Raw genomic sequence first — 57671 nt, forward strand, 5'->3', positions numbered from 1 at the left:
GCCCCTCCTGCGGTACGGGCCTGAAGCTGGACCGCGCCATCGAGATCGGCCACATCTTCCAGCTGGGCCGCAAGTACGCCGACGCCTTCCAGCTCGACGTCCTCGGCCAGAACGGCAAGCCGGTCCGCGTCACCATGGGCTCCTACGGCATCGGCGTCTCGCGCGCCGTGGCCGCCCTCGCCGAGCAGCACGCCGACGACAAGGGTCTGGTCTGGCCCGCGGAGATCGCCCCCGCCGACGTCCACGTGGTGGCCGCGGGCAAGGCCCTCCAGACCGAGCTGGCCCTGGAGGTCTCGGACCTGCTCGCCGAGGCCGGCGTCCGCGTCCTGGTCGACGACCGCCCCGGCATCTCGCCCGGCGTGAAGTTCACCGACTCCGAGCTCATCGGCGTCCCGAAGATCCTGGTCGCGGGGCGCCGCAGCGGCGACCGTGTCCTGGAGCTGAAGGACCGTCGCACGGGCGAGCGCGAGGAGCTCACGGTCGAGGAGGCCGTGGCCCGCCTCACCGCCTGACCCACCGGGAGGGGAGCCGGGGCCGCGGCCCCGGCTCCGCCCGATAACCCCGGGCCCAGGCGCCCGGTCGCCTTCTAAGGTGACGTCATGCCCGAACTGCAGCTTCTGAGCCCCGAGCACGCCCCGGCGGTCCTTGCCTTCGAGCGGGAGAACCGGGAGTTCTTCGCCAAGACCGTGCCGGACCGCGGCGACGCGTACTTCGACCACTTCGCCGAACGCCACGCGGCCCTGCTCGCCGAACAGGTCGCGGGTACCGCCCTGTTCCACGTCCTGGTCGGTGAGGACGGCGAGGTCCTCGGCCGCTTCAACCTCTACGATCCGGCCGACGGCAGTGCCGAACTCGGCTTCCGCGTCGCGCAGCAGGCCACCGGGCGCGGCCTCGCCACGGCCACCGTCCGCCGCCTGTTCACGCTGGCCGCCGACGCGTACGGCCTGAAGCGGCTCACCGCGGCGGCCGCCCGCACCAACCACGCCTCGCGCACCGTCCTGACCCGCACCGGGTTCCGCGAGACCGGTGAACGCCTTCTGAAGAAGGGCGGCCCGGGCATCACGTACGTACGCGAGCTGACGGGCCCCTGAGGGCCCGAACGCTCAGAGCCAGCCCGCGAATTCGAGCAGGTTCTCGCCGTCGCGCTCGCGCCCCACGCGCAGCGCCCGCACCCCGGACTCCACCGCCCGGAACAGCGTCCAGCCGCGCAGCCGCTCCTGGTCCACGTCGAGCGACTCGGCGAGCTTCTTCACCCGGCGCCGGGTGATCGCGGGCCCGGACGGCGAGCCGATCAGGTCCTCCACCCGGTCGCGCACCAGCCGCGCCAGGTCGAAGGCGCACTCGCCCACCACCGGGTCGGGGCCGACGACCAGCCACGGCATCCGCTCGCCCGACAGCACCTTCGACTGCCGGAACGTGCCGTGCAGCAAACGGAGTTCGGGCGGCGCGGCCACCAGCGACTCACGTGCCTCAAGCGCCGCGTCGACCAGCGGGGCCACCTCGGGGAAGGCGTCCACCGTCGCGCGCATCGCCGTCGCCTGACGGCCCGTCCGCTCGGGGACCGTCTCGCAGTTGCGGCCCTCCGGCGGGCCCACCCACAGTCGGCGCAGCGTGCCCGCCGCCTCCAGGAGAGCCTTCGCCTCCGGCAGCGTACGGACGGAGATCTCGGGGTGCAGGCGCTCCAGGAGCAGGGCGCCGTCGTTGATCCCCTCGTCGAGCAGGCGCACCGCGCCGAAGCCGTCCCAGTGGGTCAGCGCCGCCCGCTCCGCCTCGGGGCGGAACCGCTCCGGCGCCAGCTTCAGGATCGCGGGCGAACCGTCGGCCCTGCGTACGTGCGCGACGAGACTGCTGCGCCCGCCGGGCACGTGCACCCGCTCGACCGACACCTCGCGCCGGGCCGCGGCCTCGTCGAGCAGCGTGCCCACCCCGGCGAGCCACTCGGACGCCCCGTCGTCGCGCACCTCGCCGAGCGCGTTCACCAGGCGCGAAGGCGGTTCGAAAGCCATGCGCGAGTAATTCCCTTCCAAAGATTGCTATGTGCGGGGCGTCACCGTGGAACCGGAGGCGGACGCCGAGGGCGCCGCGGCCCGTTCGGTGAGCCCAGGGAAGGCTACGCTGCTGCCGCGCCAGCGCACCGCACGGACCGCCGCCTCCCGCAGCGCGTCCGCCGCTTCCCGGCGCCGCGCACCCTCCGACGCCCGGACGAGATCCGAGTAGACCCCGGCGACCTTGTCCTCGATGTCGGCCGCGAGCCGCGCCGCTGCCGCCGAGTCCGGCACCGGGAAGGGGAGCGCGTACGCACCCGCCGACTCCTCCGGGTCGCCGCCCAGGTCGCGCACCGTGCGGCGCAGCGCGTCACGGCGGGCGCGGTGCGCGTCGTACGCCGCCTTCGCCTCGTCGCGGCGCCCTTCACGGATGCGGCCGCCGACCACCCCGTACCCGTACACGGCCGCGTGCTCGGCGCGCAGCGCCGCCTGCACGGCGGCCAGCAGGCTCTGATCCGTCGTCGTGGTCACGGAGACCCTCACCCCTCACTCAGCAAAAACGCGTGCCCGGCCCCGGCCGCCGCCACCGACGCGAGCAGCCGCGCCAGTTCCGCGGGAGCGTCGGGGGCGGCCAGTGCCGTCATCCGGCGGTCCGACAGCTCCCGCTCGGCCGCCGCCAGCGCCTTCAGCACGTCCTTCTCGGCCACCGGCGGGGTCGAGGGAGCGGTCGAGGCGGAGGGGCGCGGGGCGCCGCCGAACGCCTTCACGTGCCGCTCCACCTCGTCGCGCAGCGGCGTGAGCCGGGCGGCCAGCGACGGCAGCGCGCCGAGCGCCTGGTCGTACTGGCCGAGCAGGTCCGCGCTCTCCCGCGCCGCCTTCGCCTTCAGCCGCTTCTCCCGCGAGACGGCGGGCGCGCCCTCGGCACCCCCGCCGTCGTCGCCACCGTTCGAACAGCCCGTCAACAGCGCGGCGCCGGCCAGCGAGACGAGCAGACTCCTACGAGTGGTGAGCGGCACGGCGGACGTCCTAGGGCAGAGGTTCGGCGGGGAACGGCGGGTGACCGAAGATCACCGTACAGTCGCCCCCTTTCCGGTGGACGGCAACACCCCCCTGGACCGGATACCCTTTGACCTGACGCGCAAGGAATGTCAGTAACCACAACAGCACACGCGGCCGAGGAGTCACCCGGATGAGCACCACCCAGAACGAGAGGCTGCGGGAACTACTGGAACCGCTCGTGAGCTCACAGGGGCTCGACCTCGAGGAGATCGAGGTGGCCTCGGTAGGACGCAAGCGTGTGCTGCGTGTCGTCGTCGACTCGGACGAGGGCGCTGACCTTGACGCGATCGCCGATGTGAGCCGCGCGCTCTCGGCGAAGCTCGACGAGACGGACGCCATGGGCGACGGGGAGTACGAGCTCGAAGTCGGTACGCCGGGAGCCGAGCGTCCGCTCACCGAGCACCGCCACTACGTCCGCGCGACGGACCGCCTGGTCAAGTTCCAGCTGAACGACGACACGGAGCTGGTCGCGCGCATTCTCAAGGTCGACGACGAGGGTCTCGACCTGGAGGTTCCGGGAGTGAAGGGCCGCAAGGCCACCTCCCGCAGGCTGGACTTCACGGACATCGCCAAGGCGCGTGTCCAGGTCGAGTTCAACCGCAAGAACAAGAACGACAGCAACGACAGCGACAACAACGACAACGAAGAGGAGGCGTAGCCGTGGACATCGACATGAGTGCCCTGCGGGGTCTGGTCCGGGAGAAGGAGATCTCCTTCGATCTGCTGGTCGAGGCGATCGAGTCGGCCCTCCTCATCGCCTACCACCGCACCGAGGGGAGCTTCCGCCAGGCGCGCGTGAAGCTGGACCGCGAGAGCGGCCATGTGACGGTGTGGGCGACGGAGGACCCGCGGGACCTCGAAGAGGGCCAGGAGCCCAAGGAGTTCGACGACACCCCCTCCGACTTCGGCCGTATCGCCGCGACCACCGCGAAGCAGGTCATCCTGCAGCGGCTGCGCGACGCCGAGGACGACGCGACGCTCGGCGAGTACGCGGGCCGCGAGGGCGACATCGTCATGGGCCAGGTCCAGCAGGGCCGCGACCCGAAGAACGTGCTGGTGGACATCGGCAAGCTGGAGGCCATCCTGCCGGTGCAGGAGCAGGTCCCGGGCGAGGAGTACCCGCACGGTCTGCGCCTTCGCTCGTACGTGGTCCGGGTGGCCAAGGGCGTGCGCGGCCCGTCCGTGACGCTCTCGCGCACCCACCCCAACCTCGTGAAGAAGCTCTTCGCGCTGGAGGTCCCGGAGATCGCCGACGGCTCGGTCGAGATCGCGGCCATCGCGCGTGAGGCCGGTCACCGTACGAAGATCGCCGTCCGGTCCACCCGCAGCGGGCTCAACGCCAAGGGCGCGTGCATCGGCCCCATGGGCGGGCGCGTGCGCAATGTGATGAGCGAGCTCAACGGCGAGAAGATCGACATCGTCGACTGGTCCGACGACCCGGCGGAGATGGTGGCCAACGCGCTGTCCCCGGCCCGTGTCTCGAAGGTCGAGATCGTCGACATGGGGGCCCGGTCCGCCCGGGTCACCGTGCCCGACTACCAGCTCTCGCTGGCCATCGGCAAGGAGGGGCAGAACGCCCGCCTCGCCGCGCGGCTGACCGGCTGGCGGATCGACATCCGTCCGGACACCGAGCAGGCGGCTTCCGACGCCGGGTCGGGTTCCGGGGAATAATTCCGGGCGCTGAGCGCTTGGATCACGACAGTATGTGACGTAGACGGCCGTTCGATTTTTGCCCCAAAGGGGTGAGGTCGGTACGGGGAGGTAGACTTAAGCGTGTCTGGCCGGACGCAAGCCCGCGCCTGCCCTGAGCGAACCTGCGTGGGTTGCCGGGAGCGAGCGGCCAAGAGCGATCTGCTGCGGATCGTGGTGATCGAGGGCGCCTGCGCCCCCGATGATCGCGGTACGCTGCCGGGCCGGGGTGCCTACGTGCACCCCGCCGTGGTCTGTCTCGACCTGGCGGTCCGCCGCCGGGCGTTCCAGCGGGCGTTCAAAGCCCCTGGACCGTTCGACACGGAGGCGCTTCGCCACCGAGTCGAGCAGGCAACACCGTAAGAAGCGCCGCGCGGAACCCCCGTGCGGCCCTGGTACCCCGCGAGTTGGAAGTAGGTCGAGATTGCGATGAGCACTCGATGAGCACGCGATGAGTACGCCCATGAAGTAGCGACGGTCCGGCGTAACCCGGACCTAAAAGGAGCGAAGTGGCTAAGGTCCGGGTATACGAACTCGCCAAGGAGTTCGGTGTGGAGAGCAAGGTCGTCATGGCCAAGCTCCAAGAACTCGGTGAATTCGTACGTTCGGCGTCCTCGACGATCGAGGCGCCGGTTGTACGCAAGTTGACTGATGCCCTGAATCAGGGCAACGGCGGCGGCAAGCCCGCCGCCAAGAAGGCCGCGCCCGCCAAGCCGGCGGCGCCGCGTCCCACCCCTTCCCCCGCGCAGGCCGCTCGGCCTGCCGCCCCGCGTCCGGGCCCGGCTGCGCCGAAGCCCGCCGCCGCGGAGAAGCCCGCCGCCCCGGCCGCCCCCGTGGCGCCCGGCTCGCGGCCGACCCCTGGTCCGAAGCCGGCGCCCAAGCCCGCGTCCCCGGCTCCGACCACGCCCGAGTTCACGGCTCCCGCCGCTTCGCAGGCCCCCGCGGCCCCGAAGCCGGCCGGTGCGCGTCCGGGTGCCCCGAAGCCCGGTGGCCGTCCGGCCCCCGGTCAGGACCGTGGCGACCGCGGCCAGGGCCAGCGCGGCGACCGTCAGGGCGCGCCCCGACCGGCCGGCGGCCAGGGTGCTCCCCGTCCCGGTGGCGCGCGTCCCGCGGGTCCGCGTCCGGGCAACAACCCCTTCACCTCTGGTGGCTCCACCGGCATGGCGCGCCCGCAGGCGCCCCGTCCGGGCGGCGCCCCGCGTCCCGGCGGCCAGGGTGCCCCGGGCGGCCCGCGCCCGCAGGGTGCAGGCCAGGGTGGTCCCCGTCCCCAGGGCCAGGGCGGTCAGCCCGGGCGGCCCACTCCGGGTGGCATGCCTCGTCCGCAGGGCGGCGCCGGCGCGGCCGGTCCGCGTCCCGGCGGCGGTAACCGTCCGAACCCGGGCATGATGCCGCAGCGTCCCGCTGCGGGCCCGCGTCCCGGCGGCGGCCCCGGTGGCCGTGGTCCGGGTGGCGGCGGTCGTCCCGGCGGTGGCGGCGGCGGTCGTCCCGGCTTCGCGGGTCGTCCCGGTGGTCCGGGTGGCGGCGGCGGCTTCGCCGGTCGTCCCGGTGGTCCGGGTGGCGGCGGCGGTGCCGGTGCCGGTCGTCCCGGTGGTGGCGGCGGCTTCGGCGGTCGTCCCGGTTTCGGTGGCCGTCCCGGTGGTCCGGGTGGTCGCGGTGGCACGCAGGGCGCCTTCGGCCGTCCCGGCGGTCCGGCGCGTCGCGGTCGCAAGTCGAAGCGGCAGAGGCGCCAGGAGTACGAGGCCATGCAGGCCCCGTCCGTGGGCGGCGTGATGCTGCCTCGCGGCGGCGGCGAGACCGTTCGCCTGTCGCGCGGTGCGTCCCTCACCGACTTCGCGGAGAAGATCAACGCCAACCCGGCGTCGCTCGTCGCGGTCATGATGAACCTCGGCGAGATGGTCACGGCCACGCAGTCCGTCTCCGACGACATCCTCACGATGCTCGGCACGGAGATGAACTACGAGGTCCAGATCGTCTCCCCCGAGGAGGAGGACCGCGAGCTGCTCGAGTCCTTCGACCTCGAGTGGGGCGAGGACGAGGGCGACGAGGAGATGCTCGTCTCCCGTCCGCCGGTCGTCACCGTCATGGGTCACGTCGACCACGGTAAGACCCGACTCCTCGACGCCATTCGCAAGACGAACGTCGTCGCGGGCGAGGCCGGTGGCATCACCCAGCACATCGGTGCCTACCAGGTCTCGACCGAGGTCAACGGCGAGAACCGCGCCATCACCTTCATCGACACCCCGGGTCACGAGGCGTTCACCGCCATGCGTGCCCGTGGTGCGAAGTCGACCGACATCGCGATCCTCGTGGTCGCGGCCAACGACGGCGTCATGCCGCAGACGGTCGAGGCGCTCAACCACGCCAAGGCGGCCGAGGTCCCGATCGTCGTCGCGGTCAACAAGATCGACGTCGAGGGTGCCGACCCGGTCAAGGTGCGCGGTCAGCTGACCGAGTACGGCCTGGTGGCCGAGGAGTACGGCGGCGACACGATGTTCGTCGACATCTCCGCCAAGCAGGGTCTGCACATCGACTCGCTGCTCGAGGCCGTGGTCCTGACCGCGGACGCCTCGCTCGACCTGCGCGCCAACCCGGAGCAGGACGCTCAGGGTGTCGCCATCGAGTCGCACCTCGACAAGGGCCGCGGTGCCGTCGCGACCGTCCTCGTCCAGCGCGGTACCCTCCGCGTCGGCGACACGATGGTCGCGGGCGACGCCTACGGTCGCGTCCGTGCCCTCCTCGACGACAAGGGCGAGAATGTGCAGGAGGCGGGTCCCTCGACCCCGGTCCTCGTGCTCGGTCTCACCAACGTCCCGGGCGCCGGCGACAACTTCCTGGTGGTCGACGAGGACCGTACGGCCCGTCAGATCGCCGAGAAGCGCGCCGCTCGTGAGCGCAACGCCGCGTTCGCCAAGCGAACGCGCCGCGTCTCGCTCGAGGACCTGGACAAGGTGCTCAAGGCCGGCGAGGTCCAGCAGCTCAACCTCATCATCAAGGGTGACGCTTCTGGTTCCGTCGAGGCTCTCGAGTCCTCCCTGCTCCAGCTGGACGTCGGCGAAGAGGTCGACATCCGCGTCCTGCACCGCGGCGTCGGTGCGGTCACGGAGTCGGACATCGACCTGGCCATGGGCTCGGACGCCATCGTCATCGGCTTCAACGTCCGTGCGGCCGGCCGTGCCGCACAGGCCGCGGAGCGCGAGGGCGTCGACGTCCGGTACTACTCGGTGATCTACCAGGCCATCGAGGAGATCGAGGCGGCCCTCAAGGGCATGCTCAAGCCGGAGTACGAAGAGGTCGAGCTCGGTACGGCGGAGATCCGCGAGGTCTTCAAGTCGTCCAAGCTGGGCAACATCGCGGGTGTTCTCATCCGCTCCGGCGAGGTCAAGCGCAACACGAAGGCGCGCCTCGTCCGCGACGGCAAGGTCATCGCGGAGGACCTCAACATCCAGGGGCTGCGTCGCTTCAAGGACGACGTCACCGAGATCCGCGAAGGGTTCGAGGGCGGTATCAACCTCGGCAACTTCAACGACATCAAGGTCGACGACGTCATCGCGACGTACGAGATGCGCGAGAAGCCGCGCGTCTGACCGACACAGCACGCGACTGGGGCCGGTTGACGGGCGTATTTCCCTCCGGGGGAAATTCCCGTCGATCGGCCCCGGCCGTTGCGTGTACGGTTCCCGTATTGGCGTACAAGAGTTGCGCCGTTATACGAACCCGGACCGGCGGGACATCCGGAACACATATGTATGTGGGGACTCTGTCCTTCGATCTGCTCCTCGGCGATGTGCATTCGCTGAAGGAAAAACGCTCCGTCGTCCGCCCCATCGTGGCCGAGCTCCAGCGCAAGTACGCGGTGAGTGCGGCGGAGACGGGCAACCAGGACCTCCACCGCAGGGCCGAGATCGGTCTCGCGGTGGTCTCCGGGGACACGGAACACCTCACCGACGTACTGGACCGCTGCGAACGGCTCGTCGCCGGGCGGCCAGAGGTGGAACTGCTCTCGGTTCGACGCAGGCTCCACAGCGACGAAGACTGAAGCCTGAAGCAACAAGAAGTAAGCACTTAAGGAGACGGACCAGTGGCCGACAACGCGCGCGCCAAGAGGCTGGCGGACCTCATCCGAGAGGTGGTGGCCCAGAAGCTGCAGCGCGGGATCAAGGACCCGCGGCTCGGCACCCACGTCACCATCACGGACACCCGCGTCACGGGTGACCTGCGGGAGGCCACCGTCTTCTACACGGTGTACGGGGACGACGAGGAGCGGGCCGAGGTGGCCGCGGGCCTGGAGAGCGCCAAGGGCATTCTGCGCTCCGCGGTCGGCGCCGCGGCCGGCGTGAAGTTCACGCCGACCCTGACCTTCGTCGCGGACGCCCTGCCGGACAACGCCAAGACGATCGAGGACCTCCTCGACAAGGCGCGGTCCTCCGACGCGCAGGTGCGCGAGGCGTCCGCGGGCGCCGCGTTCGCCGGTGACGCCGACCCGTACAAGAAGCCGGAGACGGACGACGCCGACGAGACGGACGGCGACGCCTGAGCATGTCCGACCGCACCCCACCGCCCGACGGCCTGGTCATCGTCGACAAGCCGTCGGGCTTCACCTCGCACGACGTCGTGGCCAAGATGCGCGGGATCGCCAAGACCCGCCGCGTCGGCCACGCGGGCACCCTCGACCCGATGGCGACGGGCGTCCTCGTGCTCGGCGTCGAGCGCGCCACCAAGCTCCTCGGTCACCTCGCGCTGACCGAGAAGGAGTACCTGGGCACCATCAGGCTCGGGCAGAACACCCTCACCGACGACGCCGAGGGCGAGATCACCTCGTCCGCCGACGCCTCCGGTGTCAAGCGCGACGCCGTCGACGCGGGCATCGCCAAGCTGACCGGCGACATCATGCAGGTGCCGTCCAAGGTCAGCGCCATCAAGATCAACGGCGTGCGCTCGTACAAGCGGGCCCGGGACGGCGAGGAATTCGACATCCCGGCGCGGCCGGTGAAGATCTCCTCGTTCACCGTGTACGACATCCGCGACGCGGTCGCCGAGGACGGCACGCCCGTGCTCGACCTGGTCGTGTCCGTGGTCTGCTCGTCCGGTACGTACATCAGGGCCCTCGCCCGTGACCTGGGCGCCGACCTCGGGGTCGGCGGGCATCTGACCGCGCTGCGCCGCACGCGCGTGGGCCCGTACAAGCTGGACTCGGCCAGGACGCTCGACCAGCTGCAGGAGACGCTCACCGTGATGCCGGTGGCCGAGGCCGCCGCTGCGGCGTTCCCGCGCTGGGACGTCGACGTGCGCCGCGGGAAGCTGCTCCTGAACGGCGTACGGATCGAGATGCCCGACGCGTACGCGGGCAAGGGCTCCGTCGCCGTGTTCGGCCCCGACGGGCAGTTCCTCGCGCTCGTCGAGGAGTCGAAGGGGAAGGCGAAGTCGCTCGCGGTCTTCGCCTGAGCCGAGCCGACGGTCCTGAACGGGCCGGGCGGGCCGAGCGGCCCGAGTGATGCGGTGGAGCGGCGGTCGCCAGGTGGTCCTGGTGGCCGCCGCTCCACGTTCCCCCTCTCCAAGGTGTATCCGCCTCGCCCGTTCACTTCACCCCATCGAGCAGGCGCTCGGAGTGAACCGGGGGAGCGGAAGGGGGCGCGTTCGGGCCGTGTCCTGGTCGGCTGATCACCGCCCGCCTACCGTCGAAGGCACCGGTGTGTGGCGGGAGGTTGCGGGACATGGTGGATCCGCCGCTGGTACGGATCTGTGATCTGGCCGGGCGGCCGCGCGGCGCGGGGTTCGCCGCGGACGACCGGGGCACCGTCGTCACCAGCCATGAGGCGGTGGACGGGCTCGGGCGGGTGGTGCTGCACGCCCCCGACGGCGCGACGACGTGCGTGGTGGGGCCCGAGTCGGTGGTGCCGCTGCCGGAGGTGGATCTCGCGCTCGTCCGGGCCGAGGGGCTCGGGGCGGCGCCGCTCGCGGTGGCGGCCGGCGGGGCGCTGGAGGTCGGGGCCTATGTACGGATCCCGGCGGGCGGCTGGCGCGAGGCGCGGGTTCTCGGTCACTGCGACGTGACGTACACCGCGACCGACCGCTTCCATCTGGTGGGCGGCGTCATGGAGTTGGCCGTGGGGACCGCAGGCGCCGACGCCCTGCGGCTCGGCGGCGGGGCGGCCGGCGGGCCGGTGCTCGACGCGCGTACGGGGGCGGTGGTCGCGGTGCTCGGCACGGCGCTGGAGGCCGGGCGCCGAGCCGCCGGGTTCGCGGTGCCGCTGCGGGCGGCGGCCGCCGGGGATCCGCGGGGGCCGCTCGCCGAACTGCTCGCCCGGAACGCGGCGACGGTGCCGGCGTACGGGTCCGATCTGAACCTGGCCGCGGTGCTTCAGGTCGCCGCCGTGTCCGTGGGCAGCGACGGGCCGGGGGCGGGGAACGGGGTACGGGCCGTCGAACGGCCGGATGTGGTAAGGGAGTTGGCGCAGTTCGCGGCCGGGGACGCCGGGGTGCTCGCGCTGGTCGGGGATCCGGGGTGCGGGCGTACGACGGAGCTGGCGGCGTTCGCGGCGCGGCGCCCCGAACCCTGTCTGTGGCTGCGCGGGGCCGATCTGCGCGGGCCCGACGCGTCGGTCGCCGACGCGGTGGGGCGGGCCGTCGAGCGGGCCGGGCGGATCGTCGCGGCGTCCAGGGAGGGCGCCCACGGGGGTCTGGGGGACCTGTCGCCGGAGCGGGTGGCCAAGGTGGCCTGCGACGCCGGGCAGCCGCTCGTGCTGCTGCTCGACGGGCCCGAGGAGATGCCGCCGGTCCTGGCCCATCGGCTGGCCGCGTGGTCGCGGGGGACCGAGCGGTGGCTCGCGGAGTGCGGGGTGCGGCTCGTCGTGGCCTGCCGCGGGGAGTACTGGGAGCAGGCGGGGCTGCTGTTCGGCCCGGACGTGCTGCACGGGGCCGCGGCCGGGCGGTTGCCCGCGTGCGTGCGGGTCGGCGATCTGGCGGGGGAACCGGCGCGGGTGGCGCGCGAGCGGTTCGGGGTGCCCGAGGGGGCCCTCGCCGAGCGGGACGCCGGGCATCCGCTGGCCCTGCGGCTGCTCGCCGAGGTGCGGGCGGCGGTACCGGGGGGCGGGCTCGACGGGTGCCCCGACCGGGACGAGATCTTCTCCGCGTATCTGGATCTGATGTGCCTGCGGGTCGCGGTGCGGCTCGCCGCGCCGGCCGGGGTGCGGGGGAGCGGGGTGCGGCGGCTCGCGGCGCGGGTGTCGGGACGGGTGCACGAGGCGGCGCGGCGGTGCTTGGGGCCCGGACAGGGGGAGTTGGACCGGGAGACGTTCGAGGAGCTGTTTCCGTGGGGGGTGCTGGGCGGGGTCGCCGGGTGGGCCTCCGCGGTGCTGGCGGAGGGGGTGCTGGTGCCGGCGGGGAGCGGGTACCGGTTCGCGCACGAGGAGGTGGCCGACTGGATCCAGGGGATGCATCTGGATCTGGAGGGGGCGTTGGAGGCGCTGGTGTTCCGGCGGCGGAGTGGGGGCGGTGCGGCGTCCGTCCCGGTGCCTCGGCATCGGGCGGGGCCCGTGGTGCGGGCCTTGTTGTTGGTGGGGCGGGAGCGGGGGCTGGGCGAACTCGTCTCGAAGGTAGGGGAGTTGGCGCAGTGGGTGCCGGGGCCGCGGTCGGCGCGCGGCGAGCGCCTGCCCGGCGTCGAGGTGCCGCCTCGCCCGCCCGGCGGCCCCGGGCGGCAGGCCGCCCAAGGCTCTGCCGGCGTCGAAGCTTCCTGGTGGGCCGCGCATCTCGTCAGTGAGGTGCTGGTGCGTGTGGCGGATGCCGAGAGGTTTCTGTCCGTGCTGGAGGAGCTCGCCGACCGGGGGGTGTTCGGGCCCTGGTTCTGGATGGAGCTGCCGGTCTCGGACGATGTGCGGTTCGCGTTGTTGCGGCGGCTCGTCGTGCACGATCCCGAGCCGGGGGAGGGGGAGCGGCACCTGGACGTCGTCGCGGAGCTGCTCGACCGGGAACCGGCGCGGGTGCAGCGGCAGTTGACGCGGTGGTTCGACGACGAGCGGGTGCTGCCCGCGCTGCCCGACGCCACCGTGGCGACGGCCGCGCAGGCCCTGCTGCACACCCACCGGCACCGGGCCGTCGACGACCTCGTGGAGGCGCTGGTGGACTGTGCCCACCCGCGCGCCGACGAACTGCTCGCCGCGCTCGCCGAGGAGGAGCCGTCCGCGGTGTGCCGGGCCGTCGACCGGTGGGCGCACGACGAGCGCCCCGCCCGGCACGTGGCGGCGGTCGCCTACGGGCTGCGGGCCGCGCCACGGGTCACGAGCGAGGCCGACCGGGAACTGCTGCGGTACGCCGCGCTCGCCCTGCTGGCCCGCCCCGCCGACTGCAGCCTGCACGGCGCCGCGCTCGCCCTCCTCGTACGGGATCCGTGCTCGCGGGCCGCGTATCTGGAGCGGGCCCTCGCCCGGTTCGCGGCGGGGGACGGGCAGCTGCCCGCCGCCGCGCTCGCGACCGCGCTCGCCACCCACCCCGAGTCCGTCCTGGAGGCCTTCCAGGGGCGGTTGCGCGCGCCCGGGCCCGGCCTCGCCGACGTGCTGCGGACGCTCGCCGACGTGACGGAGCCCGCGCTCGCCCGGCGCGCCGCCACGCTCGTACAGGAGGTGGCGGACGAGCGGCCCGAGGCGGCGGCCGCGCAGGTCGCGGCCTTCGTCGAGCGGCGTCTCGAACACGGGCCGGTGGCCAGGTCGGTGCTCTTCCCGCTGGTGGTGACGTTGCTGCTGCCCTCGAAACCCGTCGTCGTGCGGGCCGCCGTCGCGCCCGTGCTCGCCGCCCCCGGCACCGCCGTATCGCGGGCGCTGCGGACCAAGCTGCTCGACATACTGCTGGCGCAGGAGCGCGACCCCGAGGTGCTCGACGCCGTGCTCGGCGCCGCGGCCCGGGGCGCCGCGCGGCAGGGGCAGTCGCGGTCGCGGGCGCTGGTGCACCGGACGGGCACGCTGCTCGTGCGGACACCGGAGGGCGCGGCCCGCTTCGACCGGCGGCTCGTGGAGCTGGCGCGGGAGGTCCCCGGGTTCGCGGGGCTGCTCGCCCGGTGGCTGGGGGCCGCGCCGCAGGAGTGGGCGGCGCTGGTCGGGCCCAGCGCGCGCCGGATGATCGAGAACCTGGCGGGGGTGCGGGTCCCGGCCTAGGGCCTGTGGCGAACGTCCCGTCGTCCGCCCGGAGGGCGGGCCCCGCGGCGTCCGGGGCGTGCTCTCCGGGGGGTCCCCCGGCCGGAGGCTCTCGGCGTGCAGGGCGCAAGGCCTCGTACGGGGTGTACTCGGCCTTACGCCCGGCGCGGCGAAAGGGGAGCGAGCATGCCGGGCGTTGCGGGGCCGGGGGCACCTACCCGCGGTAGCCGGGGGAGGGGCTTTCGACGCACGCCCCAGGGCCTGTGCCGCCCCGGGGCCTGTCCCGTGGGTCGGTTCGCAGCCGGGTGGCCCGCGACGAGATCCTCCCCCGGTTTCCGGCCGGGGGACCCCTGGGCAGGCCCTAGAGGATCCGCAGGTCCCTGGCGCGGCCCACCGGGGTCGCGAGCAGGTAGAGCCCGGGGAGCAGAGCCGCCGCGCACACCGTCCACAGGGCCGCGTGCGTCCCCGCGTACGTGGCGAGCAGACCGGCGGTCAGCGCCCCGAGCGGCAGGGCGCCCCAGGAGACGAAGCGGACCGTCGCCATCACGCGCGAGAGCAGCTCCGGCGGCGACTGGGTCTGGCGGTAGGTGCGGGTGGTGATGGAGCCGATGACGCTGCCGAACGCGAAGCCGGCGTTGCCGAGGGCGAACCAGAACGCGTCGCCCGCCGACGTGGTCAGCGGCGCGAGCAGCAGCAGCGCGCCGCCCGCGAGATCGGCCACGATGATGCCGCGCGCGGTGCCCAGGCGCCGGGTCACCCGGACCGCGACGAACGACCCGGCCAGCGCTCCGACGCCGTCCATGGCGAGGACGAGACCGAGCTGTACGGAGTTCAGACCGGCCTCGCGGACCAGGTAGAGCGGGGTGAGGGCGACCAGGGCCGCGTTCAGGAAGTTGGCGGCGGTCGCCCAGATCATGCAGGGGCCGATGACCGGGTGCCGGGTCACGTACCGCCAGCCCTCGCGGATCAGCCGCAGCGCGCTCTCACCGGTGCGCGGCGCCGGACGGCTCTCGGGCAGGGTGCGCAGCAGCACGGCGGAGACGAGGTAGCTCGCGGTGTCCACGACGAGCGCGCCGACCGGGCCGGTCGCGCCGATCAGGACACCGCCGAGCGACGGGCCGCCGGTGTCGGTGACGGCGTGCGTGCCGGACATCACGCTGTTGCGGGCGGCGAGCTGCCGGGCCGGGACGACGGCGGGCAGGAACGTCGAGTTGCCGATGTCGAACAGCACCGTCGCCGCGCCCGTGACCAGCGCCGCGAACAGCAGATGCCCGTAGGTCAGCGCGTCGAACCACCAGGCCACCGGCAGCGAGCCGAGCGCGAGAAACCGTACGAGGTCGAGCACGACCTGGAGCCTGCGCAGCGGGACGCGTTGCGCGACGACACCCGCCGGCAGGCTCAGCAGCAGCCAGCAGAGCTGGCCCGCGGCGGCGAGCAGGGCGGTCTGGAAGGCCGTGGCGTCCAGGACGGTCAGCGCGACCAGCGGCAGCGCGAGCGCGGTGACGGCGGTGCCCGCGTTGCTGACCGTGGCGGCGGTCCAGTACCGCCAGAAGACGCCCGGCGGCGACGGGTCCTCGTCCTGGCGTCGTTCTTCGAGGCCGGAGGCTGCTTGCTGGACGGTCACCGATGATCTCCCCCACTGGGTCTCTTTTGGGAACTCACTCGTTCCAGGTAAGTTCCTATCGGGAACTGACCTGATGGCGCAAGATGGACGACGACAACGCACACCGCGGCGAGAGGGCGGGGAGTCATGGTCAGGTCCGTGCCGGAGCGCGACGCGGCCTGTGCGATCGCGCAGGCCGCCGCCGTGGTCGGTGACTGGTGGAGCCTGCTCCTGGTCCGGGAGACCGCGCGCGGCCACCACCGCTTCGACGAGCTCCAGGAGGAGCTGGGCATCTCCCGCAAGGTGCTCACCGAGCGCCTCGCCCACCTCGTGGCCGCCGAGGTCCTGGAGAAGGTGCCCTACCAGAGCGCCCCGGTCCGCCACGAGTACCGGCTCACGCCGAGCGGCCGCGGACTGCTGCCCGTCCTGCTGTCGATGCAGGACTGGGCCGACCGCTGGGTCTTCGGCGACGGCTCGCTCAGCGGCACCGCCGACGAGGAGAGCGAGCAGGCGCGGCGCGCGGCGGCCCTGCTGGGGGAGCGGCTGCCGGCTCTGGAGCTGCCCGGGCACGTGGACGGCGCCCCCGTGGACCCGGTCGCACCCGCCGCGCAGGCCGCCGCCACCGTCCTGTTCTGCTACCCGGCGACGGGCCGCCCGAGCCCGTTGCCCGAAGGGTGGGGCGACATCCCCGGCACCGTCGGCTGCACCCTGGAGAACCGGCTGTTCCGGGACGCCTACGAGGACTTCCGCGCGGCCGGCGCCGAGGTGCGCGGCGTCAGCACCCAACGCCCGGACGAGCAAAGGGTGTTCGCCGTCGAGGAGGGCATCCCCTTCACCCTGCTCTCGGACGTCGACCTGCGCCTGGCCGCCGCCCTGCGACTGCCCGTGTTCCGCGCCGGGCAGGCACTGCGGCTCAAGCGCGCGGTGCTCGTCGTCGGCCGGGACCGGGTGGTGCGGCACGTGCGGTTCCCCGTGACGGACATTCCGGAAGCGGTGCGGGAGGCGCTGGCCGTGGCGCGCGGCCTCGCCGGATGACCTGCGGTGGGTGGGCCGGGGCGAGGCGCCGGGCCCCGGCATGGCACTCTTAGACCTGCGTAATCGGTAAGAGCCTGTCTTTGAACCCCCGTCGTCCGCGCGGAGCGCGGGCGCAGCGACGGTCGGTGCGGCGAGCGTGCGTGCCGGGCGTCGGGGCGCGGACGGAGGTTCAAAGACAGGCTCTGAGTGCCGTAGTAAGAGCAGTAACGGTCGTACACAGGTTTGCGAGGAGCAATCACCGTGCAGCGCTGGCGTGGCTTGGAGGACATCCCCCAGGACTGGGGGCGCAGCGTCGTCACCATCGGCTCCTACGACGGGGTGCACCGCGGGCACCAGCTGATCATCGGCCGCGCCGTGGAGCGCGCCCGCGAGCTGGGCGTCCCCGCGGTCGTGGTCACCTTCGACCCGCACCCGAGCGAGGTCGTGCGGCCCGGTTCGCACCCGCCGCTGCTCGCGCCGCACCACCGGCGCGCCGAGCTGATGGCCGAGCTGGGCGTCGACGCCGTACTGATCCTGCCGTTCACCACCGAGTTCTCGAAGCTGTCGCCGGCCGAGTTCGTGGCCAAGGTGCTCGTCGACAAGCTGCACGCGCGCCTGGTCGTCGAGGGCCCCAACTTCCGCTTCGGGCACAAGGCCGCGGGCGATGTGGAGTTCCTCGCCGAGCAGGGCGCGACCTACGACTTCGAGGTCGAGGTCATCGACCTGAAGGTGAGCGGGAACGCGGGCGGCGGCGCCCCCTTCTCCTCCACCCTCACCCGCAACCTGGTCGCCGAGGGCGACGTCGAGGGCGCCGCCGAGATCCTCGGCCGGCCGCACCGGGTCGAGGGCGTCGTCGTGCGCGGCGCGCAGCGCGGCCGTGAGCTGGGCTTCCCCACCGCCAACGTGGAGACGCTCCCGCACACCGCGATCCCGGCCGACGGCGTCTACGCGGGATGGCTGCACGTGAACGGCGAGGCGATGCCCGCCGCGATCTCGGTCGGCACGAACCCGCAGTTCGACGGCACCGAGCGGACCGTCGAGGCGTACGCGATCGACCGCGTCGGCCTCGATCTGTACGGGCTGCACGTCGCCGTCGACTTCCTGGCCTTCGTGCGCGGGATGTCGAAGTTCGACTCGCTGGAGCAGCTCGTCGAGGCGATCGCCGACGACGTGAAGCGGGCACGCGGCATCGTCGAGGCGTACCGGTCCTGAGCGGGTCGGCACCTGTGACGCAGGTCACGGGTGCGGGTGTCACATACCCGCGGGCCGTCCCGTCGTAGAGGTGTCCTCACTTTTACGGCGCACGAAGGAGCCCGTCATGGAACCCCGTCTGAACCTCTTCACCAACCCGGCCCTCGGCAAGGTCATCAAGCACGTCGTCGCGGCCGGCCGGGCCGCCGAGGACACCGGTGTGCCGGCGGCGACGCTGGAGCTGGTCAAGATCCGCGCCAGCCAGATCAACGGCTGCGCGGGCTGCCTCGACATGCACGTCAAGGACGCCGAGGCCGCCGGGGAGACCTCGGTACGGCTCGCCCTGGTCGCCGCCTGGCGCGAGGCCAAGGTCTTCACCGACGCCGAGAAGGCCGCCCTGGAGCTGGCCGAGGCCGGCACCCGGATCGCCGACAGCGCCGGTGTCTCCGACGAGGTGTGGGCGCGGGCCGCCAAGCACTACGACGAGGAGCAGCTCGGCGCGCTCGTCGCGTGCATCGCCATGATCAACACCTTCAACCGGTTCAACGTGATGACCCAGCAGCCCGCGGGTGACTACGTCCCCGGTATGTACAGCTGAAGCAGGGGGACGGGCTCGGCTCCGCGGAGCCGAGCCCCCCGGTCACTGCCCGGCCGCGACCTTCGCCGCCGCCCAGTGGCACGCCACCTGCGCCGCGTCGCCGCCCGTGAGAACCGGCAGGTCCTCGGTGCGGCACTTGCCGGCGACTCCGGCCCGCTCCGCCTCGCCGCTCGCCAGGACCTGGCAGCGCGCGTGGAAGCGGCAGCCGCCCGGGATCCGCGACGGGTCGGGCGCCTCGCCCTTCAGCACCACCGGATCGCCGGGAGCCTCCGGAAGGACCGACAACAGGGCCTGCGTGTACGGGTGCTGAGGTGCCGTCAGGACGTCCTCCACCTTGCCCGTCTCCACGATCCGGCCCAGATACATCACCGCCACGCGGTCCGCGATGTTCCAGGCGAGACCCAGGTCGTGGGTGACCACCAGCGCCGACAGGCCCAGTTCCGTGCGCAGCTTCAGGATCAGGGCGAGGATCTCGCCGCGCACGGACGCGTCCAGCGACGCCACCGGCTCGTCCGCCACGATCAGTTCGGGCTCCAGGACCAGCGCGCCCGCGATGACGACACGCTGGCGCTGGCCGCCCGACAGCTCGTGCGGATAGCGCAGGAAGAACCGCTCCGGCGGGCGGAGTCCCGCGCGGGACAGGGCACTTGCGACCGCCTCCCGCTCGTCCCCCGTGTGCCCGTGGATACGCAGCCCCTCCGCCACGGCGTCGTACACCGTGTGCCGCGGGTTGAGCGAGCCGCTCGGGTCCTGGAGGACCAGCTGGACGCGCTTGCGGTACGCCTTGAGCGCGCGCGAGGCGTAGTTCAGCGGCTCGCCCGCGAACGTGACCCGGCCCGACGTCGGTTTCTCCAGGCCGAGCAGGGTGCGCGCGAGACTCGTCTTGCCGCACCCCGACTCGCCGACCAGGGCCACGATCTCGCCCGGCGCGATGTCGAGGTCGACCCCGTCCACGGCCCGTGCCGGGGCGGCGCCGCGCCGGCCGGGGAACGTCACCTGAAGGCGGTCGGCGCTCAGCAGGGGCGGGGTCTCGGGCTTCTCGCGCGCCCCACTCTTCTCGAGCGTTTCACTCATCGGGTCTTGCTCCCTGCCTCGACGCCCTGTGCCGGGACGCCAGTTGGACTCACGTGCACACAGGCCGCCCGCCGGCCCTCGCCCCCGGCGCGCAGCACCTGGTCCTCGCTCGCGCAGACGTCGAGCGCGGCCGGGCAGCGCGGATGGAACGTACAGCCGGACGGCAGCGCCGACGGGTCCGGCGGGTCGCCGGGCAGCCCGCGCGGCGCGAACCGGGACGCCGGGTCGCCGATGGTCGGGAACGCGGCCGAGAGCGCCTTGGCGTACGGGTGCAGCGCGTTCTCGTACACCTGCTGCGACGGGCCCTCCTCCACCACGCGGCCCGCGTACATCACCGCGAGCCGGTCACAGGTGTCGGAGAGCACCGCCAGGTCGTGGCTGATCATGACGAGGCCGAGGCCCTGCTCCGCCACCAACTGCTCGATCAGGCGCAGGATCTGGGCCTGGATCATCACGTCGAGCGCGGTGGTCGGCTCGTCCGCGATGATCAGTTCCGGGTCGCAGGCGAGCGCCATCGCGATCATCACGCGCTGACGCTGGCCACCGGAGAGCTCGTGCGGATACGCGGCCGCGCGCGCCGCGGGAAGACCCACGTGCTCCAGGAGTTCGGCGACCTTCTTCTTCGCGCCCTCCTGCGTCGCCTTCTTGTGCAGCAGGATCGGCTCGGCGATCTGGTCGCCGATGCGGTGCACCGCGTTCAGCGAGTGCATGGCGCCCTGGAAGACGATGGAGGCGCCGGCCCAGCGCACCGCGCGGACCTGGCCCCACTTCATCTTCAGGACGTCCTCGCCGTTCAGCAGGATCTCGCCGGTGACCTTCGTGCCCACGGGCAGCAGCCGCAGCAGCGCGAGCGCGAGCGTCGACTTGCCGCAGCCGGACTCGCCCGCGACACCGAGCTTCTGGCCCGCCTCCAGAGTGAGGTTCACCCCGCGCACGGCCTGCGCCCCGCCCGCGTACGTCACTTCGAGATCGCGTACTTCGAGAAGCGTCACGACCGCACCCCCAGCTTCGGGTTGAGGACGGATTCGACCGCGCGGCCGCACAGCGTGAAGGACAGGGCCACGACGGCGATCGCGATACCGGGCGGTGCCAGGTACCACCAGTCGCCCGCGCTGACCGCGCCCGCCTCGCGCGCGTCCTGCAGCATGCCGCCCCACGAGGTGACCGTCGGGTCGGACAGGCCAAGGAAGGCGAGGGTCGCCTCGGTGAGGATCGCCGAGGAGATGATCATCGTGGTCTGGGCGAGGACCAGCGGCATCACGTTCGGCAGCACGTGCCGCACCATGATGTGGCCGTGGCCGCCGCCCAGCGCCCTGGCCCGCTCGATGTACGGGCGGGACTCGACCGCGAGGGTCTGCGCGCGCACCAGACGGGCCGTGGTCGGCCACGTCGTCACACCGATCGCGATGATGACGGTCCACATGGAGCGGTCCATCACGGTCGCGAGGGCGATCGCGAGGACCAGCGTCGGCATCACCAGGAACCAGTCGGTGATCCGCATCAGGACCGTCGAGTACCAGCCGTGGAAGTGCCCGGCCACGATCCCGACGACGGTGCCGATCGCCACGCACAGGAACGCGGCGAGCAGCCCCACGGTGAGCGAGATGCGCGCCCCGTACACCAGCAGCGCCAGCACACTGCGCCCGAACTGGTCGGTGCCCAGCGGGAAGTCACCGCTCGGCCCCTCCAGCGGGCTGCCCTTGGCGTCGGTCACGGACTGCGCGTCCGAACCGACCAGGACCGGCGCGAGGACGGCGATCAGCGCGATCAGGACGAGCAGGCCCAGACCCCACAGCCCGCTCTTGTGGGAGCGGTACGAGGTCCAGAAGCGGGCCAGCGACTGGCGCTTGCGGGCGCGGGACAGAGCCCGGGGGCTCGCGGCGGTCGGCGTGGTCGGCGTGGTCGTCGTCATCGGCCCACCCTCGGGTCGAGCAGCGGATACAGGATGTCGGCGAGGGTGTTCGCCAGGATCACGGCGGTCGCGAAGACGAAGAACAGGCCCTGGACGAGCGGCAGGTCGGGCACCGAGAGCGCCTGGTAGAACAGGCCGCCCAGGCCCGGCCAGGAGAAGACCGTCTCGACGAGGATCTGCCCGGCCACCACGTGCCCCAGGTTCACGAACATCAGCGTGAACGTCGGCAACATCGCGTTCGGCACCGCGTGCCTGCGGCGCACCATGTCGTCGCGCAGGCCCTTGGCGCGGGCCGTCGTCAGATAGTCGCTGCCCATCTCGTCGAGGAGCGAGGAGCGCATGACGAGCAGCGTCTGCGCGTAGCCGACCGCGACGAGCGTGATCACCGGAAGGACCAGATGGTGCGCGACATCGAGGATGTACGCGAATCCGGTCTCGCCGCCCGATTCCAGGCCGCCGGTCGGGAAGATGCCCGGGATCGGGCCGATGCCGACGGAGAAGACGATGATGAGGAGCAGGCCCAGCCAGAACGACGGGACCGAGTAGAGGGTCAGCGCGAACGCGGTGTTGAAGCGGTCGCTGCGCGACCCGTTGCGCCACGCCGTGCGGGTGCCCAGCCAGATGCCGAGCGCCGAGTAGAGCACGTACGCCGTACCCGTGAGCAGCAGCGTCGCGGGCAGCGCGGCCGTGATCTTGTCGATGACGGGCGCGTGGTACTGGAACGAGATCCCGAAGTCGCCGGTCAGCGCGTCCCCGACGTAACTCGTGAACTGCTTCCACATCGGCTGGTCGAGGCCGTACTGGTGGCGCAGATTGGCGAGTTGCTCGGTGGACACCTTGCGGCCGCCGGTCATCTGCTTGACCGGGTCGCTCGGGATGAGGCGGAAGAGGAAGAAGCTGGTGACGAGGACGGCGAAGAGGGAGACGGCAGCCCCCACGATCTTCGCCGCCGCGTACTTGAGGTATTCGGTCGTGTTGCGGGCCCGGGGGCCGCGGGCGGCCGACAGCGTCCCGGCCGGGGTGGCCGGGTCGCTGTCGGGACCGTCCGCGGGCTGCACGAGCGCGGGACTGCTGTCAGCTGTCATGGTTCGTTCGTTCGTCCCTCGCGGGTCACTCGCGCTCGTCGGCGGTCGAGCGGCGGCGCCTGGTGATGAGGACACCGCCACCGATGACCACCAGAGCGGCGATCACAATGCCGATCACTACGCCGGTGGAGCTGGACGAACCCGAGTCGCCGCTGTCGGAGGAGGAGACCGGCTCGGCCGACCACCAGCTCCAGTAGCCGTCCTGGCCGTAGATGTTGCCCGCGGCGGTCGGCATCGTCTCGATGGACTTGATCTGGTCGGTGCGGTAGGCCTCGACGGCGTTCGGGTACGCCATGACGTTCATGTACCCGGAGTCGTACAGCCACGACTCCATCTGCTTGACGTAGTCCGCCCGCTTGGCCGGGTCGTACTCGGCGAGCTGCTTCGCGTACAGGTCGTCGAACTTCTTGTCGCAGATGAAGTTGTCCGTCGCGGCGCTCTCCTTGGCCTTCGTGGGCAGGGCGGCGCAGGTGTGGATGCCGAGCACGAAGTCCGGGTCCGGGTTGACCGACCAGCCGTCGAAGGCGAGGTCGTACTCACCCGCGTACCAGGGCACCGAGACGTCGTCGAGGCAGTCGACCTTCAGGCCGATGCCGATCTTGCCCCACCACTCCTTGAGGTACTTGCCGACCGCCTTGTCGTTCGGGTCGGTGGCGTGGCACAGGATGCGCAGGTTGATCGGCTTGCCGTCCTTGCCGACGCGCTTGCCGTCCTTGAGCTTGTAGCCGGCGTCGTCGAGCAGCTTGCCCGCGGCGTCCGGGTCGTAGGCCAGCTTCTGGCTGTCCGACGGCGTCCAGAAGTAGTCCTTGAAGCGCGGCGGGATGTACCCCTCGCCCTGCACGGCGTGGCCCTGGAAGACCTTGTCGACGATGGTCTTGGTGTCGACCGAGCGGAACAGCGCCTGGCGGAACTTCTGGTCGAGCAGCGCCGGGTTGCCGTCGCCGAACTTCTTGCCGTCCTTGGTGCGGGCGCCCGGGTTGGTGGCGATCGCGTAGAAGCGGCGGCCCGGGCCCTCGTTCACCTTGATGTTCTTCTCGCCCTTGAGGGACGCCGCCTGGGCGGGGGTGAGGGCGGGGGAACCGGCGACGAAGGAGACCTCACCCTTGCGCAGGGCGGCGACCGCGGCGTCCTGGTCCTTGTACGTCTTGAAGACGATCTCGTCGAACTGCGGCTTGTCCGACTTCCGCCAGAAGTCCGGGTTCCGCTTCAGCTTCACGTACTGGTCGGTCTTGTAGTCCGTGAGAACGAACGGGCCGTTGCCGACGATCGGGAAGGTCTTGTCGTTGTTGAACTTCGAGTAGTCCTTGACGTCCTTCCACACGTGCTCGGGCACGATCGGGACGTCGAGCGAGGTCATCGTCGCCTGCGGCTTCTTCAGCTTGATGACCAGCTTGGTGTCGCTGGGCGCGGTGACCTTGTCGAAGTTGGTGACGAACGAACCATTGGCGGTGGCCGCCGCGTCGTCCGTCATCATCTTGTTGAACGTGAAGGCCGCGTCGTGCGCCGTCGCCTTCTGCCCGTCCGACCACTTCGAGTCGCCCCGGATGGTGTACGTCCACGTCAACTTGTCCGACGACGGCTCCCACTTGGTGGCGAAGCCCGGGACGACGTGGTTGTCCTTCGGGTCGTAGTTGGTCAGGTACTCGTACATCAGCCGGTGGATGCTGGTGCTGACCAGGCGCGTCGCCAGGAACGGGCTCAGCGAGTCGACGCTCTGCGCGAGGGCGACGGTGAGGACCTTCTTGCCGCCGTCGTCGGCGGCCTTCGCCTCGTGGGGAGCCGGGTTCAGAGGCGTGGCGAGCGCAGCCGTGAGGCCGAACGCCGCGGCGCCGGATGCCAGGAGGATCCGCATCCCGTGGCGGTGGGTTCTGTGTTGCTGATCTTGCTGAGCTTTCGTGGCCATGGAACGGACACCTCGCGTCGGGCTGTCGCAGCAGGGGAATGAAGTGAGTGTTTATCAGCGCCTGTTGACGCACGTCAACGGCAGGTGAACCCCATGTGGCCTGCGGAAATAACGAGTTGACCCGCATTTCACGCACATTGGTTGAGACCTCTGATGCTTTGCAGGCCAGCGCATGGCGCCGTAACGGACTTATCCGCGTGATGTACGTGAAAGGCCCGCACCGATGAACGGTGCAGGCCTCTCGGGAAGTTGAGCAAATCGTTGCCCGGACTCCCTTTCGTACTCGGGTTGTTACTGCTGCGGGGGCTGCGGCTGCTGCCAGGCCGCCGGCGGACCCTGCTGCTGCGGAGGCATCGGGGCCGGCTGCTGGGGCTGGCCGGGTTGCTGCCCCGGCTGGCCCTGCTGGGCCTGCGGCGGGGGTGGCGGGACCTGCCAGCCCGGCTGCGGGCCGGGCTGTCCCGGCTGCCCGGGCTGCCCCTGCTGGCCGGGGTACGGGGGCTGCGGGGCCTGCGGGGGCACGCCCTGCTGCGGGTAGGGCGCGGGCGCGCCCGGCTGGCCCGGGTACGGCTGCTGCTGCGGGTAGCCCTGCTGGCCGGGCATCGGAGGGGCCGCGACCGGCGGGTGCGAGCCGTCCATCTGCGTCCACAGGCCCTGCTGCTGCTGGGCCCGCGCGAAGTCCTCGGCGACCATCGCGGAGAGGTTGAAGTACGCCTCGCGCACCTTGGGCCGCATCATGTCGAGGTCGACCTCGGCGCCGGCCGCCAGGTGCTCGTCGAACGGCACGACGACGACACCGCGGCAACGCGTCTCGAAGTGGCTGACGATGTCGTCCACCTTGATCATCTTGCCGGTCTCGCGGACTCCGGAGATGACCGTGATGGAACGCGAGACCAGGTCCGCGTACCCGTGCGCCGACAGCCAGTCGAGCGTGGTGCTGGCGCTGGACGCACCGTCGACCGACGGGGTCGAGATGATGATCAACTGGTCGGCGAGGTCGAGCACTCCGCGCATCGCGGAGTACAGCAGACCCGTACCGGAGTCGGTCAGGATGATCGGGTACTGACGGCCGAGCACGTCGATCGCACGGCGGTAGTCCTCGTCGTTGAACGTCGTCGAGACGGCCGGGTCCACGTCGTTGGCGATGATCTCCAGGCCGGACGGGGCCTGCGAGGTGAACCGCCTGATGTCCATGTACGAGTTCAGGTGCGGGATCGACTGCACCAGGTCACGGATGGTCGCGCCGGTCTCGCGGCGCACCCGGCGGCCGAGCGTGCCCGCGTCCGGGTTGGCGTCGATCGCGAGGATCTTGTCCTGCCGCTCGCTGGCGAGGGTGGAGCCGAGCGCCGTGGTGGTCGTCGTCTTGCCGACGCCGCCCTTGAGGCTGATCACGGCGATCCGGTAGCAGGAGAGCACCGGGGTGCGGATCAGGTCCAGCTTGCGCTGGCGCTCCTGCTCCTCCTTCTTGCCGCCGAGCTTGAAGCGGCTGCCCTGGGCGCCGGGGCCCTTGCTCTTCGCCTTCTGCCGCTTGTTGTTCAGCAGCCGGTCGGCGGAGAGCTCGACGGCCGCCGTGTAGCCGAGCGGAGCGCCGCCGACGTTCGTGGGCTGGCGCTGGTCGTGCTGCATCGGCTGGGGCCAGGCGGCACCGGTGCGCGGATCCGCCGGGTTCGCCGGATAGCCCTGCGGGGGCTGGGCGTTGGGGTCGCCGGGCGCGGCCGGGGCCGGGGGCTGCGGCTGGACCGGGGGCTGCGGCTGGGGCTGCCCGGCCTGCGGCGGGAGCGGCTGACCGGGGACGGCGGCCTGCTGAGGGTGCGGGAAGCCGTAGCCGGGCTGCGGCTGCGGCTGCGCCGGAGGCTGGGGCTGGCCCTGCTGCATCGGCTGACCGGGCTGACCCGGCTGGCCGGGCTGGCCGGGCTGCGGGAAGCCGTAACCGGCCTGCGGGGTCGGCGGCTGCGGGAAGCCGTAACCACCCTGCGGGGCAGGCGAGTTGGGCATCGGCTGGGCCGGGGGCTGCGGCATCGGCTGCGCGGGCGCGGGCGGGCCGGGCTGCGGGAAGCCGTAACCACCCTGCGGCTGTGGGGCCGGGGCGGGCGCCGGAACCGGGGCCGGAGGCTGTGCGGGCCAGGCGTTCGGGTCGGCCGGGGCGGGCTGCGCCGCGGCCGGCTGGACCGGCTGGGGCATCGGCTGGGCCGGGGGCTGCGGTGCGGGCGGCTGCTGGCCGGCCGCGGCGGGGTCGGTCCACTGCGGGGCGGTCGGCGGCGCGGCCGGCTGGAACGCGGGCGGCAGCGGCGGAACGCCACCTTCCGGCGCGGGCGGGGGAGTCCAGCCCGCGGGAGCGCTCTGTACGCCGTCGGGGGCGGGGGGAGCCGGGACCGCGGGGGCGGCCGGGGCGTCGGCGACCGGGGCCTCGGGGGCCGGGGTACCGGCGTCGCCCGCGTCGGCCGGGCCCTCGGCGGCGGCAGCGGTAACAGCGGCGGCAGCGGTGACGGCGGCTGCGGCGTTCGCGGCCTCCGCGGCGTCGTCCGCCGCGTCGGTGGCGCTCGCGGCCGCGGCGAGCGGGAAGTCGCTGCCGGAGTCGGCGTCACCGTCGGTGCCGGTGTCGGCGGCCGGGGCTTCGGTGTCCCCGGCGTCGGCGGAGCCGTCCGCGGCCGTGCCGGACGCGGACGGCTCCACCGACGTACCGGACGTGTCGATGTCCACGCTCACCCGGTGCGTGTCGACCCAGGACTGCGGCGTCTGCTCCGGGGCGGAGGGCTCCTCGTCGGCGCTCTGCTCCGGGCCCTTCTCGGGCTCCGCGGGCTGCGGCTCGGCGGGCTGCGGCTCCGCGGGCTTGGGCTCGCCGAGCGCGGCCAGCTCCTCGAACTCCCGCTTGAGAGAGGACGCGGAGAAGCGCATGGTGGCACCGCTCTCCAGGTCCCCGTTGGCGGCGCTCGGCGCGGGCGCGGGCGCCGGCGCGGGGGTGGGCGCGGGCGCCGGCGGCGGAGGCGGCGTGGGCGCACTCGTCGGGCTGCCGTTCTCCGTCGCGTTCTGCGTGTACCAGGCCGGAGGGGCGTAGTCGATGGTGAACTCGCCTGTCAGCTCGACACTGGACTCCGCGTCGGACTGATCATCGACGGGTGAATCCCAGCCCCCGTGGATACCGTCCCGATCGCTGTTCACAATGCCTCCTGGTTGGTCGAGCACCCGCGTGCCGTGCTTGGGGGCGACCGAATGCGTGGTCTGTGTCGTCGCTCTGCGGGCCGTCCCCCTGGCCCCCTGGCGTACGCGCCACCCGCACACGGGTACACGCGGCACGTACTGTCCCAGCCTAATCACGAAAACCAGATGCACGGCAGGCCCGCCCGCTCCTCAGCCCTGTCCGACGCGTCACGTCCTGGGAGACGTACACCAAAACGTGACGAAGGACAGCGCTGAAAGGGCAGCGCCCGCCGGTGAAATGCCCGACTTGTGGGCGGATTCGCGGAAGGTCACCCGAACTTGGCGGCACGGCCCCGGCGGGACGGCTCAGTCCATGCGCCGGGCCGTGCCCAGCAACCCGTTCTCCGCGTCGGTCGCCTGCGTCATCACGTACTGCCGATCCCGGTCGGTGCACCACAGGGTCACGCCGTCGGCGAGCGTCGGCAGCGACTCGTACTCGCCGCGCGGCAGCCCTATCACGCGGCCGATCTCGGTGGCCTCGTCCGGCGACACCCGCTGCACGCCGACCAGCCGGGCCTGTCGCATGAGGCGCGGCGCGACCGGGCTCAGGTAGGGGAGCAGGGTGAGCACCGACTGCCAGGGCGCGGAAGCGACCCGGCCGCGCGGCGGACGCATGCCGCAGTCGCGGATGACGAGCACGGGCCCGCCCGCGGACGCGCCCTGCGGCGGCACCCGCCCCACGTCGTGCACGGTCATGCCGGACTGTCCGCCGCCGACCGCCTGCACCAACTGCGCCCAGTGCTGCGCGCGTCCGGTCTCCACGGCGACCCGCGCGCCGGTCGCGGCGGCGCGCAGCGCGAGCACCTGCGCCGTCCACAGACCGCCGATGAGCACGATGTCGTACGGGGTCGGGCGGTTGATGCCCATGACCGCGGGCTGCCCCTCGGCGTCCACGCCGACGACCACGCCGTCGTCCCCGATCGGCAGCGTCAGCGCGTCGAGCTGCTCCGGGGGCAGCGAGTGGCGCTGGTGGCGCGGGCCGAGCAGGCCGAAGCCGGTGCGCAGCCGCTCGCCCAGCTCGGGAAGCTGATTCATGACGGCCATCAGCGGGCACCTCCGAGCGGCAGGGTGGCGAGAACGCCGGGCAGTTGTTCGCGGTCGAGCCGGACCAGGTTGGTGCGCACCTGCCGGGCGGCGCGCTCCAAGTCGCGCCGCGCCGTGGTCAGTTCGGTGTCGCTGCGGCCGGTGATGCGCATGTGGCCGGTCATCGTCACGTCCTGCTGGTCGCCGGGGGCCAGGGTCAGGCTGAACGTCGTCGCGAGCGCGGGTACCGACGTCAGCTGGGCGATCAGCTGGGGCAACTGGATGGTGGCGGCGCCCAGTTGGGGCCAGCGGCGCACCCAGTACGTGGTGTGTCTGCGGTTGTCGCAGCGCCAGCTGCGGCTGGACTCCTCGGTGCGGCGCTGCGGCGCCTCGCTCCGGCCGGCCTGCGCGGTCACCATCGGGTTGGCGCACGCGGACGTGGCGACGGCGGAGACCAGCTCCTCCTCGGAGAGCACGCTGGCCCGGAACCCGGCGCCGGTCAGCCGGCTGGAGAGGTGCTCGGCGACGCGCGCCAGGCACTTCTGCGCGCCGACCACGCCGCCGCCGCGGGCCGCGACGGCCTCCGGGCACAGCTCGGGGTCGAGCTTCAGGGCGATCCAGGTGATGCGGACGGCGGGCGAGCCCGTCTGCGCCTGCAACGGCGCGTAGTTGCTCACCGCCACCGACTGCTGCGGCAGGTGCAGCGCGGGCGCGGGCTGCGTGTGCAGCACGACCTGCGCCGACTCCAGGCGGATGTCGTCCACCGCGAGCGCGTCGCGCACCAGGGCGATCGGCAGCGGCCTGCGGCTGCGCTCGGCGCGCAGCGCGGTGGCGTCCGACTCGACCTGGAGCACCGCGGTCATGAAGCCGCCGTCGCCGACCATGCCGATGGGGCGCTGGTCGCGGTCGTCCCCGCGGTTGTGGCTGTAGGTGCGCAGGCTCGGGTCGCACTCCACGGCGGGCGCGAGCCCCGGCTCGGTGCCCGGCGGCACCGGCGTGCTCGCCGCCTGGCGTCTGCGGGTGCGCAGCGCGAGCACGCTGCCCAGCCACTGCGGCAGGGAGCGCCCCCGGCGACGTACCAGGGCGAGCACCAGCAGGATCGCGGCGACCGCGCCCGTGGCCATCAGCGCGACCGTGCCGATCACCCAGCCGACGACCACCAGGGCCGCCGCCAGCTCGATCATCACCAGGCGCTGGACGGCGAAGGAACCACCGCGGCCGGAACGCGACTTCAAATGCGGAGTGACCGGACCACTGAAAGGCGCTGCCCCATTCCCGCTGCCCGGCGTACGGGAATTCCGTGCAGGATTGTGTGGCATGTGTGAAGGGGGCGGGGATACCGGCTGAGAACGGTCACCCGATCGTGACCTCGATTGCGTCCGCGATCGAGTCCGCGCTGCGGAAGCCATCACTCCAAACCCCCCGAACTCTCCCGAAATCCCATGCGCAAAGGCTCCTTGAAAGGGCCCGAGCGGCCCCTTGGAAGGCCTCAGCACCCTACCCGTGCCACACGCACAACGTCGTAACAGGCATAGTAGGGGCCGGGTCTGACAGCCACGGCAGCCGAGGCGACGCAGCCGGAAGCCGCGAGCGGATGGTCGGCCCACTGAAGACGGGGGAATTCGCCCCCACGGCTCCGCACGGGGAGAGAGCGGACACAGATGGCATCACGGCGGGACGAACTCAACGCCTACACCTTCGCGAAGCGGCGCACGCTGGCGTCCTTTCTGCAGCCCTCTCCTTCGGGCTCCGAGGAAGGCGCTCCCAAGCCGCTGCGCGCGGTCCTTCCGGGCACGATCCTCGGCGTGGTGATCCTCGCCGTCTTCGGCGCGATCGGCATGTTCTCCCCCGCGGCGGCACCGGGCTGGAAGGAGCCGTACCAGAACGTCATCGTGGCGAGCAAGTCCACCACCCGCTACGTGATCATGGAGACGGGCAAGAAGAAGCAGGCCCAGCTCCACCCGGTCCTCAACATGGCGTCCGCGAAGCTCCTGCTCGCCGACAACCGCCAGGACAGCGTGATGACCGTCGAGGAGTCGGTGCTCGACAGCGGCAAGATCCCGCACGGCGTCACGGTCGGCATCCCCTACGCCCCCGACCGCCTGCCCTCCGCGGAGGAGGCCGGGGCGGAGAAGCGCTGGATGGTCTGCCAGCGCCCCACCAGCGGCGGCGAGGTCCAGCAGGCGACGTTCGTGCTCGGCAAGAACGACCGCGCGAAGGCCGACAACACGAACCGGCTCGGTGGCGGCGAGCTGATGTACGTCGTCTCCGACGACAAGCAGAAGACCGAGTACATCGTCGACGCGAGCGGCAGCAAGTACGAGCTGTCCGCCAAGAGCCCCGCCGAGAAGCAGCAGTTGCTGCGCGCGCTCAACGCCTACGGCAAGACCCCGGAGAAGGTCTCCGACGCCTGGCTGGCGACCCTGCACGGCGGCAGCAGCCCGATCGCCTTCCCGGCCTTCACCGACACCCCCGGCGCCGCGTCCCGCAACAACGGTTCGCTGAGCGCGGCGGACAACAAGGTGGGCAAGGTCCTCGTCACGGAGAGCGCCACGCGCGAGGTGCAGTACTACGTGGTCCTGGCGGACCGCATCGCGTCGGTCACCCCGTTCACGGCGCAGCTGCTGCTGGCGAGCCCGACCCTGTCGGCGGTCAACTCGACCAGTGAGGCCCAGAAGGTGGCCCTCGGCCAGATCGTCACCGACGGCACGCCGTTCGCGGGTGACAAGAAGTGGCCCGAGCACCAGGCGAAGACGGTCAACAACGCGTCGCCGACGGTGACCGACGGCCGCAACGTCATCTGCAACACCCTGCGCGGCGTCGGCGACGGGAACGCCACGACGCTCAGCACCTGGGCGGGCAACGACTTCCCGGTCGCCCTCGCCACCGGCTCCTCCAGCACCTACGTCACCCCCGGCTCCGGCCAGCTCTTCCGTCAGGTCCAGGGCACCGACACCTCCGGCGGCGTCTTCCTCGTCACCGACACCGGTCTGCGGTACGCGCTGCAGTCCAACAGCGACGGCGACGCCAAGGGCACGGGGGTCGACGCCTCGCAGAAGGACATCCAGAAGGACCTCCTGCAGCAGTCGAGGATCGCCCAGACCCGGCTCGGGTACGCGAAGACGAAGGCGACCGACATCCCGATCGAGTGGTCCAAGCTCCTGCCCACCGGCCCGGTCCTGTCCACCGGCGCGGCCCGCCAGCCGCAGGGTTCCTAGGCGTACGGGCACGGGAGACGGGATCAACTCATGCGACAGGCACAGCACTTGACGCACACACGACGTCGTCCCTGGCGCCTTCCGGGGCGGCTCGGGGCGCTGTCCCGGGCGGCGTCGCTCGTGACCGCGGCGACGGCCCTGACGGCGGCGGCGACGGTGACCACCACGTTCCTGCTGCCCGCGCCCGAGGCGGCCGCGGCGGACCAGTGCGAGTTCGGCAAGACCACGTACAAGGGGAACCCCTGGTCGCTCCAGCGGGTGAACCTGGATGAGCTGTGGCAGGAGGCGACCGGCAAGAACGTCAAGGTCGCCGTCATCGACACCGGTGTGGCCGTCAACAACCCGCAGCTCAAGTCGGCCGTGGACGCGAAGGACGGCAAGAACCTCCTGCCCAGGAAGATCAAGGGCGAGGCGAACCAGGAGTGGGGCAACGCGTCCGGCACCACGGACACCGTCGGCCACGGCACCCGGGTCGCCGGCATCATCGCCGCGCGCAAGGGCAAGGACACCGGGTTCCGCGGTCTCGCCCCCGACGCCAAGATCATCCCGATCAAGCAGAACGACGCGGAGGGCACCGGCACCGCCGCCACCCTGGCCCTGGCGATCCGGCACGCCATCGCGGTGCGCGCCGACGTCATCAACATCTCGCAGGACACGTCCAACGCGGCGAAGCCCGACCCCGATCTGCAGCGCGCGGTCGACGAGGCCCTGGCGAAGGGCATCGTGGTCGTGGCCTCCGCGGGCAACGACGGCATGGGCGGCAAGGCGGGCCGCACCTACCCGGCGTCGTACGAGGGCGTCCTCGCCGTGGCCGCCTCCGACCGCAACAACGAACGCGCCGCCTTCTCCCAGGCCGGCGACTGGGTCGGGGTCGCGGCGCCCGGCGTCGACATGGTCTCCACCGTCCCGCAGGGCGGCCAGTGCTCCGACAACGGCACCAGCTTCTCCGCCCCGTACGTGGCCGCGGTGGCGGCCCTGCTGAAGGAGAAGCACGGCGACTGGTCCGCCGCCCAGATCGTCGCCCAGATCGAGCAGACCGCGGAGCGCTCGGCGCCCGGCAAGGACGACTTCGTCGGCTGGGGCGTCGTCGACCCGGTGGCGGCCCTCACCAAGGACGACCACCCGATCGAGTCGCCCAGCCCCGAGGCCGCGGGCCCGCAGGCCGAGGCCCCCGCGGTCCCCGGGCTCCACTTCGGCGAGACCGCCGACGAGCGCAACTCCCGGATGGCCACGTACGCGGCCGTGGGCGCGGTCGTGCTGGTGGTCGGCCTGGCGGGCACGGCCGTGGCGGTCCGGGACGCCCGGCGGCGCAGCGGGCGGGTCCGGGGCGAGGCGTGACCCCGTTGCGCAACCTTTCGATCACCTTTCTACAAAGGCGGGGCCGGGATTGCCCGAACTCTCGGCGATGAAGTGAAGATTTTCGGGGGGTCGCTCAAAGGTTCCGGGGAGTAATGGGCGGGGTCGATCACGGCCGTGCGACGGGCGGGATACGCGCCGTTTGCGGCCAGTAAGCTTTTGCACCCCCACTGCATGTGAACCACTGCATGTGAACCACTGCATGTGAACCACTGCATGTGAACCACTGCATGTGAACCAATTCCCCGGAAGGGACCCCCCATGCGCAATACCCGTATGTCCGCAGTCACTTGGAGCCTCGCGGCCGTCACCGCCGGAGCGTTCCTCGCGGGTTGCTCGGGCTCGGTGAGCGTGGGCAGCACCGACCCCAAGATCTCCAAGGGCAAGCTCGGCGACACGGTCGCCGAGAAGCTCGCAGCCACGACCGGCCGGGCGAAGCCCGACGTCACGTGCCCCGAGGACCTCACCGGCAAGGTCGGCACGACCACCCGCTGCACGCTCACGGCGGACGACGGCAGCACGCTGGGCATCACGGTCAAGGTGACGTCGGTCAGCGGAAAGAACATCAACTTCGACATCAAGGCCGACGAAACGGCCTCTCCGGCGAAGTGACTCACCCTCAATCGGCACGCCCCCGTACAGGGTTGACGGCCGATTCGTGAAAGGCGAGTGAGAGAAGGATTCCGGGTGCGCACGCGGTGATAGCGTTCCCGGGCTCGGCGCCGTTCTGATGGTGCGGCGCCGGTGAAGTCGAGTTGAAGAGAGTGGGAGCGGGGGATTCGCCGTGGGAGTCGATCTCGGAGTGGGGCCGCAGACCTTGAAAAAGGGTGCGGGTGACCTTCTTGAAGTCCTTGAGCCGGTGAAAAAGGTCGACCTGGAAGAGCCGGGCAAGGCAGGCGACGATCTCGGTGACGAGGACGCGGCCAAGGCGCTGTCCACGTTCTGCGCCACCTGGGAGATGGGCGCCGGGTTCCTGAACGACTGTGCGGCGGAACTGGCGAGCGGCCTGAACTCGGCCGACAAGGATCTCGACGCGACGGACCAGGCGATCCGTGACGCGGTCAATTCGGTGAAGACGGACCTGGGTTAGAGGCGGGGGACGCGTAACCATGGGCGGCAACAGGCTGGGGTGGACGCACGACCCCAAGGATCTCGTTCCGGGCGATGTCGAGAAGCTGGGACAGGTCTCCACCACGCTCAACGGCTGGTCCACCAAGTTCGACGGTGTCGGGAACGGTCTGCGCGACCTGAAGATCCCCGGCTGGAAGGGCCAGGCCAGCGACGCGTTCTGGCCCACGCTCGCCAAGGAGAAGAGCAACTGGTACCTCGCCGCGGACGCCATGTCGGACGCGGCGAAGGCGATCACCTCGTACTCCACCACTCTGCACTGGGCCCAGCAGCAGGCCCAGACCGCCATCACCAAGTGGGACGGCGGGGACCATGAGGGCGCGGAGCAGGTCCTGGAAGCCGCGAAGAAGCAGCTGAAGACCGAGGCCGGCACGCTGGCGAAGAAGCTCGGGGAGCTCGCCGGCGACGGGAAGGGCAGCCCCAAGTGGCTTGCGCAGGCCAAGGACTGGGTCGAGAGCAAGCAGTGGGCCGCTGACCACTCCGTGGGCAAGACCAGCCAGAACTACTGGCAGTGGGAGAAGCAGAGGTCCCTGGTCACGGACGAGAGCCCCTGGAACCAGAACAAGGAGTGGGGCAAGGACGCCGACGGCAACTGGTTCATCAGGGACAAGTCGGCCGAGCCGGACGGCGGCGACCCGGCGGACCCGACCACGGCGGGCTCCAAGACCGACAAGACCATCAAGATCGCCGAGTGGCAGGGAAACGCCGACGTCTGGTCGGTCGGCACCTCGAAGTCGGGCACGGTGGGGGGCGTCGACCTGAAGGGCGGCATGGGTCTGTCGACGCTCGGTGTCGACGGCAGTGCCAACCTCGGCGTCGTCAACGGTCAGTTCCAGGCCGGCGCTTCGGGAACCGCATACTTGGCACAGGCCTCCGCGAAGGGCAGTGCCGAGTACGGCATCGTCGCCGCGCAGGCCGAAGGCAAGGCGTTCGTCGGTGCCGACGCCAACGCGAACGTCTCGGTCGGCAAGGACGGCGTCCATGCCGGAGCGGAGGCGTTCGCCGGGGCCAAGGCCACCGGTACCGTCTCCGGCGACGTCGGCGGTGTCGGCGCCGGTGTGACCGGCGAGGCCTGGGCCGGTGTGGGCGCGTCCGCCCATGCCGACCTGGGCATGAAGGACGGCAAGTTCACCATCGGCGGTGATGTGGGTGTGGGCCTGGGACTCGGGGGCAAGGTGTCCTTCGACGTCACGGTCGACCCCGGCAAGGTGGTCGACTCGGTCGAGGATGCCGCCGACTGGGTGGGGGACACCTGGGACTCCGTCTTCTAGCCCACGACAACGTTCATCGAAGGATTGTGATCCACCATGGCGACGACGTTGCCGATCAAGATCTCCTTTTCGCTGCCCGACGGCTGGCAGGCCGCACCGCCGGACGAGGTGGGAGCGCCGGGCGTCGCGTTCGTCGCGCTCCACCCCGCCTCGGTGGACGGCGGATTCACGGCGAACATCACCATCGCCGGAGAGATGCGCAACGACGGCGCCACGCTGTCGCAGATCGCCGACGAGTCGGTGCCGCGGCTGTCCCAGGCCGGGACCGTGCGCGTGCTGAAGAAGGCCGAAGTGGGGACGCCGGACATCCCCGGCCTGACGGACGCCCCCGGAATCGTGCAGAACCTGGTCCTGTCCACCACTTTGCACGGTGAGCCCGTGGAGCTGTGCCAGAGCCAGGTCTACCTCGGCATGGAGGACGTGAAGAATCCGTCGAAGCGCGCGCTCATCGAACTCATCCTCACCGCGAAGCGCGGCCAGCTGGACGAAGTGATCGAAGATTTCAAGGCTTTCCTGAGGACGGTCCGGCCGGCCGAGGCCGAGGAGCCCGGCGCCTGACGTCCACCGTCAGGCAGAGGTCCAGACGTGGGCCGGAATCCGGTCCAGTACGTCACAGAGGTAGCCGAGCTTCTCTTCGGCCGCCGCGGGCGACAGGGTGCCGGAGTACCAGGTGAACACCTTGTCGCCGCGCAGTGCGATCCGTGACGTCTCGGCACGGGGGTCCGACAGCAGGAAAGGCACGAGATCGCCGCTGAGGACACTTCTGGCAAACCCCTCGTCCTGGGACGCGATCCGGAATCGCTCGTCGAATTCGGATACACCGAGCTGAACCCTTGTGCGGCGATCCATCACCGAGTCCAGCATGTCCGGCCGGAAGATTTCCACGGCCGGCGCCGTGCCGGGTGTCGCCATGATGAAGACCGACTCGATGATGAGGTTCCTGCGGGCTGCGGCCTCACCGCCGGACATGGGGTTGTTGTACCGGTACTCGAAGTACTTGAAGGCGCGGCCGCGGAATTCACCGGTGGTGTAGTGCCAGGCGCTCAGATTGCTGCCGGAACCGGGGAACGGGGGCGCTCCGCAGTACTGATCGATCTCGCCGCGCACCCTCGGGGCGTAAGACCAGCCGCGCTCCGGGGCGATCCGGGCGAGATCGGCGTAATCGGCCGTGATGCGCTCACGTTCTTTACGGCCGCGCCTGGAGACGACGAAGACGACGGCGAAGATGCCCGCGACGAACGCGAAAAGGAGCACCTTCACCAGAATGCCCACCAGTTGATCCATGCCTCCACCCTAAGGCCCGCGCAGGCCAGGTGGGGACGGGCCCCAGCTTCCCGTCATCGGTCTGTGTGGGCACGGTGCCCCGGTACCAGGTGAACAGCGTGGCGGCGCCGCTGACATGGCGGTGTTCGAAGAACACAAAGGAACACCTGCGGAATTCACCCGTGGTGTGATGGCGGGCGACAAGACCCGCCCCCGGTCATTCTTCTTTCGCCCGTGGCGGGTCAGCAGGAAGACGGTGACGAAGACTCCGGCCACGAACGCGAAGAGGAGTACATTCACCACAATCTCGACGAATTGAGGCACGGCCCCACCCTGAGGGCGCGCCTGGCCCCGGCGCGAATTCCCCTTGCTGACACACATGTGCACGCACCACTGCGGCCTCGGCCGGACTTGAAGCGTGCCCAGCGTGACCGGCAGCGTGCTCTCCTTGAAGCACCCCAATTGCCCCGGAAGGCACCGTCGCACACGGTGGAGACAGAGGCGGCGGACGACCTTGCGTCTCCGGCGGGCTCGTCGTTCGAGCAGCCGGAAAGAAGCAGGAGCCCGGCCGCCGCCCCGACTGCCGACCGCAACAGGGGAATGCCCTGGCTCATGAGCGCGGCACGGCACCGCTGAGGTCCGGAGCCACCGGCAGCCTGCTCTCCTCGGTGCACCCCATGCTCTTCGCCAACTGCCCTGCCGCCGCCGCGCCGATCCGGGTGAGTTGTTCGCGGCGGGCCTTGGTGTCGGCCGGGGGAGTGCTGCCGGTCTCGGCGGTCACGCGCGCCACGACGTCATGCTTCTTCCCGAGACCGACCGGGCACCGGAAGTACACGATCGACGACGTGTCCGTCGCGTTGGCGTAGGGAGTGGCGTACGTCTGACGCCCACTGTCGGCCAGGTCGTACACCGTGGAGTCGTCGTCGCTCCGCCACTGGAGATCAGCGGACTTGAGGCGATACCAGCCCGCTGAGACCAGCAGGGTCCGGGACGGATTCCTGTCCGCGCGCTGAGTCGAGCAGAGGCGATGGGCCGTCAAGTGATGTGCGGACGTGTCGTCGGCCGTCTCGGCGGACATCGCGTCAGCCGCCTGCTCGACGGACTCGACCTTCACACCCCCCACATCAGTACTGAACTCCTTGCCCTGAAGGAGCTCTTGCAGGCTGGAGCTTCCGGCCTTCTCGAACAGCCCGTTGCAGACTCGGGCGGCCGAGGCGAGTGATGAGGGGAGCGCGGACGAAGGAGACGACGAGGCCGGCCCGTCACCGTCACCGCCGCCGGACCCACTGCACCCCGACAACACCCAGGCCATGGATGCCACGGACAGCAGGATTCCCGTTCCGCGCGTCTTGTACGTCATCGAATGCGTGACTTCCTCTTTACGGGGTCGGCAGCAGACTGCGACTCGGCGTACTGATCGAGCGCGTCGCCGAACTCGCCGGCCGTGTTCCCGATGAACTCCCGGGTCACCTGGGCGGTCACGCCCTGCCGGTCGGCCTTGTCCGCGGCACCCTTGAGCCCCTTGCGGGCCTCCTGGTCCAGCTCCTTGAGGTGCGTCAACAGCGTCGACCAGTCGCTGACGGCAGTGTCGAGTCTGCTGAAATTGGCGTGGTAGGCCGCGTCGAAGTCCATCGATGAATCCCCGTCGTAGCTGAGTTCCGGCCTGACTGCCTGACTGCCTACTTGCTGAAGCCCTCGTCGAGAGTGGAGATGCTGCTCATCTACCGCTGGATGTACGAGTCGTCGCCGGCGTGCACCTTCTTGGTGACCTGCAAATGGTTCGAGATCTGCGCGCACGCGTCCATCAGGGAGGAGAGCTGCTCGTCCCAGCGGCTCGGCACCGTCGGCAGCGCGGCTCCCAGCGCGAACCCCTGCGAGGTGAGGTCCGTCGCGGCCGAGTCGCTGGTCGTTACGGGCGTATGCGCCTTGTCCCACAGGTTGTCGTAGAGCGTATGGGCCTTGTGCGCGGTGTTCGTCAGGTCCGCGTTCTTGACGCGGAGATCCCCCGTCGAACTCGGCGTCCGCGGAGGCGTATCCCCGTCCGTCCCCATGGGCACACTGTTCAGCGCCATGCCGACCGGCTGATGTTCGGTCTTCAGCTGTTCCCACTCGTCCCAGGACACCGCAGTTCCTCCTGTGTGCGCGCATACCGCCCCGCCAAGTCGGATGCGCTTTCTGCGCAACGTAGCAATCTTGGCCAGTGATCACTTCGGTGCTGTCCGATGCGCAGGGAAAGGGAAGGCCAATATTCGGAGGGATGAGGAGTGCGTAACGTCCGCGAAAACTTGCTACGTGTGCGTCGAACGAGTCTTCCCCCTTCTTTGCTCGAAAGGGGTGGTGGACTTGGCGCGCGCCAGGTCCGGGGCGGTGGGTGGCTCGGGTGGGTGGTGACGCGGCGCGGCCGGCCCGCGCGTGAACGTTTGGTGGAGGACAGAACGGGACGCTCGACGCGAGACGGGCGGTGTACCCGCGGTCACCGGTCAGGCATGCCTGCAAAACCGAGCAGATTCGGACATAAGGGGGCCTGGCGGTTGCGGTTTCGTAACTGCCTTAACACATAGCTCGGTTGGAGCCGATGCACAGGATGACTACAGTGGTGAAGGCTCGGTCTGTGGTGGCCGGGCCGCGGCTCATGGACTGGGGCCGTGGGTAGGTACGGGGAAACGGGGAGGCGACGTCGTGATTCCGGCGGACATGGGCGGGGGCGTGTCGACAGCCGCAGCGGCGGATCTCAGGGTCGGCGCGGGGGTCCTCAAGACTTTCAAGCAGCGCGTGGACAAGATCCTTCAGGACTTCGAGGGATCGGCGGCCAGTTCGGGAAAGGTCAGCCATCAGCGCTTCGGCCGGGATGCTGTAGCGGGAAACGACACGTTCAACGAGGCTGTGGAGTTCCACACGCAGTACGACGCGATCCACGGCCGGATCACCGAACTCTCGAAGATGCTGTCGCTCCAGATAGAGGCCATGGGAATCGCGGCCCACGGGGCGGAGATCGGGTTCGGCAATCTGGAAGAGGACCAGCGGCGCCGCTTCTGGGAGATCCAGACGAAGATCGACCGTGAGGCGACCGCGGCGGACGAGCGGCGCGAGAAGCAGCAGGGCGGCGGCGAGCAGGCCCACAGCGGCGACAAGAACTACGGCGGGGGGCTGTCCTAATGAGTGGTCAGGACGACAAGCAGAAGCAACTCCCTGCGCCCGAGGAACTCGGTAACGCGGAGGACCTGACCGCGGGCCAGGTCGGCGCGGTGAACGCGACCTCGGCCGTCAGCGAGATGCTGCACAACGCGTTCGGGTTCGGTCGTTTCCGTATCCCCGGAGTCGGTAAGTCCACCGACTTCGAGGACCACGACCTCAACGTCATGCGCGCCCTGGTGGAGAACACCAAGCCCAGCCACCTGGAGGAGGCGGGCACGGCGCTGCTGAACGCCAGCAAAGCGATCAACGACGCGGCCGACGAACTTCGCCAGAACATCAAGAACGCGGGCGAGGACTGGCAGGGCGAGGCCGGTACGTCGTTCGAGCAGTGGGGCAACAACCTGGCGACCACGACGGAGTCGTTCTCCAGCTACGTGGAACTGGCGAGCGTCCAGGTCAGCGCCGCCGCCACCGGCCTCTCGTCGGTCAAGAGCTCGATGCCGCCGGCCGACACGCGCCCCGCTAGTAAGGCGATCCGGCCCGAGAAGTTCACCGAGACGCAGAAGACAGCGAACAGTGACGAGTACGCCGAGGCCGTCAAGGTCGAGGCGAACCGCCAAGAGGCCATCAACCAGATGAACCGCCTGGCGTCGTTCTACTCGGTGTCGGCGACGGGGCTCAACGCGCTGCAGTCGCAGGAGCCCACGTTTGAGGCGATGCCTAATGTGGGGGTGCCGAAGCCGGCTCCCTCCTACGGCGAGAAGCGGGTCGGCGACGGTGACGGCGGTGGCGGCAGTGGCTCCTCGGGCGGCACCTCGTCCGGGCACCACTCCAGCACGGTGGCACCGGCGCACGTCCCTGATGCGGGCAGCGCTTCTCATGTGTCTCCAGACGGCACCAAGGAGATCCACGGTTCGATCACGACCCCCGATCGCCCGGTGGGAACGAACATCGACAGTGTCGGGACGCTCCCGTCGCCGTCGGTCGACAAGCCCGTCATCACACCGCCCACGGTGACCGGTCCCGCGGGCGGCGGAAACACGAACCCGATCGCGCCGTTCCCTTCCGGGTACTCCAACTCCATGTCGCCCCGGCCCACTTCGGCGGGTGGCGGCAATCTCGGGAACCGGTCGCCCTACAGCGCGCAGGGTCGCGCGGGCGGTACCACCTCGCAGGGCCGCGGCGCGACCAACAGCCCGATGGGACGCTCGACGTCGACCGGCCAGGCGGGTGGCGGCCGCGGAGGTACCACCGGCGGGCGCTCGTCCGCCACCGGCCGGGGCATCTCCGGCGGGACTCCTCGCGCCAATGGTTCCGCGACGGGACGCAGCGGCCTGGGGAACGCGGGAGCGAACCGCGACGGCGTGTCCGGAGGGCGCCCGACCTCCAGCACGGGTGCCGCCGGAAAGAACGGCCAGCGGGTCCCGCGGGGGACGGTCGTGGGCGGCGAATCGTCCGGCGGCTCGCGTTCCGGGGCCGGCCGGGTCGGCCAGCGTGGTGTGTTCGGCGCTCCCAACTCCGAGTCCGCGAGCGCGAAGTCCGCGAATGGCGGCCGGCGCGTTCAGGGGGCTTCGGAAGCGGTGACCGGCAAGCCCACGGGGAAGGGCGCGGGGGCGCGTTCCGGACGTGGTGGATTCTCCTCGGGGGGCTCGGGGCTGGTTCGCGGCAGCAAGAACCAGAAGCCCGGTGAGCCCGAAGAGGTGGAAGGTTCGGAGAGGCCCGACTACGTGGTCGAGGACCAGGAGACCCACCTGCCAGACGACCCCCGGCGCAACCAGCCGCCGGTGATCAACTAAGCCCGAGCGAGGACGTACACCAGCATGAAGTCAGGGATCGGCCACCGAGGAACGACGCCTGCACGCGCCGCGGCGCGTGGTGCAAGACGCCTCGCTGTCGTCGGCGCAGCACTCGGGATCGTGGTCGGCCTGTCCGCCGGCCTCGCGCCGGTCGCCATGGCCGACAGCGCTCAGGCGAAGCAGTGGTATCTCGACGACATGAGCGCCGAGCAGATCTGGAAGGTGAGTACGGGCAAGGGCATCAAGGTGGCGGTGATCGACACCGGGGTCAACGCCGGTACGCCGTCACTGAAGGGTCAGGTCCTCACCGGCGAGGTGACTGGTGATGTCGCGTACCACGCCACCAAGGACTTCACGGGCCACGGCACCACGATCGCCGAGATGATCGCGGGAACCGGCGCCGGTGGCGGCATCCAGGGAATCGCTCCGGGAGCGAAGATCCTTCCCTATCGGGTACTGCTGACGAGCCTGAAGGACAAGTCCGAGCGTGAGCGAACCCCGGAGCCTGCCGAGGCGGTCAGGGCGGCAGCGGACAGCGATGCGCAGATCATCAACATGTCCATTGGGCAGGACACGCTCGACCCCGATATGAAGGCTGCGGTCAAGTACGCCTATTCCAAGGGCAAGTTGATGTTCGCCAGCGTCGGCAACGACGCGGAGAAGAAGAACCTCGTCGACTATCCGGCGGCGTATGCCGGTGTGGTGGGCGTGGCAGCGCTCGACGAATCCGGGCAGGTCGGCAAGTTCTCCGAGCACGGCGACTTCGTCGACCTTTCCGCACCTGGGCTGAAGCTCCCGTACTGGTGCGACGCGTCGTTCAAGTCCTACTGCAGTAATGGCGACGGGACGAGTTTCGCCTCGGCCTACGCTTCGGCGTCCGCGGCCCTGATCTGGGCGGACCACCCCGACTGGACCGCCAACCAGGTTCTCCGCGTGCTGATCGACACGGCGGGCCGCGACTGGCCGAAGAACAAGCCGAGCACTTACCTGGGCTACGGCGTGGTCCGGCCGGCGCGGAATCTGCTCAAGGGTGAGGGCAATCCGGGGTCCGCGAATGTGGATCCCATCACCAACCAGACGACAGAGGCGGTCGGTGCCAAGTCGGGCACGACTCCTTCCGCTTCTGCATCAGGCTCGTCACAAGCCCCGAAAACCACTTCAGGTGGCGAGACTTCAGCGGCAGGATCTTCCACGGAGTCCTCAAGCAGCAACAACACCTTGTGGATTGCTCTCGGCGCGGTCGCCGCAGTGATCGTCATCGGGGGCGGGGGAATGGCCGTGATGCGAGCTCGACGCAGCCGGTGACGTGATCCGGTACGTGACTTCTGTGCCTTACCGGATGAGGCACGGGGCAAGGCCCGTCGCTCGATGAGTGAATGGGCCGAGGCAAAGCACGAAGAAGAACAAGAGACCGAGAGAAGGGCAGGCTGATCGTGGCCGGGACGGATCAGAGGCTTGAAGATGCAGCAGTAGTCAAGCTGCAAAAGGACATGTCCGAGAAGTACGAGAACATCAAGAAGCGTGTGCACTCGCTTCAGGGTGTTATCGACGGCCTTGAGGGCCAGTGGCAGGGTATCGGTCGCGCCGAGTTCGACAAGAAGCAGTACGAGATCAATGAATCTCTCAAGAAGATCGGCGATGTTCTTGCCGAGGTCATCGACAACATGACCAAGGCGCGGAACATCAAGGACGACAGCGAAGACCAGGTCAGGGCTGCCGCGCAGAAGATCAACGTCTTCGACGGCGCTTCGTCGCTCTCCAGCTTCTAACGGCGTCGGCGCCCTCGGTGCCGACGTCAAGGATTACCTCCCCACGAAACGACGAGGAGAAGAACATGGCGAACAACGCCGATGGACTGACAGTCAGTTATGCGTCGCTGGACGCTGCGGCAGCGCAGATCAAGTCGGAGGCGAGCGCGCTCGACTCCGACCTCCAGGAGCTGCGCCAGATGGTGGTCGCGAGCCACCAGTACTGGCAGGGCGAAGCGGCCGGCGAGTTCGGCAGCAAGCTGAAGCGCTGGGACAAGGAAGCCGGGGACATCCACACGGCGCTCTCGCAGATCAGCCAGGTTGTCGCGGAGTCCCAGTCGACGTACCACAGCGGTGACAAGAGGGCGGCCGGCTTCTTCGGTAGCTGACTGGTAGGCAGCGGTATCGCAGGGTGGGCGCGCGCGGGAGGCGCCCACCTTTGCTTTGTTCTGGTTCGATGACGATGGGCCGGTCAGCGGCTGAGGAAGGGCAGAACTGCCATGACGTTTGGGCCACCGCCCTCGCCATTCACACAGTCGCGACAGGAAGCCAAGCAACGAGTTCGGCGTAAGAACGTTGTGTGGGTGGTCGGCGCTGCCCTGTTGGCCGGTGTGCTCGCGGTGACGGGGTGGGCGCTTTGGCCTGGGTCATCTGATCAGGGCAAGAACCTGGTGGGCAAGGGGGCGGCGAATCTTCCGCCAGACGCCATCAGAGAGACGGTTGAAAAGGCGCCTCAAGGAGGTGCCGGATACTTGGACACCTCGATGTTGGCGAATGGAGTGGTGCCAGGGAAGGTTGTTTCCACTCCGGGAATGTGGGCCACTTCGAAGACTCTCGTGAAGAGCAGAGGGACTTCGCTTGTAGGTATCAAAGTTGGCTCGGATCGCGAAGCGTGGAAAGCCGTGCTGCCGGGAGAGATCTGTGCCACTACCCCGTACGTCACTGTCGATGGCCGTACGGCGATTGTCTATAAGGGGTCGAAAGGGGAAAGCTGTAATCGCCTCTCGATGTTCAACGTCGACAGCGGAAAGCAGCTCTGGTGGACCACTATTCCTTGGCGAGAGCCGCCGAGCGGAGTGTCGACGACTGTCACCATGACCCGAGGAGTGGTTGTCTCCTCATGGTGGTTCGGATCGGTGGCTGTGGACATGAAGTCAGGGAAACGGCTGTGGCGCCACACAGAGGAGGGCAAGTGTCGCGATACGCAGATGGCAGGTGGAAAGGCTCTTGCTGTCGTCGTCAACTGCCCGGGGGCCAGGGCGGTTGACAAGAGGAAGTTTCAACTCCGTGAGCTGAATCCTCGTAACGGTGAGGTGCAGTGGACGTATGCAGTGGCTGCGGGGGTCAACTATCCATACGTAGTATCAAGCAAGCCAGCCGTATTGGCGGTGGCGGCAGGGTCTACGCAAGTAAGCGACTTGATTTCCCTGGATGAGAACGGAAAGTACCGCGCGACCGTGCGACTGGAGGGGGATCACTACAAGGTCGACTGTTCCGCGGAGCGTGGTGATGGTTGTGCGGGGGCGCTTGTCTCCGACGACCAAGTCTTCGTATCGAGCGGCGAGAACACCGGAAAGTTCTCCTATGAAACGAACTGGATCGTGGGGTTCAGTCTGGCTACGGGGAAGAGCGGCGTGAAGTTCGACGCAGGGCCAGGGCAACTGCTGCACCTCGTTCGCATGAGTGGCCATCACGTTCTTGCGATCAAGGAAGGGTTGGACGGGGTGGCGCCGATGTCTCTGGTGAGCCTCGACCCTGCGACGGGCAAGGAGCGCGCGTACTTCTACTTCAACATTCCCAGTGACAGTGGTGCGGCCACCCGTCCGGGAAGCGTGGTGGTGGAAGACGGTCGCCTCTACATGGGCAACGACGACATCAAAGGCAGCGGCAAGAAGGAGCTCCCCGACGCTCGTTGGATGGCTTATGAGGTCGCGCCCGCCGCATGACGCCCAACCTCCGTCCCCGGCGAAGCCGAGGGACATAGGAGGGTCAACTCCTTGTGTGTGAGGGCACGCTCTGGCCTGGCCGGGGCTTGCTTGAAACACGACTCGGAGAAGGCTTCACTGCCCGACAAGCCGATGCGGATGCCGCGGGTCCCGTGGGCAGATCGTGATCGTGAGGCGGCCCCGGCCGGGGGAGACGTGGGTGGGGGTGGAGGCTGCCCTCGTGTGGTGGTCGGGCTCGTCCTCGTACGGGATCCAGCTTGTCGTGCTGGAGTCCCACTCGGTGGCGGCCGCCGTGAGCAGCGGCGTGAGTTCGGTGCCGCAGGTGGAGCAGGTCAGCCGGGCGGGGCCCGTGAGGTTCCAGGCGATGTAACCGCCGACCTTCCAGCCCGGTGCCGTGGACAGGTCGGACACGTAGGTGTCGCCCTCGTCGTCGGGGCCGTCCCAGGCTGCGATCCGGTCCTGGAGAGCGGGGTCGAGTTCCTCGAACCAGGGGTATTCGACGACCTCCTCGGGGTGCAGGACGCACGGGCTCGGGACGAGTTCCTTGCGGCCGACGACTTCGGGGGACGGCTGCTCGGACAGGGGTGCGGTGACGTCCCCGGACCGGCGCCACCGCAGGTGCACCAGCGGCTCGTGGCGGGTCTCGCCGTGCCGTTCGAAACCGCACCAGAACACCTGGAGCAGATCGCCTTCGCCGGTGTCGGGCAGGCCGGGGACGTCGCGGCGGTAGAGCTGGGCGACCGCCAGCAGCGGGATGGGGTCGGTGTCGGTCAGGTGCGGGGCGTGCCGGCCGCGCTTGAAGCCGATCAGTTCCTCGCGGTCCTCCGCGGTCGGACCCGAACGCGGATCACGCTGCCACGCCTCCCGCAGGATCTCCCGCTCGCGCAGCACCTCGGCGTACCGGAAGCCGCTGGAACGCTTGTGCGCGACGGTACAGACCGGCCACGGCTCGTCCGCGGGCCACAGCAGCGGGCCGCCGACCGAGCTGTCCCGGGCCGTGGGCGCGCCGGGTCGCGGGTGCAGCCGGGTCGTCGTGCGGCGCAGCGCGCCCAGTTCCGGGAAGAGCGTCGTGACGTCGACGGGGCGGGGCGGCGTGGTCCGGGTCATCGGGTGGGGCTCCAGAGGGAGGCGGCGGATGGGCGCGGAGGGACTCTACCTAGTGCGTTTCCCGCGCAACGCGGGATGACCGGGGTCAGGGGCGCCAACCAGGGATGGCGGTGCGCACGCCAGCGGCCGGGTTGTCGAGCCAGCCGGTCAGCTCGAACCCCTGGTTTCCGTACGCGGTGTACTCGAGCCGGATGGGGATCGGGTTCGTGCCCTCATAGATCGGCTTGATGTCGTACTGGACCACCTCGCCCCGGTCCACCGCGTCGAAGATCTGGCCCTCCACCAGGTCGCGCTGGTACGGGCTGTTGTACGGGTCCTGGGTCTGGGTCACCAGGTTGTGCCGGGCGTTGTGGTGCTTGCCCGCTCCGCCGAGGCGGTCGGCGAGGAGGTGGCCGCGGGCCTCGTTGAACGCCGTGCCGTGTCCGCGCCAGCCGGGCGGGGTGAGCGAGCCGGCGGGGCTGCCCGAACGCAGCATCTCCGGCCGGATGCACGCCGACACCCCGGTCGGCCGGCCGAGGTGGTCCAGGGGGCGGTAACGGATGCTGCCGCCCCGGCCGTTGCTGCCCTGGGTCCACTCGTAGTGGTCCTTGCGGCAGGGGGCGAGGCCGACGGGGTCCGACAGGACGAAGGGGTTGCTGACGTAGGCGACCGGGTTGGGGGCCGGGAGCAGGCCCAGCGGGTCGGGGCTGACGTACCGCGCGGTCTCGGGGTCGTAGTGCCGGAAGTAGTTGGAGAACAGGCCGGTCTCGGGGTCGGCGTACTGGCCGGGCCGGCGCAGCGGCGTGTGGGCCGTGGCGTCCGGGTTGACCGCGGTGGTGCCCCAGACCGTGGTGCGGGAGCGCCAGGTGATGGTGCCGTCCTGGTCCACCAGCTCCGTGGGTGTGCCGACGAGGTCCGAGACGATGGCGAAGAAGCGGGAGTCGACCTCCGTGTCGGACAGCCGCTTGCGCTCGTACTGGACGAGCGGCCGGAACCCGTCGTGGTCCCAGGTGAGCGTGGTGTCGGTGGCGGTGTCCCGCTGCTCGGCGAGGCGGCTGCCGTCCCAGGTGAAACGCACCTCGTCGACGGCCGAACCGGCCTCGTCCAGGCGGTACTTGGCGGTGCGGCGGCCCAGCGGGTCGTACCGGCAGTGCCAGGTGGCGCCGTCGGGCGTCGTGCAGGAGGTGAGCCGGTTCTCGGCGTCCCAGGCGTAGTGCCACACGTCCGGCTTCCGGGACAGCCGCTTCTTGACGCGCTCCACCAGGCGGCCCGCGTCGTCGTAGCGGTAGTGGGTGTCTCCCGCGCGGATGAGGCGGGTGCCGGTGTACTCCCGTGCGCCGCGCGCGGCGGGATCCGCGGCGCGCTCCGGCCAGGCGGCGTCCGTCTGGTTGCCGGACGCGTCGTAACCGTAGGACTCCTGCCGTCCGGCCGAGCCCAGAGCGGCCAGCGGGCGGCCGACCGGGTCGAGGGTGTAGCCGGTGCGGCGGCCGGTGACGGTCTCGTCGACGGCCGTCGGGCAGCCGTCCGCCCGGTACGTGTACGCGCGCGAGCGGACACGCCGGCCGGAACCCGTCGTGACGCTCTGCCCGGTGAGCAGGTCCTCCGCGTCCCACTCGGAGGAGAAGCGCAGCTGTTCGTTCAGGGTGCGCCCGGTCTCACGGCCCAGCAGATCGTGGGCGAAGGCCAGAGTGTGCCGGCCGTCGACGGTGAGGGCGGTCCGGTTGCCGACCTCGTCCCAGGCGGAGTCGGTCCGCGCCCCGGTGGGGGTCGTGCGCGAGATCCGGCGGCCCGCCCGGTCGTAGTCGAGCCGGAGGGTGGCGCCGTCCACGGTCTCGGTGAGCAGCCGGCCGGCCACGTCGTAGGTGAACTCGACGGCGGCGTCCGGGTTTTCGGCCCCGACCAGGCGGGATGCCGCGTCGTACGTGAACAGGGTGCGCGCGGTCGCGGCGGTCTTCGCGGTGAGCCTGCCGTTGGCGTCGAACTCGTAGCCGACCTCCTGACCGGCCGCGTTGGTACGCGTGACCAGCCGCCCCGACGCGTCGTAGGCGCATCGGGCGGTGCGCCCGTCGAAGTCCGTCTCGGCGAGCACGCGGCCCACGGGGTCGTACGTGTACGACCACGTCAGCCCGGTCGGGCCGACGACGCGCAGCAGGCGCTGCTCCGTGTCGTGGACGAAGGTGTGCGTGGCGCCGTCCGGTGTCGTCCGCTCGGCGAGCAGGCCGAACGGCCCGAAGACGGACCGGGTGACGCCGCCGAGCGGGTCCGTGTGGCGTACGCAGTTGTCCTCCCCGTCCCACTCCCAGCTCTCGCGGTGCCCGCCGGGCGCGGTGCGGCTCAGCAGCCGGCCCTCGGCGTCCCAGACCATCCGCGTCGTGCGGCCGAGTGCGTCCGTCAGCTCGACGGGCTGCCCGAAGGCGTCGCGGCGGCACACCGTGCGGGCGCCCCGGGCGTCCCGGACGGCTACCGGCAGTCCGGCCGCGTCGTGTTCGAGGTGCAGGGTCGCGCCGAGCGGGTCGGTGATGCCCGCGACGGCGCCCGTGGCGTGGTGCGTGAAGGTGTGCGCGGTGCCGTCCGGGCCGATCACCGCGGTCCGGTTGCCCCGCTCGTCGTACTCCTGGCGGGTCGTGGCGCCGTCGGGACCGGTGAGCGAGACCGGCAGATGCAGGGTGTTGTAGCCGAGCCGGGTGGCGGCGCCGTCCGGGGCGGTGACCGAGGTCAGGTCACCGGCCTCGTCCCACTCCCACCGGGTGGTGCGCCCCAGGGGGTCGGTGTGGGAGACGAGCCGGTCGTGCCGGTCCCACTGCTGGGTGCTGGTGTGTCCGAGCGGGTCCGTGATGGCGACGATCTGGCCGTGGTGGTTGGCCCGGTAGACGGTGGCGTGCCCGAGCGAGTCGGTGTACGTGACCGTGCTGGTGCCGTCGGACTCCTGACCGCCGTACGTGAGCGAGGAGTTGAGGATGCCGTCGGTGCCGCGGGTCTCCACGACCCGGCCTGCGGCGTCGTACGTATAGGTGAACGTGGTGTCGGCGGAGTCCTGCCAGCCGGTGACGCGGTGCGCGTCGTCATAGGTGAAGCGGGTCACGGCGTCGACCGCGGTGACCACGTCGGCCAGGTTCCCGGCGTCGTCGTAGCGGAAGGAACGTATCCGGACCGGACCGTCCCCGGTGAGCACCGAGAGGGCGGTGACGCGCGCGGTGTCCGGCTCGGTGTCGACGCGGACGTGGTAGCCGCCGCCGTGGGTGACGGTGAGCGGGATGCCGTGCTCGTCGCGCTCCACGGTGAGGGTGTTGCCGTTGCGGTCCTCGACACAGACCAGCCACCACAGTCCGTCCTCGCCGGAGTTCCGCTCGAACTGCCGGGCGACACCGGTGCGTTGGTCCTGCACGGTCAGGACGTAGCTGCTGTCGCGGGTGACGTAGGTGAGGGAGAGCGGCTCGCCCTCGGCGGGTCCGACCCGGTCGCCGGGCAGATCGGGCAGGCGCGGGTAGGCGAGCGCGGAGCCGTCCTCCCGATGCCACCAGAATCCGCCGAGCGCCTCGTCCTGCTCCAGGCGTTCGTCGAGGGTGCAGGCCCACGAGGGGCCGAAGGAGCGGCCTTCGCCGTAGCCGGAGAGGTGGGTGCGGTTCAGGACCAGGGGCAGGGTGCCGGGCAGCGCGAGGTCGGTCTGGGCGAGGATCATCTGGCCGTTGGCCATGTCGATCGGGTCGCCGCAGGTCTCCTTGTTCTTCAACGCGCGCGCCCGCTGCGCCAGTTGGGCCGAGTCGATCTTCAGCTTGTCGCGGAGCCGCCGCCCGCGGCCGTTGTCGTCGGCCGCCGCGCCGCTGCCGCCCTTGCCGCCGTCCTTGCCCTTGCCGCCGTTGATGGCGTCGAGCTTGCTGCGGACGTCGTGGTCGCGGTTCCTGTGTTCGCGGGAGGCGGCCTTGGTGCGCTCGGGGACGGTGTCGGTGATGTGCTTGCTGATCTTCTTCAGGGCCTTCTCCGAGCCCTTGATCGCACCGTGCAGCACATTGTCGAAGACCTGCGTGAACGGATCGCGGCCCTTGCTGCGGCCGAAGGCGCCCTTGACGCGGCCCAGCGGGTTCGAGGCGGCGGTGTGCATCTCGCCGCCGCGGCGGGAGACCTTGCCCGCGCCCTCCTCGAACTCGGTGTGGTCGATGCGGGTGACCTTGCCGCCCCCGCCACCGGATCCTCCGGCGGAGGCGAGCTGCATACTGCCGTGCTTGCCGCCGTGACCGTCGTGGGCGGACCCCTCGCCCGAGGGCATGGAGAAGGCGCCCTCGGCGAGGTCGAGGACCATGTCCTCGACCATCGACTCCAGTTTGGCGTTGACCGGCTCGGTGACCTTGGCGATGACCTCGTCGACGATGCGGTCGACGGCCTCGTCGATGATGCGCTTGACGACCTGGCGCATCGCGGCGATCTCGGCGGCGCCGAGCACGGCGGACAGTCCGCCGGTCACCCACGCGAGACCGATGGACAGGCCCACCGACCCTGCCATGACGGCGAGTTCGGCCTCGGCCTTGGTCTTCATCCAGAAGATGATCTCGGCGAGGGCGTCGCAGGCGTCCGCGAACAGACGGGCCAGCTCCGGGAGTTTCTCCAGATGACTGGCCTTGACCTGGTTCCAGTGCTGCTCCATGGCGTCCACGGCCCAGCCCTCGGAGGAAGACAGGATCCGGGAGAAGGCCAGATGGGCCTCGGCGCCGTGGCCCTCGAACTGGTCGGCGAACTCCCGCATGGCGTCGGCCATTTCGCGGTAGTCGTCCTCGTCCACGTTCGGGAAGTTGATCCCGATGAAGTCGAGCACCTCGTCCAGCCAGCCCGGAATCGTGTAGCCCATCCCCCGTGTGCCCTCCGTCGTTCGACATTCCGTCAGTCGCGTGGACGTTCGATGTTAGTGGGGTGGTTGCAGGTGGATGGAGGGCGCAAGCGTCTGGAGTGCCTCTAGTAGGCTCGCGGCGCTTGTGTCGTATCGGGGGAGTGGTTGCACGTGCAGAGGGCCGAGGGAGTCGGCGGCGCTGTCGAGGTGGGTGCCGGGTGCGGGCGTGGGGCGCGGCAGGTCGGGCCGTACCAGGTCCTCACCACGATCGACCCGGGACGCCGGGGCGGCGGTGACCGCACCGTGCCCGCCGCCCGCTTCATCGCCCGCACCCCCGGCGGCGACCGCACCGTCCTCCTCAGCACGCCCGCGCCCGGCGTCGACCCGCACCGCTTCATGGCCGAGGCCGACGCCGCCCGCTATCTGCTGGGGACCTGGACCCTGCCCACCGTCGAACTCGCGCCGCCCGGTGAGCCGGCCTGGCACGCCCGCCCGTATCTGCCCGTGCTGCCGCTGCCCGCCGCGCTCGCCGTGCACGGCGGACCGTTGCCGGAGCGAACGGTGTGCGCGCTCGGGGCCGCGCTCGCCGAGACGCTGGCCGTCGTCCACGGGCAGAACCTCGTGCACGCGGGCGTCTGCCCGGCCGCCGTACTGATCACCTTCGACGGGCCCCGGCTCGACTGCTTCGGTGGGGTCCGCGCCGCCGCGGCCGACGGCGACGTACGGCGCGGCCTGCCTGGCGTCGACGACACGGCGCTGGCGCCCGAACAGGCGGCGGGCGGGCTGCCCCGGCCGCTCGGCGACGTCTACGCCCTGGGCGCCACGCTCGCCTACGCTGCCACCGGCCATCCCGTGCCCGAACGCGACGAACTCCCGCCCGGCCTGCGGTCGCTGGTCGCCAGGTGCCTGTCCCGGGACCCGGCCCAGCGCCCTCAACTGGTCGACGTGGTGGCCGAGTTGAGCGATGCGGGGCAGGAGGGTCCGGCCGCGGCACGGCAGCCCGCCGGATTCGGCGCCGCGGACCGTGCCTCCGCGCTGCTCGCGCCCGGCTGGCTGCCGGCCCGGCTCGTCGCGGCGCTGGCGCATCAGGCGGCGTCGGTGCTCGACGCCGACGTGCCGCAGCCCGCGCCCCAGCCCCAGCCCTCCCAGGCCCCACTCACCCCACCGGCTCCACTTACCCCACCCGCCGCGCACACCCCACCCGCCGTACACGCCCCACCCGCCGCGCACACCCCGCACACCCCTCACCCCCCTCACGCCTTCTGATATCGAGAGCCCGCCCCGACTCATGCCTGCAGCCCTCGCCCACGACGATCCCGTCGCCCTCGGCCCGTACCGTCTCGTCGCCCGCCTCGGCAGTGGCGGCATGGGCACCGTGTACGTCGCGCGCGGCGCGGGCGGGCGGACGGTCGCGCTCAAGACCATGCACGCCTCCGTCGCCGCCGATCCCGCGGGGCGGACCCGGTTCCGCCTGGAGATCGACGCCGCGCGGGTCATCGGCGGGCGGTTCGGCGCGAAGGTCGTCGACGCGGATCCGTACGCCGAGACGCCGTGGCTCGCCACCGAGTACGTGCTCGGGCCGCCCCTCGACGAAGCGGTGGAGGCCGCCGGGCCCCTGCCCGAACGGGCCGTCCGGGCGCTCGGGGCCGCCCTGTGCTCGGCGCTCGGACAACTCCACCGCAGCGACGTCGTGCACCGCGACCTCAAGCCGTCCAACATCCTCGTCACCGCGTACGGCCCCAAGGTCATCGACTTCGGCATCGCGCGGGCCATCGGCGACGACCACCTCACCCGCACCGGTTCCGCCGTCGGCACGCCCGCCTTCATGTCCCCGGAACAGGCGACAGGCCAGGAACACACGGCCGCCGGCGACGTGTTCGCACTGGCCGGGGTGCTGGTGTACGCGGCGCGGGGGAGCGGGGCGTTCGGGAGTGGGCAGGCGGCCGATCTGCTGTATCGGGTGCGGTACGGGGAGGCGGATCTCGCCGGGGTGCCGGACGCGCTGGTTCCCGTACTGGCGCGGTGCCTGAGCAAGGACCCGGTGCTGCGCCCGACCACGGAGCAGCTTGCCGCCCAACTGCACGACGGTGGTGGGGAGTTCGCGGATCATCTGCCCGACGCGCTGCTCGGCGACATCGGGCGGCGGGCTGTCGACGTGTGGGGGATCGTGCCGCAGCGGGCGCCCGCGCCCGCTCCGCCGCCGGACCCCGGGGCGCGGCCGGCGAGCGCGGCCGGCCCGTCGCGACGGCGGTTCCTCTCCCTCGGCGGCGGTGTGCTCGCGCTCGGTGCCGCGGCCGGCACCGCGGTCTGGTGGAAGAACCGGGACCCGGCGCGGGGCGAGCCCACGGGCGGCTCGGCCGTCGGCACCCGCAACCTGGAACAGCTGTGGATGGACAGCGGCTGGCGGGAGACCAGCGACAGCGCCCCCGTCGCCGCGTACCCCCTCGGTGACAAGGTCGTCGTCGCCCGCGGCATCCCCGGGGCCGCCGCGCTCGACGCGGCGAGCGGGAAGCGGGTGTGGGAGTCCGATCCCACCCTGCACAGCTGGCAGTTGACCGTCGCGGACGGCACGCTCTACGGGCTGCGGGTGACCGATCCGACCACGTCCAAGGCCGCGGCGAACGGCACGGACTGCGTCGTGCAGCGCATCGACCCGAAGACAGGCAGGGCCAGGAACACGGCCGCCCGGCTCACCGCGACGAACGATCAGATCGTCGGGAACCAGCTGCTGTGCGTCGCCGACGGCGTCGCCTACGTGGCCGCGGGGCACGGTCTCACCTCGTCCACGGACCTCGACGCGAGAACGACATGGACGCTGCGCGCCGTCGACTGCGCCGACGGGAGACAAAGATGGTCGCGGCCCCTCCCGAAGCGGATCGTCGACAGCGAACTGCTCCAGTTCCTCTCCGCGAAGGTCGTCGGCGACTGTCTGGTCACCATCGAGGAGCCCGAGTCGGGAGAGCTGTATCTCGCGGCCCGCGAACTGCGCGACGGCTCCACCCGGTGGCGCGTCTCGTACTCCCCGGGCCTCATCGCACCGATGCGCAGTTCCCTTGCGACCGACGCCACGCATGTGTACATCGGCGGACGGCGGCTGCGGGCGGTGTGCCTGAGGGACGGGAAAGAGGACTGGAACACCCCGTCCGGCACCCGCTACGGCCCGCCCACCCTCGTCTCGGGCGTCCTCTACGCCGTCGGGGAGAACATCGGGCTCGCCGCGTACGACGCGGCCACGGGCCGCAAGCTGTGGACCGAGAAGGGCGGCACCGCGGACGAACAGGCGCGGTCCTGGCAGCCGGTGATCGGCAAGAGCCGGGGCTACTACCGCAACCGCGCGCTGCTGCGGGCCGTCGACCTCTCCACGCACACCGTCGCCGCCACGTACCAGACGGACGCCGACCGCTTCTACGCGGTTCCGCAGGCCCGGCGCATCATCGCCGCGGGGGAGAACACGCTCAGCCTCTATCCCCTGAAGTGAGCGGGGCGCCTTCGGCCCGTGTCCGCCCCTCGGCGCAGAGCAAGAACCCCGACGTCCCAGAGCAGAGAGCCCCGACCATGAAACCCCTCGGCACCGGCGACCCCCTCCGCCTCGGCCCGTACCGCGTTCTCGGCGTGCTCGGGGAGGGCGGCATGGGCAAGGTGTACGTCGGCCAGGACGGCGCGGGAACGCTCGCCGCCGTCAAGGTGCTCAAGCCCGAACTGGCCCACGACACGCACCTCGCCCAGCGGTTCGTGCGCGAGGCGCAGGCCGCGCAAGCCGTACGCAGCAAGGGAGTTGCGAACGTGCTCGGCGCGTGGACCGAGGGCGGCAGGCCGTGGATCGCGACCGAGTTCCTCGCCGGACTCACCCTGGACCAGGCCGTCGAGGCGCACGGCCCGCTCGACGGGACGGCGGTCCGCGCGCTGGCTGCCTCGCTCGCCGCCACCCTCGCCGACATCCACGCCGCCGGTTTCGTCCACCGCGACCTCAAGCCGCCGAACATCGTGCTGACGTCGACGGGCCCCCGGGTCATCGACTTCGGCATCGCCCGTCCCGAACACGGCCTCACCCTCACCACCACCGGCCAGGTGCCGGTCACCCCCGGCTACGGGGCGCCCGAACAGGTCCTCGGGCAGCGGGTGGCACCGTCCGCCGACGTGTTCTCGCTGGGTGCCGTCCTGGTCTACGCGGCCACGGGGCAGCGGGCCTTCGACGGCGGGCACGTCGCGGCGGTCCAGTACGAAGTCGTGCACGGTGAGCCCCGGCTCGACGCCGTACCGGAGCCGTTGCGGCAGCTCATCGGCCCGTGTCTGGCGAAGGACCCGGCGCGGCGCCCCGTGCCCGCGCAGATCGCCCAGGCGTTCGCACCGCCCAGGAACGCCGATCGTGCCTGGACGCGCGGCGGTCTCGCCGGCGCCATCAAGGAGCGGGAGACCGGCGCCCAGCGGCTCGTCACCACGCGGGTCTCCGGTGAGCGGCAGATGACGTCCGTGCCCCGTCGACGGCTGCTCACCACGCTCGCCGTCGGCGGCACGGTCCTCGCGGCGGGCGGCGGCACGACCGCCTGGTGGTTCGGGCGCGGCGGGCCGCCGCGGCGCAGCGACCCCTTCGACATCCCGGCGGCGGTCGGCACCCCGGTGGCGAAGACGGACGCGGCTCCCAGCCGGAAGGAGGGGCTCACCGCCGAGCAGCGCGGCGGCCCCCGGACGCTGTGGACCACCCCGGGAGCGGACGCCGCCTCGCGTGAACTGCTGCCCGTGCGCGACGTCCTCGTCTTCGGCATGGCCGCCGGGGGCATCGCGGCGTACGGGGTGCAGCGGGGTACGCACCGGTGGAGCGCGCCCGACGTCCGTACCGAGAGCGGTTACGTCTCGCTGTCCGACCGGCTGGTCGCGGCCGCCGACGCGCACGGCACCGTGCACACCTTCGTCCCCGCCACCGGCGAGGCCAAGTGGACCTGCGCGGCCGCCGACGCGCAGACATTGCTCGCCGCCGACCACACCGCCCTGTACCTCGTCACCTGGGGCGGCAGGCTGCGGGCGGTCCGACGGGCGGACGCGAAGGTGGCATGGACGGCGGACGTCGCCGCGTCGTACCGCGGCACACTGCGCGGGCCCGCCACCGTCGCCGGAGGGATGCTGCTCGTCCCGACCTCGCAGGGCGACCTTCTCGCGGTGAGCACCGCTGACGGCCGTACGCGGTGGACGCACGCGGGCACCGACGAGACGGTGCTGCGGCCCGCGGTCTCGGGCGGCACGGTCTACATCAACGGCGGCTCGCTGACCGCGCGGCGCCTGAGCGACGGCAAGCAGCTCTGGGCCCACAAGCTCGACAGCTACTCGGCCCAGGACGGCGGTTACGGTCCGCCGTCCGTGATGGCCGACGTCCTGTACGCCAACGCCGGTTCCTTCACCCACTGCTGGGAACTGGCGAAGGGGGAGGAGCTGTTCATGGCGGGCGAGGAAGTCGACTGGGACAGCCCCGTTCTCACCCAGGGACACGGCCTTTGGTCCTGCTACGAGGACGACGACTCCGACACCGGTCTGAAGGTGACGGCGATGTGGGCCCGCGACGGCGTGGCGGGCTGGGAGCGGACCATGCTCCGGCCGCACTACTACCGGCTGGCCGCCGCGGGGAACCGGGTCTTCCTCCAGCTCGACGATTCGGTCCTGGCGCTGAGCGTGTTCTGAGGGTCTCCTGAGCGGTGGCGGCTGGGAGAGCGATGCCGGTCGCGACCGCGGCCCCTGCCGACGCCTCCCGCATCACTACGGAAGCCCCCGCCCAGGAGCCGCGATGCCATCGAAGCCGAAGCCGAAGCCGAAGCCGTCAGCCGTTGACGCAGGTGTTGCCCACGGCCGGGTTCAACAGCCCGATCACGTTGATGCTGTTGCCGCAGGCGTTGAGGCCCAGGTCGACGGGGACCTGGATGACGTTGCCCGACAGGACGCCGGGGGAGCCGACCGCGGCGCCCTGGGCTCCCGCGCCGCCGTGGTCGTGGGCGACGGCCGCGCCCGCGCTGCCCAGCACACCGCCGGCCACCAGGAACGCCGCCACGACCGCGGTACGGATCTTCATGCTGTACTCCCCTCGACTGCGGGCGGCGTCCACGTGGCCGCCCGTCCGCCGACACACCTGCCACCGGGCGCGGGCGTTCAGTCGCCGGGACGCCGGGTCCGCCGGCAAACCATCCCAGGGGGTTCGGGCGCGGCGCCCGCGGTTGACGGACGGGGTCAGACCCGGCCCGCCAGTTCGTCGTACGCCGGATCGATGACCTCGTCGAGGAGCCGGACGCGCTCCGGGAGCGGCAGGAAGGCGGCCTCGACCGCGGCCCGGGTGAAGTCGTACAGGACCTCGGGGCCGTAGCCGAACGCCTCGTGCAGATGTTGGAACTCAGCCGAGAGCGTCGTGCCGGACACCGTACGGTTGTCCGTGTTGAGCGTGATCGTGAAGCCCAGACGGCGCAGCTCGTCGA

Annotated in this window: 48 protein-coding genes (2 of these 48 running past the window's edge); 28 read left to right on the forward strand and 20 right to left on the reverse strand. The window is 71.0% G+C overall.

From position 1 onward, the window contains the following. Window positions 1-512: the 3' portion of a proline--tRNA ligase gene (locus tag J3486_RS32790; RefSeq protein ID WP_207826981.1), read on the forward strand. The gene continues 1189 nt to the left of window position 1, outside the view; the window shows 512 of its 1701 coding nt (coding positions 1190-1701); its start codon lies off the left edge, out of view; the stop codon is at window positions 510-512. A gap of 87 nt (window positions 513-599) precedes the next feature. Further along, complete coding sequence (locus tag J3486_RS32795; protein WP_207826983.1) at window positions 600-1091, forward strand: GNAT family N-acetyltransferase; 492 nt, start codon at window positions 600-602, stop codon at window positions 1089-1091. A gap of 12 nt (window positions 1092-1103) precedes the next feature. Here the strand turns inward: J3486_RS32795 and J3486_RS32800 are convergent, their stop codons facing one another. From J3486_RS32800 to J3486_RS32810, 3 genes are read right to left on the reverse strand one after another with little or no spacing between them, the layout of a single operon-like run. Then, a complete protein-coding gene (locus J3486_RS32800) occupies window positions 1104-2006 on the reverse strand; it encodes an aminoglycoside phosphotransferase family protein (RefSeq protein ID WP_207826985.1) in 903 nt (300 codons plus the stop codon). Window positions 2007-2033: 27 nt separating this feature from the next. Continuing rightward, window positions 2034-2516 carry a ferritin-like domain-containing protein gene (locus tag J3486_RS32805; protein WP_207826988.1) on the reverse strand — a complete coding sequence of 161 codons (483 nt, stop codon included), beginning with the start codon at window positions 2514-2516 and terminating at the stop codon, window positions 2034-2036. 8 nt (window positions 2517-2524) lie between these two features. Next, window positions 2525-3001, reverse strand: coding sequence for a hypothetical protein (locus J3486_RS32810; RefSeq protein WP_207826991.1), 477 nt, complete (start codon window positions 2999-3001; stop codon window positions 2525-2527). 173 nt (window positions 3002-3174) lie between these two features. Between J3486_RS32810 and rimP the strand changes: the two genes are divergently transcribed. The 8 genes from rimP (at window position 3175) to J3486_RS32850 (ending at window position 13876) form a co-directional block, all read left to right on the forward strand. Then, window positions 3175-3702, forward strand: a complete 528-nt coding sequence (gene rimP / locus J3486_RS32815) for a ribosome maturation factor RimP (protein ID WP_207826993.1) — start codon at window positions 3175-3177, stop codon at window positions 3700-3702. Between the two features lie 2 nt (window positions 3703-3704). Continuing rightward, window positions 3705-4715 carry a transcription termination factor NusA gene (gene nusA / locus J3486_RS32820; protein ID WP_207826995.1) on the forward strand — a complete coding sequence of 337 codons (1011 nt, stop codon included), beginning with the start codon at window positions 3705-3707 and terminating at the stop codon, window positions 4713-4715. Window positions 4716-4817: 102 nt separating this feature from the next. Then, complete coding sequence (locus tag J3486_RS32825; RefSeq protein WP_207826996.1) at window positions 4818-5096, forward strand: YlxR family protein; 279 nt, start codon at window positions 4818-4820, stop codon at window positions 5094-5096. Between the two features lie 146 nt (window positions 5097-5242). Next, window positions 5243-8317, forward strand: a complete 3075-nt coding sequence (infB, locus tag J3486_RS45045; RefSeq protein WP_207826998.1) for a translation initiation factor IF-2 — start codon at window positions 5243-5245, stop codon at window positions 8315-8317. Window positions 8318-8475: 158 nt separating this feature from the next. After that, window positions 8476-8769, forward strand: a complete 294-nt coding sequence (locus tag J3486_RS32835; protein WP_207827000.1) for a DUF503 domain-containing protein — start codon at window positions 8476-8478, stop codon at window positions 8767-8769. Between the two features lie 42 nt (window positions 8770-8811). Beyond that, window positions 8812-9267 carry a 30S ribosome-binding factor RbfA gene (rbfA, locus tag J3486_RS32840; protein ID WP_207827002.1) on the forward strand — a complete coding sequence of 152 codons (456 nt, stop codon included), beginning with the start codon at window positions 8812-8814 and terminating at the stop codon, window positions 9265-9267. 2 nt (window positions 9268-9269) lie between these two features. Continuing rightward, the gene (gene truB / locus J3486_RS32845; RefSeq protein WP_207827004.1) at window positions 9270-10175 is read left to right on the forward strand and encodes a tRNA pseudouridine(55) synthase TruB; all 906 of its coding nucleotides are present in this window, start codon (window positions 9270-9272) and stop codon (window positions 10173-10175) included. A gap of 269 nt (window positions 10176-10444) precedes the next feature. Beyond that, the gene (locus J3486_RS32850; protein ID WP_207827007.1) at window positions 10445-13876 is read left to right on the forward strand and encodes a serine protease; all 3432 of its coding nucleotides are present in this window, start codon (window positions 10445-10447) and stop codon (window positions 13874-13876) included. A gap of 340 nt (window positions 13877-14216) precedes the next feature. Here the strand turns inward: J3486_RS32850 and J3486_RS32855 are convergent, their stop codons facing one another. Then, window positions 14217-15479, reverse strand: a complete 1263-nt coding sequence (locus J3486_RS32855; protein WP_207827009.1) for an MFS transporter — start codon at window positions 15477-15479, stop codon at window positions 14217-14219. Window positions 15480-15605: 126 nt separating this feature from the next. On the opposite strand from J3486_RS32855, the gene J3486_RS32860 reads away from it, so the two are divergent. The 3 genes from J3486_RS32860 to J3486_RS32870 all read left to right on the forward strand — a co-directional run bounded on the left by J3486_RS32860 (window position 15606) and on the right by J3486_RS32870 (window position 18261). Beyond that, a complete protein-coding gene (locus J3486_RS32860; RefSeq protein WP_207827010.1) occupies window positions 15606-16493 on the forward strand; it encodes a winged helix-turn-helix transcriptional regulator in 888 nt (295 codons plus the stop codon). Window positions 16494-16733: 240 nt separating this feature from the next. Continuing rightward, the gene (locus J3486_RS32865) at window positions 16734-17684 is read left to right on the forward strand and encodes a bifunctional riboflavin kinase/FAD synthetase (RefSeq protein WP_207827012.1); all 951 of its coding nucleotides are present in this window, start codon (window positions 16734-16736) and stop codon (window positions 17682-17684) included. Between the two features lie 106 nt (window positions 17685-17790). Then, a complete protein-coding gene (locus J3486_RS32870) occupies window positions 17791-18261 on the forward strand; it encodes a carboxymuconolactone decarboxylase family protein (RefSeq protein ID WP_207827015.1) in 471 nt (156 codons plus the stop codon). Window positions 18262-18303: 42 nt separating this feature from the next. On the opposite strand, the gene J3486_RS32875 is transcribed toward J3486_RS32870, so the two are convergent. From J3486_RS32875 to eccE, 8 genes are all read right to left on the reverse strand, one after another. Then, entirely contained in the window at window positions 18304-19335 is a 1032-nt protein-coding gene (locus tag J3486_RS32875) for an ABC transporter ATP-binding protein (protein WP_207827018.1), read from the reverse strand. Beyond that, window positions 19332-20327, reverse strand: a complete 996-nt coding sequence (locus J3486_RS32880) for an ABC transporter ATP-binding protein (RefSeq protein ID WP_207827020.1) — start codon at window positions 20325-20327, stop codon at window positions 19332-19334. The genes J3486_RS32875 and J3486_RS32880 overlap by 4 nt, the downstream gene beginning before the upstream one ends. Next, the gene (locus J3486_RS32885; RefSeq protein WP_207827021.1) at window positions 20324-21247 is read right to left on the reverse strand and encodes an ABC transporter permease; all 924 of its coding nucleotides are present in this window, start codon (window positions 21245-21247) and stop codon (window positions 20324-20326) included. The genes J3486_RS32880 and J3486_RS32885 overlap by 4 nt, the downstream gene beginning before the upstream one ends. After that, window positions 21244-22332 carry an ABC transporter permease gene (locus J3486_RS32890; RefSeq protein WP_207827023.1) on the reverse strand — a complete coding sequence of 363 codons (1089 nt, stop codon included), beginning with the start codon at window positions 22330-22332 and terminating at the stop codon, window positions 21244-21246. Before J3486_RS32890 ends, J3486_RS32885 begins: the two co-directional genes overlap by 4 nt. A 25-nt stretch (window positions 22333-22357) precedes the next feature. Next, window positions 22358-24184 (reverse strand): ABC transporter substrate-binding protein, encoded by a 1827-nt coding sequence (locus tag J3486_RS32895; RefSeq protein ID WP_207827025.1) that lies wholly within the window; start codon window positions 24182-24184, stop codon window positions 22358-22360. Window positions 24185-24526: 342 nt separating this feature from the next. Then, entirely contained in the window at window positions 24527-27391 is a 2865-nt protein-coding gene (locus tag J3486_RS32900) for an SCO5717 family growth-regulating ATPase (RefSeq protein WP_207827027.1), read from the reverse strand. A gap of 345 nt (window positions 27392-27736) precedes the next feature. Then, entirely contained in the window at window positions 27737-28474 is a 738-nt protein-coding gene (locus J3486_RS32905) for a hypothetical protein (RefSeq protein ID WP_207827029.1), read from the reverse strand. Then, window positions 28474-29862, reverse strand: coding sequence for a type VII secretion protein EccE (gene eccE / locus J3486_RS32910; RefSeq protein ID WP_267878255.1), 1389 nt, complete (start codon window positions 29860-29862; stop codon window positions 28474-28476). Before eccE ends, J3486_RS32905 begins: the two co-directional genes overlap by 1 nt. A 252-nt stretch (window positions 29863-30114) precedes the next feature. Between eccE and eccB the strand changes: the two genes are divergently transcribed. The 6 genes from eccB to J3486_RS32940 all read left to right on the forward strand — a co-directional run bounded on the left by eccB (window position 30115) and on the right by J3486_RS32940 (window position 35984). Beyond that, entirely contained in the window at window positions 30115-31671 is a 1557-nt protein-coding gene (eccB, locus tag J3486_RS32915; protein ID WP_207827033.1) for a type VII secretion protein EccB, read from the forward strand. A gap of 120 nt (window positions 31672-31791) precedes the next feature. Further along, entirely contained in the window at window positions 31792-33009 is a 1218-nt protein-coding gene (mycP, locus tag J3486_RS32920; RefSeq protein WP_374194799.1) for a type VII secretion-associated serine protease mycosin, read from the forward strand. 294 nt (window positions 33010-33303) lie between these two features. Further along, the gene (locus J3486_RS32925; RefSeq protein ID WP_374194795.1) at window positions 33304-33639 is read left to right on the forward strand and encodes a DUF4333 domain-containing protein; all 336 of its coding nucleotides are present in this window, start codon (window positions 33304-33306) and stop codon (window positions 33637-33639) included. Window positions 33640-33829: 190 nt separating this feature from the next. Beyond that, window positions 33830-34117, forward strand: a complete 288-nt coding sequence (locus J3486_RS32930; protein ID WP_207827039.1) for a hypothetical protein — start codon at window positions 33830-33832, stop codon at window positions 34115-34117. A 19-nt stretch (window positions 34118-34136) separates the two neighbouring features. Continuing rightward, window positions 34137-35426 carry a putative T7SS-secreted protein gene (locus tag J3486_RS32935; RefSeq protein WP_207827041.1) on the forward strand — a complete coding sequence of 430 codons (1290 nt, stop codon included), beginning with the start codon at window positions 34137-34139 and terminating at the stop codon, window positions 35424-35426. Window positions 35427-35462: 36 nt separating this feature from the next. Then, on the forward strand, window positions 35463-35984 hold the full coding sequence (locus J3486_RS32940) for a hypothetical protein (protein WP_207827044.1): 522 nt from the start codon (window positions 35463-35465) through the stop codon (window positions 35982-35984). Window positions 35985-35993: 9 nt separating this feature from the next. On the opposite strand, the gene J3486_RS32945 is transcribed toward J3486_RS32940, so the two are convergent. The 4 genes from J3486_RS32945 to J3486_RS32960 form a co-directional block, all read right to left on the reverse strand. Continuing rightward, a complete protein-coding gene (locus J3486_RS32945) occupies window positions 35994-36710 on the reverse strand; it encodes a hypothetical protein (RefSeq protein WP_207827045.1) in 717 nt (238 codons plus the stop codon). Window positions 36711-37299: 589 nt separating this feature from the next. After that, window positions 37300-38049, reverse strand: a complete 750-nt coding sequence (locus tag J3486_RS32950; RefSeq protein WP_207827048.1) for a hypothetical protein — start codon at window positions 38047-38049, stop codon at window positions 37300-37302. Next, entirely contained in the window at window positions 38046-38321 is a 276-nt protein-coding gene (locus J3486_RS32955) for a hypothetical protein (protein ID WP_207827050.1), read from the reverse strand. The genes J3486_RS32950 and J3486_RS32955 overlap by 4 nt, the downstream gene beginning before the upstream one ends. 89 nt (window positions 38322-38410) lie before the next feature. Beyond that, window positions 38411-38812, reverse strand: coding sequence for a hypothetical protein (locus J3486_RS32960; protein ID WP_374194796.1), 402 nt, complete (start codon window positions 38810-38812; stop codon window positions 38411-38413). Between the two features lie 583 nt (window positions 38813-39395). Here J3486_RS32960 and J3486_RS32965 point away from each other — a divergent pair. The 6 genes from J3486_RS32965 to J3486_RS32990 all read left to right on the forward strand — a co-directional run bounded on the left by J3486_RS32965 (window position 39396) and on the right by J3486_RS32990 (window position 45314). After that, window positions 39396-39845: a hypothetical protein gene (locus tag J3486_RS32965; RefSeq protein ID WP_207827052.1), complete on the forward strand. Its 450-nt coding sequence runs from the start codon at window positions 39396-39398 to the stop codon at window positions 39843-39845. Beyond that, a complete protein-coding gene (locus tag J3486_RS32970) occupies window positions 39845-41620 on the forward strand; it encodes a WXG100 family type VII secretion target (RefSeq protein WP_207827054.1) in 1776 nt (591 codons plus the stop codon). The genes J3486_RS32965 and J3486_RS32970 overlap by 1 nt, the downstream gene beginning before the upstream one ends. A gap of 24 nt (window positions 41621-41644) precedes the next feature. Further along, entirely contained in the window at window positions 41645-42925 is a 1281-nt protein-coding gene (locus J3486_RS32975; RefSeq protein WP_229378961.1) for a S8 family serine peptidase, read from the forward strand. A gap of 128 nt (window positions 42926-43053) precedes the next feature. Next, on the forward strand, window positions 43054-43389 hold the full coding sequence (locus tag J3486_RS32980) for a WXG100 family type VII secretion target (RefSeq protein ID WP_307805033.1): 336 nt from the start codon (window positions 43054-43056) through the stop codon (window positions 43387-43389). A gap of 65 nt (window positions 43390-43454) precedes the next feature. Continuing rightward, window positions 43455-43757: a WXG100 family type VII secretion target gene (locus J3486_RS32985; protein WP_207827065.1), complete on the forward strand. Its 303-nt coding sequence runs from the start codon at window positions 43455-43457 to the stop codon at window positions 43755-43757. 195 nt (window positions 43758-43952) lie between these two features. Then, window positions 43953-45314 carry a PQQ-binding-like beta-propeller repeat protein gene (locus J3486_RS32990; RefSeq protein ID WP_207827066.1) on the forward strand — a complete coding sequence of 454 codons (1362 nt, stop codon included), beginning with the start codon at window positions 43953-43955 and terminating at the stop codon, window positions 45312-45314. 114 nt (window positions 45315-45428) lie between these two features. Here the strand turns inward: J3486_RS32990 and J3486_RS32995 are convergent, their stop codons facing one another. Both J3486_RS32995 and J3486_RS33000 read right to left on the reverse strand, forming a co-directional pair. Beyond that, window positions 45429-46421, reverse strand: a complete 993-nt coding sequence (locus J3486_RS32995) for a hypothetical protein (protein WP_207827068.1) — start codon at window positions 46419-46421, stop codon at window positions 45429-45431. Between the two features lie 85 nt (window positions 46422-46506). After that, a complete protein-coding gene (locus J3486_RS33000) occupies window positions 46507-51240 on the reverse strand; it encodes a DUF6531 domain-containing protein (protein ID WP_207827070.1) in 4734 nt (1577 codons plus the stop codon). A gap of 150 nt (window positions 51241-51390) precedes the next feature. Here J3486_RS33000 and J3486_RS33005 point away from each other — a divergent pair, with 150 nt between their 5' ends. From J3486_RS33005 to J3486_RS33015, 3 genes are all read left to right on the forward strand, one after another. Continuing rightward, window positions 51391-52485, forward strand: a complete 1095-nt coding sequence (locus J3486_RS33005) for a serine/threonine protein kinase (protein WP_374194797.1) — start codon at window positions 51391-51393, stop codon at window positions 52483-52485. Window positions 52486-52507: 22 nt separating this feature from the next. Next, window positions 52508-54697: a protein kinase gene (locus J3486_RS33010; protein WP_207827072.1), complete on the forward strand. Its 2190-nt coding sequence runs from the start codon at window positions 52508-52510 to the stop codon at window positions 54695-54697. A gap of 77 nt (window positions 54698-54774) precedes the next feature. Continuing rightward, window positions 54775-56889, forward strand: a complete 2115-nt coding sequence (locus J3486_RS33015) for a serine/threonine-protein kinase (RefSeq protein ID WP_207827074.1) — start codon at window positions 54775-54777, stop codon at window positions 56887-56889. 136 nt (window positions 56890-57025) lie between these two features. On the opposite strand, the gene J3486_RS33020 is transcribed toward J3486_RS33015, so the two are convergent. Beyond that, a complete protein-coding gene (locus J3486_RS33020) occupies window positions 57026-57274 on the reverse strand; it encodes a chaplin (RefSeq protein WP_207827076.1) in 249 nt (82 codons plus the stop codon). A 155-nt stretch (window positions 57275-57429) separates the two neighbouring features. Continuing rightward, a protein-coding gene (locus J3486_RS33025) for an adenosine deaminase (protein ID WP_207827078.1) crosses the window boundary here: on the reverse strand, window positions 57430-57671 show its end. It continues 853 nt past the right edge of the window; 242 of the gene's 1095 nt are visible here — the last part of the coding sequence; its start codon lies off the right edge, out of view — the gene reads right to left on this strand; its stop codon occupies window positions 57430-57432.

It is taken from the genome of Streptomyces sp. VRA16 Mangrove soil (assembly GCF_017377775.1).
GTDB lineage: Bacteria > Actinomycetota > Actinomycetes > Streptomycetales > Streptomycetaceae > Streptomyces.

Bases quoted from the DNA above. Each gene is read 5' to 3' on its own strand.
- J3486_RS32795 (WP_207826983.1), top strand. From the start codon at position 600: ATGCCCGAACTGCAGCTTCTGAGCCCCGAGCACGCCCCGGCGGTCCTT.
- J3486_RS32800 (WP_207826985.1), bottom strand. From the start codon at position 2,006: ATGGCTTTCGAACCGCCTTCGCGCCTGGTGAACGCGCTCGGCGAGGTG.
- rimP (WP_207826993.1), top strand. From the start codon at position 3,175: ATGAGCACCACCCAGAACGAGAGGCTGCGGGAACTACTGGAACCGCTC.
- J3486_RS32835 (WP_207827000.1), top strand. From the start codon at position 8,476: ATGTATGTGGGGACTCTGTCCTTCGATCTGCTCCTCGGCGATGTGCAT.
- truB (WP_207827004.1), top strand. From the start codon at position 9,270: ATGTCCGACCGCACCCCACCGCCCGACGGCCTGGTCATCGTCGACAAG.
- J3486_RS32850 (WP_207827007.1), top strand. From the start codon at position 10,445: ATGGTGGATCCGCCGCTGGTACGGATCTGTGATCTGGCCGGGCGGCCG.
- J3486_RS32860 (WP_207827010.1), top strand. From the start codon at position 15,606: ATGGTCAGGTCCGTGCCGGAGCGCGACGCGGCCTGTGCGATCGCGCAG.
- J3486_RS32870 (WP_207827015.1), top strand. From the start codon at position 17,791: ATGGAACCCCGTCTGAACCTCTTCACCAACCCGGCCCTCGGCAAGGTC.
- J3486_RS32875 (WP_207827018.1), bottom strand. From the start codon at position 19,335: ATGAGTGAAACGCTCGAGAAGAGTGGGGCGCGCGAGAAGCCCGAGACC.
- J3486_RS32885 (WP_207827021.1), bottom strand. From the start codon at position 21,247: ATGACGACGACCACGCCGACCACGCCGACCGCCGCGAGCCCCCGGGCT.
- J3486_RS32890 (WP_207827023.1), bottom strand. From the start codon at position 22,332: ATGACAGCTGACAGCAGTCCCGCGCTCGTGCAGCCCGCGGACGGTCCC.
- J3486_RS32895 (WP_207827025.1), bottom strand. From the start codon at position 24,184: ATGCGGATCCTCCTGGCATCCGGCGCCGCGGCGTTCGGCCTCACGGCT.
- J3486_RS32905 (WP_207827029.1), bottom strand. From the start codon at position 28,474: ATGGCCGTCATGAATCAGCTTCCCGAGCTGGGCGAGCGGCTGCGCACC.
- eccE (WP_267878255.1), bottom strand. From the start codon at position 29,862: ATGGCTTCCGCAGCGCGGACTCGATCGCGGACGCAATCGAGGTCACGA.
- eccB (WP_207827033.1), top strand. From the start codon at position 30,115: ATGGCATCACGGCGGGACGAACTCAACGCCTACACCTTCGCGAAGCGG.
- J3486_RS32925 (WP_374194795.1), top strand. From the start codon at position 33,304: ATGTCCGCAGTCACTTGGAGCCTCGCGGCCGTCACCGCCGGAGCGTTC.
- J3486_RS32935 (WP_207827041.1), top strand. From the start codon at position 34,137: ATGGGCGGCAACAGGCTGGGGTGGACGCACGACCCCAAGGATCTCGTT.
- J3486_RS32940 (WP_207827044.1), top strand. From the start codon at position 35,463: ATGGCGACGACGTTGCCGATCAAGATCTCCTTTTCGCTGCCCGACGGC.
- J3486_RS32945 (WP_207827045.1), bottom strand. From the start codon at position 36,710: ATGGATCAACTGGTGGGCATTCTGGTGAAGGTGCTCCTTTTCGCGTTC.
- J3486_RS32950 (WP_207827048.1), bottom strand. From the start codon at position 38,049: ATGACGTACAAGACGCGCGGAACGGGAATCCTGCTGTCCGTGGCATCC.
- J3486_RS32955 (WP_207827050.1), bottom strand. From the start codon at position 38,321: ATGGACTTCGACGCGGCCTACCACGCCAATTTCAGCAGACTCGACACT.
- J3486_RS32970 (WP_207827054.1), top strand. From the start codon at position 39,845: ATGAGTGGTCAGGACGACAAGCAGAAGCAACTCCCTGCGCCCGAGGAA.
- J3486_RS32975 (WP_229378961.1), top strand. From the start codon at position 41,645: ATGAAGTCAGGGATCGGCCACCGAGGAACGACGCCTGCACGCGCCGCG.
- J3486_RS32985 (WP_207827065.1), top strand. From the start codon at position 43,455: ATGGCGAACAACGCCGATGGACTGACAGTCAGTTATGCGTCGCTGGAC.
- J3486_RS32995 (WP_207827068.1), bottom strand. From the start codon at position 46,421: ATGACCCGGACCACGCCGCCCCGCCCCGTCGACGTCACGACGCTCTTC.
- J3486_RS33000 (WP_207827070.1), bottom strand. From the start codon at position 51,240: ATGGGCTACACGATTCCGGGCTGGCTGGACGAGGTGCTCGACTTCATC.
- J3486_RS33010 (WP_207827072.1), top strand. From the start codon at position 52,508: ATGCCTGCAGCCCTCGCCCACGACGATCCCGTCGCCCTCGGCCCGTAC.
- J3486_RS33015 (WP_207827074.1), top strand. From the start codon at position 54,775: ATGAAACCCCTCGGCACCGGCGACCCCCTCCGCCTCGGCCCGTACCGC.
- J3486_RS33020 (WP_207827076.1), bottom strand. From the start codon at position 57,274: ATGAAGATCCGTACCGCGGTCGTGGCGGCGTTCCTGGTGGCCGGCGGT.